55 protein-coding genes (2 of these 55 cut by a window edge) are annotated in these 56,767 nt (G+C 57.7%); 21 read left to right on the top strand and 34 right to left on the bottom strand.

The genetic code is table 11. The features are described 5' to 3' along the window. A protein-coding gene (locus HY298_13975; protein MBI3851365.1) for a hypothetical protein crosses the window boundary here: on the bottom strand, positions 1–760 show its 5' portion. It extends 305 nt beyond the left edge of the window; the window shows 760 of its 1,065 coding nt (coding positions 1–760); the start codon lies at positions 758–760; its stop codon lies off the left edge, out of view. A gap of 187 nt (positions 761–947) precedes the next feature. Here HY298_13975 and HY298_13970 point away from each other — a divergent pair, with 187 nt between their 5' ends. Both HY298_13970 and HY298_13965 read left to right on the top strand, forming a co-directional pair. After that, positions 948–3,347 carry a glycoside hydrolase family 92 protein gene (locus HY298_13970; protein ID MBI3851364.1) on the top strand — a complete coding sequence of 800 codons (2,400 nt, stop codon included), beginning with the start codon at positions 948–950 and terminating at the stop codon, positions 3,345–3,347. 51 nt (positions 3,348–3,398) lie between these two features. After that, positions 3,399–4,931 carry an exo-alpha-sialidase gene (locus tag HY298_13965; GenBank protein ID MBI3851363.1) on the top strand — a complete coding sequence of 511 codons (1,533 nt, stop codon included), beginning with the start codon at positions 3,399–3,401 and terminating at the stop codon, positions 4,929–4,931. 20 nt (positions 4,932–4,951) lie between these two features. Here the strand turns inward: HY298_13965 and HY298_13960 are convergent, their stop codons facing one another. From HY298_13960 to HY298_13930, 7 genes are all read right to left on the bottom strand, one after another. Beyond that, the gene (locus HY298_13960; protein MBI3851362.1) at positions 4,952–6,580 is read right to left on the bottom strand and encodes a hypothetical protein; all 1,629 of its coding nucleotides are present in this window, start codon (positions 6,578–6,580) and stop codon (positions 4,952–4,954) included. 60 nt (positions 6,581–6,640) lie between these two features. After that, on the bottom strand, positions 6,641–7,666 hold the full coding sequence (locus tag HY298_13955; protein MBI3851361.1) for a hypothetical protein: 1,026 nt from the start codon (positions 7,664–7,666) through the stop codon (positions 6,641–6,643). Between the two features lie 10 nt (positions 7,667–7,676). Next, positions 7,677–9,815 carry a hypothetical protein gene (locus tag HY298_13950; GenBank protein ID MBI3851360.1) on the bottom strand — a complete coding sequence of 713 codons (2,139 nt, stop codon included), beginning with the start codon at positions 9,813–9,815 and terminating at the stop codon, positions 7,677–7,679. 109 nt (positions 9,816–9,924) lie between these two features. Then, on the bottom strand, positions 9,925–10,095 hold the full coding sequence (locus HY298_13945) for a hypothetical protein (GenBank protein MBI3851359.1): 171 nt from the start codon (positions 10,093–10,095) through the stop codon (positions 9,925–9,927). 10 nt (positions 10,096–10,105) lie between these two features. Next, positions 10,106–11,107 (bottom strand): hypothetical protein, encoded by a 1,002-nt coding sequence (locus tag HY298_13940; GenBank protein ID MBI3851358.1) that lies wholly within the window; start codon positions 11,105–11,107, stop codon positions 10,106–10,108. A gap of 3 nt (positions 11,108–11,110) precedes the next feature. Further along, complete coding sequence (locus tag HY298_13935; protein ID MBI3851357.1) at positions 11,111–12,790, bottom strand: hypothetical protein; 1,680 nt, start codon at positions 12,788–12,790, stop codon at positions 11,111–11,113. A gap of 31 nt (positions 12,791–12,821) precedes the next feature. Continuing rightward, positions 12,822–15,446, bottom strand: a complete 2,625-nt coding sequence (locus HY298_13930) for a DUF4838 domain-containing protein (protein MBI3851356.1) — start codon at positions 15,444–15,446, stop codon at positions 12,822–12,824. Positions 15,447–15,566: 120 nt separating this feature from the next. On the opposite strand from HY298_13930, the gene HY298_13925 reads away from it, so the two are divergent. From HY298_13925 to HY298_13900, 6 genes are all read left to right on the top strand, one after another. Then, a complete protein-coding gene (locus HY298_13925; GenBank protein ID MBI3851355.1) occupies positions 15,567–16,781 on the top strand; it encodes an exo-alpha-sialidase in 1,215 nt (404 codons plus the stop codon). Positions 16,782–16,883: 102 nt separating this feature from the next. Continuing rightward, positions 16,884–19,256, top strand: coding sequence for a hypothetical protein (locus HY298_13920; GenBank protein MBI3851354.1), 2,373 nt, complete (start codon positions 16,884–16,886; stop codon positions 19,254–19,256). A gap of 28 nt (positions 19,257–19,284) precedes the next feature. After that, positions 19,285–19,956: a hypothetical protein gene (locus HY298_13915; GenBank protein ID MBI3851353.1), complete on the top strand. Its 672-nt coding sequence runs from the start codon at positions 19,285–19,287 to the stop codon at positions 19,954–19,956. A gap of 142 nt (positions 19,957–20,098) precedes the next feature. After that, positions 20,099–20,752: a hypothetical protein gene (locus HY298_13910; protein ID MBI3851352.1), complete on the top strand. Its 654-nt coding sequence runs from the start codon at positions 20,099–20,101 to the stop codon at positions 20,750–20,752. Positions 20,753–20,760: 8 nt separating this feature from the next. Continuing rightward, positions 20,761–21,849, top strand: a complete 1,089-nt coding sequence (locus HY298_13905) for a DUF262 domain-containing protein (protein ID MBI3851351.1) — start codon at positions 20,761–20,763, stop codon at positions 21,847–21,849. Continuing rightward, positions 21,846–22,730, top strand: coding sequence for a site-specific DNA-methyltransferase (locus HY298_13900; protein ID MBI3851350.1), 885 nt, complete (start codon positions 21,846–21,848; stop codon positions 22,728–22,730). Before HY298_13905 ends, HY298_13900 begins: the two co-directional genes overlap by 4 nt. 77 nt (positions 22,731–22,807) lie before the next feature. On the opposite strand, the gene HY298_13895 is transcribed toward HY298_13900, so the two are convergent. The 3 genes from HY298_13895 to HY298_13885 form a co-directional block, all read right to left on the bottom strand. Further along, a complete protein-coding gene (locus HY298_13895; GenBank protein ID MBI3851349.1) occupies positions 22,808–22,969 on the bottom strand; it encodes a hypothetical protein in 162 nt (53 codons plus the stop codon). Next, positions 22,966–24,234, bottom strand: coding sequence for an amino acid permease (locus HY298_13890; protein MBI3851348.1), 1,269 nt, complete (start codon positions 24,232–24,234; stop codon positions 22,966–22,968). Before HY298_13890 ends, HY298_13895 begins: the two co-directional genes overlap by 4 nt. 103 nt (positions 24,235–24,337) lie before the next feature. After that, positions 24,338–25,084 carry a protein-L-isoaspartate(D-aspartate) O-methyltransferase gene (locus HY298_13885; GenBank protein MBI3851347.1) on the bottom strand — a complete coding sequence of 249 codons (747 nt, stop codon included), beginning with the start codon at positions 25,082–25,084 and terminating at the stop codon, positions 24,338–24,340. A gap of 156 nt (positions 25,085–25,240) precedes the next feature. Here HY298_13885 and HY298_13880 point away from each other — a divergent pair, with 156 nt between their 5' ends. From HY298_13880 to HY298_13860, 5 genes are all read left to right on the top strand, one after another. Continuing rightward, positions 25,241–25,663, top strand: a complete 423-nt coding sequence (locus HY298_13880) for a DUF2784 domain-containing protein (GenBank protein ID MBI3851346.1) — start codon at positions 25,241–25,243, stop codon at positions 25,661–25,663. A 104-nt stretch (positions 25,664–25,767) separates the two neighbouring features. Beyond that, positions 25,768–26,028: a hypothetical protein gene (locus HY298_13875; protein MBI3851345.1), complete on the top strand. Its 261-nt coding sequence runs from the start codon at positions 25,768–25,770 to the stop codon at positions 26,026–26,028. A 6-nt stretch (positions 26,029–26,034) separates the two neighbouring features. After that, the gene (locus HY298_13870; protein ID MBI3851344.1) at positions 26,035–27,174 is read left to right on the top strand and encodes an ATP-dependent Clp protease proteolytic subunit; all 1,140 of its coding nucleotides are present in this window, start codon (positions 26,035–26,037) and stop codon (positions 27,172–27,174) included. A 22-nt stretch (positions 27,175–27,196) separates the two neighbouring features. After that, entirely contained in the window at positions 27,197–28,252 is a 1,056-nt protein-coding gene (locus HY298_13865; protein ID MBI3851343.1) for a hypothetical protein, read from the top strand. Positions 28,253–28,324: 72 nt separating this feature from the next. After that, complete coding sequence (locus HY298_13860; GenBank protein MBI3851342.1) at positions 28,325–31,354, top strand: IS66 family transposase; 3,030 nt, start codon at positions 28,325–28,327, stop codon at positions 31,352–31,354. Between the two features lie 126 nt (positions 31,355–31,480). On the opposite strand, the gene HY298_13855 is transcribed toward HY298_13860, so the two are convergent. The 8 genes from HY298_13855 to hpnH form a co-directional block, all read right to left on the bottom strand. Further along, on the bottom strand, positions 31,481–31,741 hold the full coding sequence (locus HY298_13855; GenBank protein MBI3851341.1) for a hypothetical protein: 261 nt from the start codon (positions 31,739–31,741) through the stop codon (positions 31,481–31,483). Beyond that, complete coding sequence (locus tag HY298_13850; GenBank protein ID MBI3851340.1) at positions 31,722–31,928, bottom strand: hypothetical protein; 207 nt, start codon at positions 31,926–31,928, stop codon at positions 31,722–31,724. The genes HY298_13855 and HY298_13850 overlap by 20 nt, the downstream gene beginning before the upstream one ends. Before the next feature lie 102 nt (positions 31,929–32,030). Then, complete coding sequence (locus HY298_13845) at positions 32,031–32,285, bottom strand: DUF2442 domain-containing protein (GenBank protein MBI3851339.1); 255 nt, start codon at positions 32,283–32,285, stop codon at positions 32,031–32,033. Beyond that, the gene (locus HY298_13840) at positions 32,266–32,502 is read right to left on the bottom strand and encodes a DUF4160 domain-containing protein (GenBank protein ID MBI3851338.1); all 237 of its coding nucleotides are present in this window, start codon (positions 32,500–32,502) and stop codon (positions 32,266–32,268) included. The genes HY298_13845 and HY298_13840 overlap by 20 nt, the downstream gene beginning before the upstream one ends. A gap of 41 nt (positions 32,503–32,543) precedes the next feature. Next, positions 32,544–33,998 (bottom strand): hopanoid biosynthesis associated radical SAM protein HpnJ, encoded by a 1,455-nt coding sequence (hpnJ, locus tag HY298_13835; protein ID MBI3851337.1) that lies wholly within the window; start codon positions 33,996–33,998, stop codon positions 32,544–32,546. A 3-nt stretch (positions 33,999–34,001) separates the two neighbouring features. Next, positions 34,002–34,427 carry a HEPN domain-containing protein gene (locus HY298_13830; GenBank protein ID MBI3851336.1) on the bottom strand — a complete coding sequence of 142 codons (426 nt, stop codon included), beginning with the start codon at positions 34,425–34,427 and terminating at the stop codon, positions 34,002–34,004. Continuing rightward, positions 34,414–34,836 carry a nucleotidyltransferase domain-containing protein gene (locus HY298_13825; protein ID MBI3851335.1) on the bottom strand — a complete coding sequence of 141 codons (423 nt, stop codon included), beginning with the start codon at positions 34,834–34,836 and terminating at the stop codon, positions 34,414–34,416. Before HY298_13825 ends, HY298_13830 begins: the two co-directional genes overlap by 14 nt. An 8-nt stretch (positions 34,837–34,844) precedes the next feature. After that, on the bottom strand, positions 34,845–36,266 hold the full coding sequence (gene hpnH, locus HY298_13820; protein MBI3851334.1) for an adenosyl-hopene transferase HpnH: 1,422 nt from the start codon (positions 36,264–36,266) through the stop codon (positions 34,845–34,847). 240 nt (positions 36,267–36,506) lie between these two features. Between hpnH and HY298_13815 the strand changes: the two genes are divergently transcribed. Then, entirely contained in the window at positions 36,507–37,331 is an 825-nt protein-coding gene (locus HY298_13815; protein ID MBI3851333.1) for a hypothetical protein, read from the top strand. A gap of 47 nt (positions 37,332–37,378) precedes the next feature. Here HY298_13815 and ispE read toward each other — a convergent pair whose 3' ends face one another. From ispE to HY298_13765, 10 genes are all read right to left on the bottom strand, one after another. Continuing rightward, complete coding sequence (gene ispE, locus HY298_13810) at positions 37,379–38,251, bottom strand: 4-(cytidine 5'-diphospho)-2-C-methyl-D-erythritol kinase (GenBank protein ID MBI3851332.1); 873 nt, start codon at positions 38,249–38,251, stop codon at positions 37,379–37,381. Between the two features lie 71 nt (positions 38,252–38,322). Beyond that, on the bottom strand, positions 38,323–38,763 hold the full coding sequence (locus tag HY298_13805) for an exosortase system-associated protein, TIGR04073 family (GenBank protein MBI3851331.1): 441 nt from the start codon (positions 38,761–38,763) through the stop codon (positions 38,323–38,325). A gap of 67 nt (positions 38,764–38,830) precedes the next feature. Further along, positions 38,831–39,850, bottom strand: a complete 1,020-nt coding sequence (gene tatC / locus HY298_13800) for a twin-arginine translocase subunit TatC (GenBank protein ID MBI3851330.1) — start codon at positions 39,848–39,850, stop codon at positions 38,831–38,833. Positions 39,851–39,877: 27 nt separating this feature from the next. Further along, entirely contained in the window at positions 39,878–40,015 is a 138-nt protein-coding gene (locus HY298_13795) for a hypothetical protein (protein MBI3851329.1), read from the bottom strand. Further along, entirely contained in the window at positions 40,012–40,164 is a 153-nt protein-coding gene (locus HY298_13790; GenBank protein ID MBI3851328.1) for a twin-arginine translocase TatA/TatE family subunit, read from the bottom strand. The genes HY298_13795 and HY298_13790 overlap by 4 nt, the downstream gene beginning before the upstream one ends. Positions 40,165–40,260: 96 nt before the next feature. Next, the gene (locus HY298_13785; protein MBI3851327.1) at positions 40,261–40,845 is read right to left on the bottom strand and encodes an OmpA family protein; all 585 of its coding nucleotides are present in this window, start codon (positions 40,843–40,845) and stop codon (positions 40,261–40,263) included. A gap of 28 nt (positions 40,846–40,873) precedes the next feature. Continuing rightward, the gene (locus tag HY298_13780) at positions 40,874–42,052 is read right to left on the bottom strand and encodes a PD40 domain-containing protein (GenBank protein MBI3851326.1); all 1,179 of its coding nucleotides are present in this window, start codon (positions 42,050–42,052) and stop codon (positions 40,874–40,876) included. Next, on the bottom strand, positions 42,049–42,873 hold the full coding sequence (locus HY298_13775) for a TonB family protein (protein MBI3851325.1): 825 nt from the start codon (positions 42,871–42,873) through the stop codon (positions 42,049–42,051). The genes HY298_13780 and HY298_13775 overlap by 4 nt, the downstream gene beginning before the upstream one ends. Continuing rightward, positions 42,870–43,283, bottom strand: coding sequence for a biopolymer transporter ExbD (locus HY298_13770; GenBank protein MBI3851324.1), 414 nt, complete (start codon positions 43,281–43,283; stop codon positions 42,870–42,872). The genes HY298_13775 and HY298_13770 overlap by 4 nt, the downstream gene beginning before the upstream one ends. Before the next feature lie 45 nt (positions 43,284–43,328). After that, positions 43,329–44,060: a MotA/TolQ/ExbB proton channel family protein gene (locus tag HY298_13765; GenBank protein ID MBI3851323.1), complete on the bottom strand. Its 732-nt coding sequence runs from the start codon at positions 44,058–44,060 to the stop codon at positions 43,329–43,331. A gap of 356 nt (positions 44,061–44,416) precedes the next feature. Between HY298_13765 and HY298_13760 the strand changes: the two genes are divergently transcribed. Together HY298_13760 and HY298_13755 are read left to right on the top strand one after the other, a co-directional pair. After that, positions 44,417–45,868 carry a DUF1501 domain-containing protein gene (locus HY298_13760; GenBank protein ID MBI3851322.1) on the top strand — a complete coding sequence of 484 codons (1,452 nt, stop codon included), beginning with the start codon at positions 44,417–44,419 and terminating at the stop codon, positions 45,866–45,868. Positions 45,869–45,996: 128 nt separating this feature from the next. After that, positions 45,997–46,842, top strand: a complete 846-nt coding sequence (locus HY298_13755) for a prepilin-type N-terminal cleavage/methylation domain-containing protein (protein ID MBI3851321.1) — start codon at positions 45,997–45,999, stop codon at positions 46,840–46,842. A 7-nt stretch (positions 46,843–46,849) separates the two neighbouring features. Here the strand turns inward: HY298_13755 and ruvB are convergent, their stop codons facing one another. Next, a complete protein-coding gene (ruvB, locus tag HY298_13750) occupies positions 46,850–47,866 on the bottom strand; it encodes a Holliday junction branch migration DNA helicase RuvB (GenBank protein MBI3851320.1) in 1,017 nt (338 codons plus the stop codon). A 208-nt stretch (positions 47,867–48,074) separates the two neighbouring features. On the opposite strand from ruvB, the gene HY298_13745 reads away from it, so the two are divergent. Beyond that, the gene (locus HY298_13745; protein ID MBI3851319.1) at positions 48,075–48,506 is read left to right on the top strand and encodes a hypothetical protein; all 432 of its coding nucleotides are present in this window, start codon (positions 48,075–48,077) and stop codon (positions 48,504–48,506) included. A 165-nt stretch (positions 48,507–48,671) separates the two neighbouring features. Continuing rightward, a complete protein-coding gene (locus tag HY298_13740) occupies positions 48,672–49,484 on the top strand; it encodes a hypothetical protein (GenBank protein MBI3851318.1) in 813 nt (270 codons plus the stop codon). A 68-nt stretch (positions 49,485–49,552) separates the two neighbouring features. Here HY298_13740 and HY298_13735 read toward each other — a convergent pair whose 3' ends face one another. Together HY298_13735 and HY298_13730 are read right to left on the bottom strand one after the other, a co-directional pair. Then, on the bottom strand, positions 49,553–50,416 hold the full coding sequence (locus HY298_13735; GenBank protein MBI3851317.1) for a type II secretion system protein: 864 nt from the start codon (positions 50,414–50,416) through the stop codon (positions 49,553–49,555). Between the two features lie 49 nt (positions 50,417–50,465). Further along, on the bottom strand, positions 50,466–51,632 hold the full coding sequence (locus HY298_13730; protein ID MBI3851316.1) for a deoxyhypusine synthase: 1,167 nt from the start codon (positions 51,630–51,632) through the stop codon (positions 50,466–50,468). Positions 51,633–51,789: 157 nt separating this feature from the next. On the opposite strand from HY298_13730, the gene lpxK reads away from it, so the two are divergent. Genes lpxK through waaF form a run of 3 tightly spaced genes read left to right on the top strand, consistent with a single transcriptional unit; the run spans position 51,790 to position 55,046 of the window. Then, complete coding sequence (lpxK, locus tag HY298_13725; protein MBI3851315.1) at positions 51,790–52,962, top strand: tetraacyldisaccharide 4'-kinase; 1,173 nt, start codon at positions 51,790–51,792, stop codon at positions 52,960–52,962. Positions 52,963–52,965: 3 nt separating this feature from the next. After that, positions 52,966–53,913: a hypothetical protein gene (locus HY298_13720; GenBank protein MBI3851314.1), complete on the top strand. Its 948-nt coding sequence runs from the start codon at positions 52,966–52,968 to the stop codon at positions 53,911–53,913. Then, the gene (gene waaF / locus HY298_13715; protein ID MBI3851313.1) at positions 53,910–55,046 is read left to right on the top strand and encodes a lipopolysaccharide heptosyltransferase II; all 1,137 of its coding nucleotides are present in this window, start codon (positions 53,910–53,912) and stop codon (positions 55,044–55,046) included. The genes HY298_13720 and waaF overlap by 4 nt, the downstream gene beginning before the upstream one ends. 48 nt (positions 55,047–55,094) lie before the next feature. Here the strand turns inward: waaF and HY298_13710 are convergent, their stop codons facing one another. Then, positions 55,095–55,763: a pseudouridine synthase gene (locus tag HY298_13710; protein ID MBI3851312.1), complete on the bottom strand. Its 669-nt coding sequence runs from the start codon at positions 55,761–55,763 to the stop codon at positions 55,095–55,097. Between the two features lie 124 nt (positions 55,764–55,887). Continuing rightward, on the bottom strand, positions 55,888–56,767 hold the 3' portion of the coding sequence (locus tag HY298_13705) for a hypothetical protein (GenBank protein ID MBI3851311.1). It continues 707 nt past the right edge of the window; 880 of the gene's 1,587 nt are visible here — the last part of the coding sequence; its start codon lies off the right edge, out of view — the gene reads right to left on this strand; its stop codon occupies positions 55,888–55,890.

The raw sequence follows: 56,767 nt of genomic DNA, 5'->3' as shown, positions 1-56,767 counted from the left end.
TCAACTCTATGTGGGGTTCTGGAGCCGGCAGAAGCGGCAGTGACCGGGCGGCCAGAGAAACCTGATCCCGCAGCCCATTACGCGGAGTTGTCGGGCGGGGCTTGATTTCGGGCCGCGTTCCGTTGGTTGTAAGATTCCTCGGAGTAGAAAGCGCACTTCCGTTTCTTGCAGGAGACTGGCGGTGAACCTTGGGAATAAGGCGGGGCTGCTCGCGGGTTTCGACAGACTCACCATTGCCGTTGGGAACTTTCCCAATCAGACACGATCGCAACCTCTCCAGATCAGCCGGGTTGACGCGCAACCTCTTGGTCAGATCAATATACCCTTCGAGTTTTCCCTTCTCGCACCGTGCCTTGAGCGTGGCGTCCTTGACGGTCGTGATCGCGCTGGCTTCTTGAAGCGTTGGCCAGCCGAACAGCGCATACTTGTGCAACTCCGCGAGATGCATCGCCAAATCACAAGGAATGTAATTCGTTCTGCCGACCGTCTGCACCTCGATGTGTTCGCGACGAAATCTGGCATTCAACGTGGTCGGTTTGACGCCGAGCAGTTTGGAGAGGTCGGGGACGGAAATGGACGATCCTCTGTGCTCCTCAATTTCCGAGACTACCCGCTCGTAGGCACCGGGGCTTCTCACCATCGCGTCGGAACAAGTGAACGCGTCACGACACCGATAGATTGGGCCGGCGGCGGCTCGGGATGATTCCCAACCCCGTTCCCCGCTGCCCGGGTGACGCTCAATGCTGGCGTGTTGTGTCATAGGGCACCGTTTCCACGACATCCTAAGCCGGCCCGTTCCTTTGGGAACTGTGCGTCTCACCGCACACCCTTGTTTTTTGTGAACCGCATCGAATACCCCCGTTCAAGACCGCCGCAAGTTCTAGCGGACTCAGTTACGGTTAACGCTTGGGAATAGAACCGGTCTGCCTTAACATCAGGCCAAGATTATGACCGATGACGACAAACGAACTCCTGCGCCCTCCGCCCGCGACACGAGAAAAACGCCTCGATGGAAGCGGCTGCTCAAGTTTGCGCTCAGCTTCGTCTTGGTCGTTGTGTTGGCGTGCGCGGCATTTGTCGGCGCGTTGCTTTCCAAATATAACCGCGTCGTTGGCGCGGAGCCGGGCCGCTTGCAGACAACAGTTCAACCCAAGGAACTCGGGCGATGGGTGAATCCTTTCATCGGCACGGGCGGCTATCCGTGGGTCTGCGGTCATAACTTTCCTGGCGCGATGGTGCCGTTCGGGATGGTCCGCCTTGGCCCGGAGACGGTCTCCATGTTGGTCGGCAAACGGGCGCTGAACACCTCCGGCTACTACTATGGCGATGATCAAATCCTTGGCTTCAGTCACACGCGGTTGGTGGGAACGGGTGCGACCGATGGCGGACATTTCCTCGTGATGCCAGCGGTCGAACCGGTTCAACCCAAGACCTACCGCCAGGGCCAAACCACGAACTTTTCGCACAGTGAGGAACTTGCTTCGCCCGGTTACTACGTGGTCAAGCTCCCGAAAATCGGAACGCTGGTCGAACTCACCGCCACGCCGCGCGTGGGCTTGCATCGTTACACGTTCACCCCGGGCAAGACGCCGCATCTTGTTCTCGACGTGATGAACGCTTTGGGCGGTCGCAAGAGCAGCGAAGGAAAAGTGCGCGTGCTGCCCGCGGCCAAAGAGGTCGAGGGCGCGGTGCGGACGTTCGGAACTTTTGCCGCAAGATACGGTGGGATCAAGGTGTACTTTGTCGCGCGGTTCAGCCAACCATTCGCTTCCTTCGGCACCTGGCAAAACGGAACAGTTTTTCCTAACCAGACAATGGCCGAGGGCGATGGCATCGCTGTCGATCTGGGGTTTGCGGCCGCGAGCCGGCCGCAAGTCGTCACACTCAAGCTGGCAATTTCTTACGTGAGTATCGAAAACGCACGGGCCAATCTGGAGACGGAAGCCGGCGCCAAGGACTTCGACGAGATTCTGGCCGAAGCCCAGCGCGCGTGGGAAGAGAAGTTGTCTTTGGTCAAGATTCAAGGCGGCACGGAAAAACAGAGGAGGATTCTCTATACCGCGCTTTACCGTGTGTTCCAGATGCCCACCGTCTTCAACGACGCGAATGGCGAGTACCTGGGCTTCGACCGGAAGGTTCACAAGACGACGAACTTCCAGTATTTCACCGACCTTTCCATCTGGGACACGTTTCGCACGGTGCATCCGCTCTACACGTTGATCGCGCCGACGGATCAGCGGGACATGGTGGTGTCGCTCGTGAAAATGCTCGAGCAAGGCGGCTGGCTGCCGCGCTGGCCGTCGGGACACGGCTACTCAAATTCCATGCTGGGCACGCCCGCCGACATCGTGATCGCGGACACGTATCTGAAGGGCATCCGCGACTTCGACGTGGAGAAGGCGTATGCGGCGATGAAGCAGACTGCGCTGGCGCCCACGCCACCGGGCGCGGCCTTTTCGGGCCGGCAAGGCGTGCAGTATTATTTGCAGTACGGTTATTGCGCGGCGGGTTTGGTGGAGCGATCCGTCTCGCGAACGCTGGAGTTTGCTTGGGCGGATCACGCGATTTCGTTGCTGGCGGAATCGCTCGGCCATCACGAGGACGCAGTGCTCTTTCGCGAGCACGCGCAGTTCTATCGGAATCTTTGGAACACCAACACCCAGTACTTCCAACCGCGCGATGCGCAAGGGAAATTTTTCGAGCCGTTCAAGCCGCTGCTCCTGACTTACCTGGATCCCGGAGGCAAGTTCACGAAGGATTACGTCGAGGGCACCGCGTTGCAATGGCGTTGGGCGGCGCCGTTCGATGCGGAAGGCATGATCGCATTGTTCAAGAGTCGCGAATACTTCGTCGAGGAACTCAACGATTTCTTCGCCAAGTCCGATCCGACCATGGGCGCGCGGAGTCCCGGCTCTTACTACTGGCACGGCAATGAACCCGATCTTCCCGCGGCCTATCTGTTCAATTTCGCTGGCCGGCCAGACCTCACACAAAAGTGGGCGCGCTGGATCATGGACAACAAATACGGCGAGAGTTATGACGGGCTGGACGGCAACGATGACGCCGGAACACTCTCGGCCTGGTATGTTTTCAGCGCGCTGGGTTTCTATCCGATTGCCGGTTCAGACAAATACGAGCTCGGTGCGCCGTTGTTCGAGAAGGCGGAAGTGAAGTTGAAGAACAAACCGCTCGTGATCATCGCCGAGAACTTTGCGCCAGACCATCGCTACGTGAAGAAAGTGTGGTTGAATGACGTGCTGCTCGATCGCACCTGGATCAGGCACGTGGAGATCGAACGGGGCGGCGTGCTGCGGTTTGAGATGAGCGCCGACCCACTGGGACAGTGAAAGCATAATGCCATTGCAAGGTTGCTGGTTCTCGCTCAAATGTTTCCCGGTATGCGTAAATTGTTTGCTCTGGTCGTTCTGCTTTTCGGGCTGACTCGCTCGGCCTTGGCATTGGAAATCGGCGACCGCGTCGGGCCGGTTGAACTTCGCGCCCTCGATGGTCGTTTGCTGACGATGACCAATTATGCTGAACGGCGCGGAACAATGGCCGTGTTCTTGTCCGCCCGTTCCGTTGCCACGAATTCGGAAACGCAAATTCTCGGCGACTTGGGATCACGGCTTCGTCAGCGCGGCATCCTGTTCGTCGGGATTTTTCCAAATGCGGAAGAGACAGTGGAAGAAGTGCGACGATTCGCACAGCTCGCGGGACTTCTCTTTCCAATTTATCGCGACCCGGAACAAAAAGCCGCCAGACAGTTCGGCGCGAAAGTCACGCCCGAAGCCTTTCTACTGGATGCGAGCGGAGCGCTCATTTATCACGGCGCCATCGGGAGCACCAACCAAGCTGGTCTGGTGACTTCGCTTTCCGAGTTTCTGGAACGCCAGCCGGTGAAGGTCAGCCACGTGCCGGCCAGGGGAATTCCAATTGGCCAGCCGCAACCAAAGCGCGAGACGGATGATCCATTCGGCTCGGTGGCATTCGCTTCAGAATTGATCTTTGAGAAAATTCCTGATGCGCCGGCGCATCATTGCTCGACCATCGCCGAGGCGGCCAACGGCGATTTGCTGGTGGTGTGGTACGGCGGCAGTTTCGAGTCAGCAGATGACCAGACGCTTTTTCTGTCGCGACGGAAAAAGGGCGAGCGGACTTGGAGCCAGCCGGAAGTGTTGATCCGCAATTCTGCTCAGCCGCCCGGTAACGCCGTGGTGTTCCGCGCCGGCGGCAAGCGTATTTGCATTGTGTGGTGCCGGATGGAAGCGTCGCGCCCGCTGCGCCGCGGCGGTGGTTGGGGCCAGACGCGATTGTTTTATCGCCTGTCAGAGGACGATGGCATTACGTGGGGACAGGACAAACCGTTCCTCGGCGGTGTGCACGAAGGGTTACGAAACGTGCCGATTACGCTGGCGAATGGCGACCTTTTGCTGCCGCTGGCTCACAGCTTTGCGCGGACCAGGGACAGCGGCGCGACTTGGGAGCAGTTGGGCGCCGTCAACGCCGGCGGCCAGCCCACCGTGATCGAACGCGCCGACGGCTCGCTGCTGACACTCTTGCGGAAAGGCCCGCGCATCCTGCAATCCGAATCGCGCGACGCCGGACGGACCTGGAGTCCTACGACGGCGACGGAATTGAAAAACCCGGATGCCGGCATCGCCATGACCCGTCTTCGCAACGGGCACGTCGTGTTGATTTTCAACGACAGTGGCATGGCGCGCACGCCGTTGAACATCGCCCGCTCCCTCGACGAAGGACGGACCTGGGAGACGCCGCTGGCGCTGGAGTCAAACCCCGGTGAGTATTCGTATCCCAGTGTGATCCAAACCTCGGATGGCAAGATCCACGCCACCTACACGTTTCGACGATACGCGATCAAGCATGTGGAGTTGGATGAGAACTGGTTGATCCATTTGCACCGGCCGAATTGATCTCTCCACTCGCAGATGTTTCAGCGAGGCATAATCCGAAGTTCCACCCAGACGGTTTTCTGCTCCGGGTCGCCGGGGAGTTGTTTGATGCGGATTTCGTTGTAGCCCGCACGCAGTGAGTCCGTGGCGCAGCGATGCTGAACGGCGCGGGCGACACCCGAAAACAGGGTCAAGTCGGCGAGGTCGGGAGTGGACGCGCACCTCTCGCCATTGATGGTGATTTCAAACTTGCTCTGCGCCATTCCGTCGGCTTGCGGCAACCCGGCGACGACAAATGCGTCGGCCTTCTTAGGAGCGGGGCCAAGGTAGATTCGGAATGTGCCACCCTTGAATCCGTCCACTGGAAGTATCACGCCACTCGACATGCCGGGGGCGACGGTGTCGCGATAGGTGACCACGTGTCGACGTGGCTTCTTGCTGATGGTTTTGAGATTCAGCCCTTCTTCAAGCAGCGTTCGGTAGGCGTCCTTGCCGCCAGTCATCGGGCCGGGATCCATGTAGTTGAAAAGATAGATGCTGTCCGCGCCGCGATGCAGACAAGCGGCGGCGAATCCACGCGTGGACGTGATGTCCGTTTCGATGGGCTTTGCCGCTGGATACGCACGCACAAGAATTTCCGCGCCCGCGGCCAGCACGATATTCTTCGCGGCGGTGCCGATTCTTTCGCGCCACAATTCGATCGGGATGTCAAAATCCGTCGTGGCCCAGAATGGCGTTGGCACGAGCATGTCCACCAAGCCTTCACGAACCCAGGTGACACCATCCATGCCCAAACCTTTTGCCGCGTCCGGGAGCGTCGGCACACGGGCGCCGAGCTTGATGGGATGGCCGCGCTTCGCCGACCACTGTCGCGTCAAGCTGCGCACGTCGCGCATGAATTGATTCAAGATCGCCACACCCTCCACTTCTTTGCCGGGTCGGAAATGATAGCCGAACCGCATCCAGTCGAGTTCGAGGCCGTCGGGATCGTAGCGTTCGAGCAACTCGCGGACGTAAGCCATCGCGTGTTCGCGCACTTCGGGGATGCCGAAATCCAGCGCGCGGTCCGTCCACCCCTTGCCGCCGGGCACGCGCCAGTATTCGGGATGTTTCCGCCAGAACGAGCTGTGGATGTAATTGTCCACGTCATCCACGTTGTGAACATCATTCATCCGCATGGACAGCCACGGCGAAATTTTTTTCTCACGGCAGCGGGCGATCCACAGCGCGTATGGGTCGAGGCCGCGTTCATCCAGCAACCGGGCGTTCTCGCACCATTTCTTCGCGAACTCATCCTGCGGCGGTTTCTGGCCGTCCTGCAACTCCCAGATCGCGTCCCGCACCTTGCTGCGATGGCTGGCCTTCATCGCGTTGGGACAGAGAAAAAGATGCGACACCGCGGTGTTCGCATATTGATCAACGAACTCGTGAAGTCCTTCGATGCTCATCTGCTCCGCCGAACGCGAACCAAAAAAATGGCTATCATCTTCGTTAAGGACGAGCGTGGGCGCTTTGCTCCGTACTTCGCTCCAACCGGAAATGGGGAAACACAGCAGCGCCCCCGCGGACACAATCACCACCGCTTTCTTCACGGAGAGATTCTTGGCAAGGGCGTGGTCGTTGTCGCTCACGCACGAATCCTGAAGACCAAGCTTTTTGGCGTCAAACATGGAAAATCAATAATCCGATTAGCACTAAGCTCCTGGCGGCGTAGCGGGGCGTGCAGTAACTCACGCGCGATACATCGCTATAATGTTTTCCGGCGACACATCCGGCTGGAAAAAATGCGCCGGGCCGAGGATGTAACCGCCGCCGGCCCCAAGCAATTCGCAGTAGCGTCGGGCCTCCGCTGTGACCTGGTTGGGCGCGCCGTGCGGCAGCAAGTGCTGCATATCAATCCCACCGTGAAAACTGAGTTGCCGGCCATACGCCGCCTTCAAAGTCCCGGGCTGCATGTCCTGGCCCACGGGTTGTATCGGATCGAGCACGTCCACGCCCAGTTCAATCAACCGCGGGATAAAAGCGTTGATCGCGCCGCAACTGTGAAACAGCACACGTCCGCGCAGTGCATGGATTCGGTCAATCATCTCCTTGAGATAGGGCGCGACGAATCGCTCGAACATTGGCCGCGAGATGAGCGGACCCCGCTGGCTGCCGAGGTCACTGATGAGCAGGTAAAGATCGATGCGCCCATCTGTGATCTCCGCCGCGCGAGTGTAATCCTCCACGTAGAAATCGGTGAACTTGCGGCAAAGGAAGTGAACCCAATCCGGCCGCTCCGCCATGTCAACGAACATGCCTTCCCAGCCTCGCACCAAGGCGGGCCGCTGCCAGACATCCGCAAAGCCGTAGAGCAGCGCCCGCTGTTGGTGATGGCGACACTGTTCCCGAAGGAGCGACCGGTCGATGCAATCCGGTGTGGGCCAGTCGAGCGCTTCCAGTTTGGCAAAAGATGACGCATCGGCCAACGCCCCTGGCGCATCCTCGCGCATCGGTCCCCACGGCGTATCTTTATACACAAACCGCTCGCCCCAGAAGTTCTGGTAGATGCCGCCGCCAATCGGGCGCTCGGGTGTCGGCGGCGCGTCCAGATGGGCGATGTCAACGCCCAAGTCCTCCATCAAACGATCACTGTCCGAGTGCCCGAGGTGTTGGAACAACCGATTCAGCGCGGGCGGCTCGGCCCAGAAATCGCGGGGCGTCCGGTCCGGTTGCTGGTGCGCCAGCGCCGTCAACACGCGTTCGCGGGAAGTCATGGCAGCCGATTTATGGCCCCTTGCGCAGTCGGAAAAAAGTATTTGTGTTGCCGAGCGGGATATTGACGGTATTCAGTTCGCCCTCTTGAAGGATGGTGGGCTGCGGACTGAGGTCGGAAAAGCTTACCGGCGAAAGGCTGCCCGAGGATTGAATGATCTCAGAGTAGATCGTCGCCGGCCAGGAGAGGACGACAGCGTTGCCGGACTGGGCGATGCCTAGAAGCGGCCGGCCTTCCAATTCAAAGACCTTGCCCTCGAGCGCACCGAGAAGCAGTTTTTTGCCGTCAACGGTCGCATCGAAACCGAAGTACTGCAGGCCGGTGTAGCCGGTGGCCGCATCCAGTTGCGCTTTGGTGTAAGTCGTGTAGAGCGGGCCGAGCGTGGTGGCGTTGGTCATTTTATAAATGAAAACGCCGTTGTCGGTTGTCTGCACGTAAAGGTAGCCATCCCGCTCGACCACCGTCCACAGGCCGAAACTGCCCGATCCGGTCAGAATGCCCAGGTTCCCCAGCAATGTCTCTGCGCCGGTGGCCAGGTTGAGGGCGTAGAAGTTCGGGTTCGTGTTTTGCCCGGCATCACCGTAGTAAGCGTAGCCGCGGAACACGTCGCCCACACGCACGTTGCGAATGCGGGCGCTCACGCTGGTGGTAATGTAGCCGTTGGCATTCCAGGTGGTGTTGAGTGTCGCCGAAAACGGCTCGGCGACCACGTCGGCCAGGTACAGCTTATTGCGGTTTCCGGACGTGTAGATCGCGTAGATGATGGTGTCGTCATCCACCCAATCGAAAGCATCCACGGTCAAGGTGTCTGGCGAGTCGATGGTGACGGGATTGTTTCCGTCGAAATCGTAGCGCGCAAAGGTCGTGGTGGAAGCGGCGGCGCTGCTCGACCCGATCATGTAGGTCTTGCGGTTGGCGCCGCGGAAAGGCGCGACCATCCGGTGTTCCAACAGGAGATCGGCACTGTTGTTGACGAGCACCTCGGCCGTGTTGGAGCCTGAAGGATAGCGGCCGAAACAAGGGGTATTGATCTGGTTGGCGAAAATCTTGTCGTCGAACACGCGCGGGTTATACATGGTGCTGGCTCCAATGCTCAGGTCGGCGCTGGGCTGCACCATCACACGCAGTTGCAATTCTTCTGCCAGGTAGGGCAAGCCCGGGCCGCCTAGCTCATATACTTTGCCCTGCAGGTCGCCCAAGAGCAGCTTCCTGCCCTGGGAGGTTACATCCAAGCCGAAATACTGCAGGCCGGTGTAGCCGGTGACGGCGTCCAGTTCGGCTTTGGTATAAGTCGCATACAAAGGGCCGAGCGTGGTGGCGCTGGTCATCTGATAAACGTAAACGCCGTTGTCCGTCGTCTGCACGTAAAGATAGCCGCCCCGTTCAACCACGGTCCACAGGCCGAAGCTGCCCGATCCGGTCAGAAGGCCCAAGTTCCCCAGCAGAGTCTCCGTGCCGGTGGCAAGATCAAGAGCGTAAAAGTTCGGATTTGTGTTTTGGCCGGCATCTCCGTAATAGGCATAACCGCTGTAAACTTCGCCCACGCGGACATTGCGAATTCGGGTACTCACGCTTGTAGTGATGTAGCCGTTGGCGTTCCAGGTGGTCTTGGCCGTCACCGAGAACGGCTCTGCAACAACCGTCGCCAGGTACAACCGCTTGCGATTCCCGGACGTATAATCCGCGTAGATGATCGTGTTGTCATCGACCCAATCAAATGAATCGGCGATTTGAGTATCGGGCGTGTTGGTGCTGACCGGATTGGTTCCGTCATAATTATACCGGGTGAAGGTGGTCGTGGACACAATGGCACTGCTGGACCCGATCAGGTATATCGAACGGTTGGTACCGCGGAACGGCGCCACCATGCGATGTTCCAATGAAGTATTGGCACTGTTATTGACGAGTATCTCCGGCGTCGTGGAGCCGATCGGATACCGGCCGAAACACGGGGTGTTGATCTGGTTGGCGTAGATCTTCCCGTCAAAGAACCGCGGATTGTACATGGTGCTGGCGCCAATGCCCAGGTCCAGGCTGGGCTGCACGGTCGCACGCAGCCGCAATTGCTCCGACAGGTAGGGGGCGGCGTGAGTCAACGAAGCGACCAAACAGGCGGCTCCAAGGAGAAGGTGCTTAATGAGTGTCTTCATGTTCGTGTTCGAGTTCAGGGTGGATGGCGGTTAAGCGTTGCGGCTTTCTGGGACCGCCGTAAACCCAGAAGCAGCGGGAATGAACTGCGGTTTGCTGATGACGCGTTCATCATTCCATGGAATTAAAAGGCATTCGAGCAGCGTCCTTCAGAATAGCAAGCCTATTTTGTAAGCCAATGCGCCGTTTGCTATTGGCCATCCACAAAACCACCCCGGCTTCGGCGCGTGGATGATCGACCGGGAAATCCACTTGTCCGCTGTGGCTCGTTGATTCGAGCATGCAGAATATTTCATTTCCGGCGAATCAGTGTAGGCGTGAGTTTCCAGACATCGTTCATCAGCGGCCAGGAGTTGCCCGCGACCACCCAGAGACTGTTCGCATGGACGTAAGCCGTCACTTCGTGTCGCGGAGAAAATTTCGTCTTCGTGTCGAGGCGGTGCCATTTGATGCCGTCTTCCGTCCACCACGCGTCATCGAAGTTCGCGCGATGCACGTTGTCGAAGCCGCCGATGATCCAGAGCCGGTCGGCATAAACGATCGGGACAAACCACATCCGCGGCAACCACGGCGCATGTTCGACAACGCGAGTCCAGTCAGCGCCGTCGGAGGAGCACCACACGTCATTGAAGGTGGTGAATTCCGGATATACCATTTCCCGTGGCGTGTTGGTCTTCTCCACGGCGCCGCCTATGACCCAGAGCTTGCCTTTGAAAGCGACGGCTGCTGAGGCGAAACGCGATCCATACGGCGCGTGCGCCGCCAAGCATTTCCAAGTCACGCCATTCGTGGTGCTCCAGACATCCTCGCCGCTGCCGAGTTGCCACATCATGCCATCATGCACGACAAGTTCGCCGTAGCTGCGGACGCCGAAGGGCGTCTTCTCCGCGATTTGCTTCCAGTTCACACCGTCCGCCGAATTCCGCACGCTCTGTTTCACCGCCCAAATTTTTCCGGCATAAACCGTCATCTCCGCGTAGCCGTCGTAAGGCGCGTTGGTGGTGATCAACTTCCACGTGATGCCGTCGATCGAGGACCAAAGATCGCGGACGAGAATGCCGCCGTTAAGGTAGCCATTGCTCAACCACATCTTCCCGCCGAAGACGACACCCTCCGCCGTGTCGCGCGGGCTGAACTGAGTGTGCTCCGTGACGCGCTCCCAGTCGGCAGCAGGAAACTCGGCAGCGGTCGTTGCACAAACGGTGCAACTCTCAAGGACAGCGAGCGCAAGCAAAGATAGCCAATGCATCCGCAGTGCGCTTGCGAGCGCAAACAACCTGTTCCTGCTTTTCATGGCTCAATTCTGATTGTTCCGCGCCAGCGGATCCTCGAACCGTCGCGAAGTCGCATACACATGGACTTCGCGGGGTCCTATTCCATCGTTGAAACTGCGTTTGGCCACCAATTGCTCCTCCAAGGAGTAAAGCCGATGCAACGTTCGCCCGTTGAGTTTCGCCGGCAGGTTTTCAATCGAGAAACCGAGGCCGTCACCGGTCTCGTTCACAACCAGCAAAACGAAATCATCGTCCACGCGGCGCAATGAGCAGAGGATTCCCTTGCCGTCAATCGAGCCGTAGGTTTCGGCCTGGCGAACTGACGGCGACTTTAGCGGCAGAGCGACGAGCGCCGGTTCGAGCGCCCGAAGTTCGCGTGCGACCCGGAGCAATTCCCGCCACATCCGCGGGCGTCCGCTTGCAGCCGAGCCGTCATCCTCTACGGGTTTCATGTATGCCGTGCCCCAATAGAGAATGGCGTTCGCGCCATGAATGATCGCGTCGTAAGCCATGAAACGAGATTCGGCCCAGGTCGGTCGCCGACCGATGCCGACGGCGGTTTCCTTTTCGTTGGGCTTCTCCTTCAAGTCGCGCCAGCCGAAACCCTGGAGCACCATCGCGCAGGTTTTTCCGGGCGCGGCCTGGCGCATCCGTTCCGTGTACGCCCCAACCGAGGTCAGCCCCAGGTCCAACAGATCGCTGTGCCCGACCATCAAATTTGCCGGAGCCGGATAAATGTCGCAGCCAGCCATGTCCACCGCGCGATTGTAAAGGCGCAGGTCGGCGACCGAATTTCGGGGCGCGTGGTTCAACCAGATGACGTGAGCGGAATCCAGTTCTCGCAGCGCCCGGATGCCGGCAGTAATTCCCTCGCCACTCCTGCGCACACGGGCGGGAGCGTCGTCAATGCGGACACTAGGATTCGGCGATGGCTGACCCGCTTTGCGCCAGAACTCGGTCCGCACTTTCTCAAAGTCAGCATAAAGGCCGCGCTCGAACAAATCCCGGGCGCGGCGGCTTAACGCTTCGAGTTCGGCCTTGCCTTCCGCCGCCTTGCGCATCGTTTCAAGTTCCGGACGGATCTGCTCCATGGTCCCCCACCAATTGTTCCAGAGGATTTCGTCCGGCCCTTCCCAGACCAGCAGAGCGGGATGACCCGACACACGTTTAACCAGCGCGGTGAGCTGCGCTCGCCGATGGGTGTCGTCCTGGCTCAAGTCCAGCGCGCCCCCAACGTTCACCCACGCCCTGGCGCCGAGGCGCTGCACGCGGTCCAGATCGGCAACTTCAGGCGCGCATTGAATCAGGTTGAACCCGGACTCGACTGCTTCCTTGAGGACTGCGTCATCTTTCGGGTTCTCGTAAAGGCCGAGAATGAAACGCAGGTGGCCGTGGACCATCAGCATCCGTTCTTTGCTTAACAACGCGGCTGACCCTCCGGAGGCGGAAATCACCGAGAGTGATGTGGCGGCAAGAACGATTGCCACGAGAGTGAGTACATTCCTGCGGCCCAAGAACTCGCCATCGGAGCGCGGACAGCCTTGTCCGCGCGAACCGGTACATGGAAACTCGCGGACAAGGCTGTCCGCGCTCCTGCCCATCGGTTCACGATCCTGTTGCGCGGTTTTGGAATGGTCAAGGTTCCCCACGAGCCGGTTGAAATACACGAAGCGATCCGATAACCGCGTTAGTTGGTTCTTCATGATTTCCCTCACGGAGTAAGTTCGGTTTTGGTCAACGGTTGCGCTTGGGCGCTTCCCTGAGATAACGCACTTCGTAGGCGAAACGCGCGCGTTCTCCTTTTTCCAACGACACAGTTTTCGAGATCATTTCGAGATTGATCTGCTGCCGCGAGGGATTCCAAAAGAGTCCGAGCCCGCTGAAGTCGGCGGGATCGAAGCGCTGTTCCACACCGAACTTGGCCTGATGATTGAAGTAGGCGAAGGCCCCGCCGCCGACGGCATTCTTGATCACGTCCATTTGCTGGTCGGTCGGCATCGCCTCGCGCCATTGGCGGTTGGCGTGCGTCCAATCCGATTGCCTGACGTAAATGGCCAGCACGCGGGGATCATCGGACATCGTGGCGGTGTCGTATTCCGGATGCACGAGGAAATCGAACCTGCGCGGCGCGTCCGCAGTCATCGTGGTCTCGAAGCGGACCGCGTCGTCCGTCAGGGAAATGGTGCGCTGGATGCGGGCACCGTCTTTCGTCGTCAATGACAAGACGGCCCTGGTCGGTTCGGCCTGAACATCGAACGCCCTAATGTTTTCGGCGATGGGTCCCTCGCCTTGGCGCACCCATTCCTCGTGACGGAAGCGATTGAACGACCGCGGGGCGCGAACCACATTGCGACCGGTGGGTTTGTACGTCATCTCCACCACCTTCGCATTGCTCTCCGGCAGCACCACCACGCGCCAGGATTCGTTTTCCAAACTGACGGCCTTCAACCCGTTGTGCAGTCCGCGCATCGCGCCGAGGAATTTCTCCGTCGAGACGTGTTCGTCATCCATCGTGGCGCCGAAACGCGTGCACAACGCCGCGTAACGATCCAACAGGCCAGGATCGAATCCTTCAAGGTCGGGGTGGCAGACGGCATTGCGATAAACCAAGCGCATGCTCGACGCACTCACCGCGGCACGATACGCGCAGAGCGAAGCCTTCTCGATGCGAGCGCGCACGGCATCCGACTTCGCCAGCAACAATGCCTCCTCGAAGTACCCCATGATGCGTCGCGCGGACTCCGGCGTGATGCACAACGACGACTCCGTTGGGAAACAGGTGGGATGCACTCCCGATTTGCCGACGAGGTTGTGATAGTACTTCAGGTAGGCCAGGATCGGCCCGGCGGCTTCAGCGTAATGGAGCCGGCAAAATTCCTCCGCCTCCTTCCAACTATCGCGACCGGGCTTCCAGAGACAACGCGCCATGACATAGTTGCGTAGATCGCTGAGTTCGGTGGAAAAGCCGTTGCCCGCCGCCTGCATGAACACGCCCTGGCCGTTGTTCTTCGCAAAAAAGGAAACGCTCCGGCCGATGCTGCGCAAGTTGGGGAACGGGAGGAGGTAGCCCTTGAAGTTGGTGTTGTAGTGCCAGATGAAGACGTTGTTCGCGATCTTCTTCCAGCCCGCCATGTCCGCGCAGAACGAGCGGTTCAACGGACACGCTGGATCATCGATGGCGTGGAAATCGCAGCACTCGATGCTGCACAACTGGATCATCACGTTGCGGCGCGGCTTGAGAATCTTGGGCGGTTTGCGGGTGTACTGATAGGCGAAAGTGCTGATGAACACGTCGGGGTTGGTTTTCTCGATGCGCTCGGCAACCGCGTTGACGAAGGCGAGCGTCGCCCCGGCGTGCGATTCCTCCCGCGCGTCAATCTCCGCGCAGCGCGCGCAGGTGCAAAAACTCTCATTGTCCATTTGCGCGATGTTGAGGTTGCGGGCGGTCGGATTTTTTCTGATCTCCTCGAGCACGGCATTCACGACGACGTTGATCAACTCCGGATTGCTCATGCACAACTGTGGTCCGCCGCCACCCATCTCCAGTTTCCGCTCGCCGGCCACCAGCGCGTAATACTCCGGGTGCGCCTTGCCGTATTTCGCCGGGGGCACGAGGTAGGCGACGTTGTGATTGACCAACCGGAAACCCGTGCGCCCGCCGAGCTTTGGATCATCGCTCACCGTGTTGACTCTCAAGCGCGCGGCGAATTCTGGGTGCCGGCTGTTCTCGCCGTAATACGACCAGCGGAAGGCGAACGTTGGATTCACGACGCGAACGCCGACCGGAATTTTCCGTTGCGCCGCGTCCGGCGGAAAATAGGTGTCATCGAATGTCAGGAACCGCACGCCGCACAACTCCTCGAAGAATTCATAGACGCCGTAGAGGGTGCCGCGCGGTCGCCCGCCGTCAATACACACCCCCTTCGGTCCAACGCGAATCCGCAACGCTTCCTCGCCCAAATCGCCACCATCCGCCGTTTGGCCGGCATGCGCGACCGCGTCCTGACCGACGAAGACCGCGGCTTGGTTTGCCGCCATAGATTCCACCACGGGCAGCAACGCGCCGGTCATGCCTTTGAACAATCGCTGAAACTCTGTCGCGGCGTAGCGTTCGGATTCCGTAGCGGCGGAATCACAAACAATTTTCCACGCGGTCATCGCCGCTGGCGTGATGGCGCCTTTCTCCGCTGACGACTTTTGAACAATGCGACCGGTGGGTCGGACCGCATCGGTCACAGTCGGCGCGGCGGTGACGGCTGGTTGGAAACCTGGTTTCAACAGGCACAGCGTCACCAATAATGACAGATGTTTTCGCTTCGCGAGGATGAACGGCATGAAGAGGCAGCGCTGGGTTTTCACAGCGGAAGTGTGAAGACCGGTTCCTGCGGCGTCAAAGCTAGAAACGTCTCTTTCGGAGTCGCGAAACGGTGCACTTTTTGTTTCGGCAACGGGCAATTTCTGTCAGGGTTAGCCGGCAATATGAAAAAGTGTTTTGTGGTTTTCAGGCTTGTCGTGCTCATCGGCGGCAGTACGTTCGCTGCGGAGTCGCCTCTTTACGAGTCCGAATGGATCTTTGACCCGGTGGTCGAAAGTCATGGCCATGTCCACGCCTCGTGCGTTGTCGAAACTCCCCGTCGAAATCTGCTGGCCGTCTGGTACGAGAACGGGCCGGCCCTGGGCACCAACTTTTATCAGGGCGATCAGGACAAAAGTGACAATGTGCGGATTGGCGGTGCGCGGCGAAGAAAAGGCAGGTCGGCGTGGGAGAAGCCGTTTGTCATGTCCGACACGTTCGGCCTTTCGGACAACAACCCGGCGCTGGTCATCGATCAGCAGAAGCGGCTCTGGTTGTTTCACGCAACGTTGCTCGCGGTGCCGATTCGTTCCTGGGAAAGCAGCCTGTTGTGGTACAAAGTTTCCTCCGATTATGAAGGTGCAGCACACCCTCGCTGGGAACGCGAAAACATTCTGGTGCCGCGCCCGCCCGACCTCGATGAAGCGGTGACCCGCCTCACCGAACAGCTTCGCAACCGCGCCAGCGAGAACAGCCGGCTGATGGCTTTCTCTGATATTCTGAAGGGCCGGCTCAAAGACCCCTTCGCGCGCCGCCTCGGTTGGATGCCACGGGTTCATCCTTTGATTCTGCGCGATGGCACACTGTTGCTGCCTCTGGCCAACGAAAATTTCAGTGTCGCTGCCATGGCCATGACCCGCGACGGCGGCGAAACCTGGACCACTTCCCACGTCGTCCCCGGCGGTGGCGTTGAGCAGCCCAGCGTGGTTCGACTGAAGGACGGTCGGTTGGTCGCTTACCTTCGCGACGCCGGCGGCACGCACCGCATCCGGCGCAGCGAATCGGGTGACGGCGGCATAACCTGGACGGAAATCACCAACACCGATCTGCCCAATCCCGGTGCCGGCATCGAGGCCGTGATGCTCCGCAACTGCCACCTCATGATGATTTACAACGACAAAGAGGGTGGCCCGCGCGACTGCCTGGCGGTTTCAATCTCCACCGACGAGGGAAAATCCTGGCGCTGGAAACGGCACCTGGAGAACCAAGCCGGCGGGCGATTTGACTACCCCTCGCTCATCCAGTCGCGTGATGGTTCGCTGCACGCAACCTACAGCTTCAACTTGAAAACCATCAAGCACGCCCATTTCAACGAAGCCTGGGTCGAACAAGGCGATTGAGCCACGCGAGTTAATCGCACCTTGGTCGATGGCGGTTTCGAGTTGAAACGTCGCGCTCAAACCATAATGTTGCGTCCTCTAAACAAAGTTACCATCGTCACCATGCAAACTCCTTTTCCTTCCGTGTCCTCCCTCGCGGCATTGCTCGCCAGTCTTACCTTCGCCGCGGCACAATCACCGTCCGTCACCATCGGTACTTTCAAGCATGAAGTACGGAGGGAATTCACAACTGCGGATGGACTTCCCGCGAATGCTGTGATTTGTGTTGTGCTTCAAGACGAGCACACGGTTCTCGCGGGGACGACCAACGGGCTGGCGCGGTTCGTGGATGGTCATTGGTCAGTAGTTAAAGCCACCTTCGGCGCGCCCGTGGAAGCGCTGGCCACCGGCTCGTCTGCGTTTGTATCGAAAGGTCAACTCTTCGCGCTGGACGGAGAAAAGATAAAGCCCATCGCCCGGTTGCCGCTTGGAGTGAAGGTGAACTCGCTCGGCATCGGCGGAGGTACTTATCTGGCGACTGATCGCGGTCTGTTCGAAAAGAAAGGTGACAAGTTTGAACCGGTGACTCCGCTGAATGAAACCTTGGGCACGAACCGGGAAGTGTTCGCGGTCGCCGATGGGCCTGATTTTTTCGTGGGCGCGGCGTCTGGGCTTTTCCAACGCGAAGCAAAGAAGTGGACGCGTCTCTTTCCCTCGGACAAGAAGGGTCGCAGTTGGGCGCCAATTAATGTGCGCGGCGTGGCTTATGACAGTTTGGGGCGTTTGTGGTTTGCTTCGCCGCAGGGCGTGGGACGTTTCGACAAGGAGTGGACGCTGTTCACCGGTGCCGAGGGATTGCCATACAATGATTTCAGGACGATGGCGGTGGGTCCGGATGGCGTTGTGTGGTTCGGGACGCGCATGGGTGCAATCCGTTTCGATGGGAAGAATTGGGAGTATCGCCAGGGCCGGCGCTGGTTGCCCGACGATGTCGTCAATGAAATTGCGATCACGCGCGAAGGACATGCCTGGATCGCGACTTCGGCAGGCCTCAGTTTCATTGAACGCCGAAGCATGACGCTCAGCGAGAAGGCGAAATTCTACGAAGATCAAATCGACGCGCTTCATCGGCGGACGCCGTGGGAATACGTCCTGGAAGTTTACGTGGCGAAGACCGGCTCGACGAACCAATTCACTCAAACCGACAGCGACAATGACGGTCTCTGGACAAGCATGTACGGCGCGGGCGAGTGTTTCGCCTACGGCGCGACTAAAAATCCGTTGGCAAAAAACCGGGCGCAGAAGGCGTTCGAAGCGCTGCGCTGGCTCGGTCAAGTCACACAAGGCGGCGAACATTCTCCGCCGCCGGGCTACGTGGCGCGGACCATTCTGCCCACCAGCGGGCGCGACCCAAACATTGGCCGGATAGAAGGTGACAAACGCGAACATGAACGCGATCCGCTGTGGAAGGTGTATGAACCGCGCTGGCCCAAGAGCAAGGACGGCCAGTGGTATTGGAAGAGCGACACCAGCTCCGACGAGCTGGATGGCCACTTTTTCTTCTACCCGCTTTATTACGATCTCGTGTGCGAGACCGAAGCCGAGAAAGCGCGCGTCCGCGAACACTTGCGCGCACTCATGGATCACATCATCAGTCATGACTTCAATTTGATCGACCACGACGGCACGCCGACGCGCTGGGGCGTTTATAATCCCGACGTGTTGAATCACGACCCGCGATGGTCCGGCGAGCGCGGCATCAGGTCGCTGAGCCTGCTCTCTTACCTCGCCGCCACCGAACACGTCACCGGCGATTCCCATTATCGCCAGCTCATCAACGTGCTTTGCGAGAAGTACGCCTTCGACACAAACCTGCGCGTTCCGAAACCGCAGCAGGGCGTCGGCACCGGCAATCAATCCGACGACGAGATGGCGTTCATGTCCTTTTACAATCTGATGAAATACGGCAACGACCCGAAGCTGACGGCGGCAGCGCGCTATCCTTTCTACACTTATTGGACGCTTGAATCTCCGGAGATGAACCCGTTCTTCAACTTCGTGTTCGGTGCATCCACTTTTGGAAGGCAATCCACCGACGACCGTCCGGCGCGAGGTTTCAATCCGTCAACGGGCTGGCTGGAGGACGCGGTCGAGACGTTGAAGCGATTTCCGCTGGATCGGTTTGACTGGCGGCACACGAACAGCCATCGCCTTGACCTCGTATTATTGAGGCCGGAGGGCGGCTTCGGTTTTGCGCGGAGAGGTCAACGCTCCGGCTATCGCGTCAACGGCAAGGTGATCCCCGTCGATGAACGTTTCTTCAATCACTGGAACCATAATCCGTTCGCGCTGGATACCGGCGGCGATGGTCGTGAACTCGCGGACGGCGCGGTGTTTCTACTCCCGTACTACATGGGTCTTTATCACGGGTTCATCAAAGACGAATCAATCGCCAAACTGAATCGGGCAACACCAAGAAGAACAGGCCCGCAGTGATGTGAAGAGCATGTGATTTCCGGTCCTCATGATTCGGCGCGACTACATCTTGCGGATGATTGAGGAGTGTATCCGGGCGCTGGCGCGAATCAACTCCTTGAAGAAGGGCCAACGCTGGACGGAAGCCTCCGAGGCGCTGGATGCCGAGTTCCAGCGACTCATCGGCGACGGCGCGCAAGCCGTGGCGCGCCTCTCCGAAACCGAACTGCTCGCCCGGTTGGTGCAAGGTGAACCCACCCAGGTCGTGCGGCACAAAACCCTGCTGCTGACAGCGCTGCTCAAGCAAGCCGGCGATGTGGCGGCGGCTCAAGATCATCCCGAACATAGCCGCGAATGTTACCTGAAAGCTTTGCACGTGTTGCTCGACACTCTGGCGAGGGGCGAAGTCTCTGATTGTCCCGATTTCGTGCCCAAAGTCGAAATGCTCGTCACTGCCTTGCCCCCGCCCCTGCCGATGCGGACTCACGCCCTGTTGATGCAACACTACGAGTGCACCGGTGAATTCGCCAAGGCCGAGGACGCGCTGTTCGCCATGCTCGACGCCGAGCCGGACAACGATGCCATCGTGGAGTTCGGCATCGCCTTCTACCAACGGCTGCTGGCGCGAAGCGACGCGGTGTTGAGCCAAGCCAATCTGCCCCGCGCCGAAGTGGAAGAAGGGCTGAAGGAACTTTGCCAACGCCGAAAGTCAGGGGAATGACCGGATATCGAATCGGCGCACGTATCTGAAGCGACTCGAACACTGGTCGCATCGCGTCAGCGAGTGGCCAAAGTGACCAAACTCAAACGCTCTACAGTTTCCTATTCGTGGTTTCGCTGGCGATTGGTGCTGTTTCGTTCTTGTGAACTTTCCGGGTTCGTATTCTCATTCGGGCGTGTATCCGACGCCCAGCGAATTCAAAGACCTGTTGCGGACAAAGCCACTGAAATCGCTTGTTCAGGAGTACTTGTTTGAAGGCACGCCATACGTCTTCAAACGATTTCCCGAGCGACAGACAAAGCTCGCACAGCATCTCTGCCATGAGTTGCCGACGAGGCCGGAGAATGTGCGGATTGTCGGGAGTGCGAAGATCGGCTTTAGTTTGAGTCCGGACAGTTTCAGCCGCGAATTCAATGAGCGTTCGGATATTGACGTGCTCATCGTTGACCCTGCTTTGTTCGACGGAATCTGGCATACAATCCTGAATTGGCATTATCCTCGTCGGGGACGAAGATTGGCGGAGGTAGATTTTCGCTGGTGCAGCACGCGCAAGGATGATTTGTATTGGGGCTGGTTTTGTCCGGACCAGATCAGATTTGAAGGGTTATCTTTTCCTCATTCGCTTGCACCTGTACGGGATTTCTCCGCAAAGTGGTTCGCGGCATTCAGAAGCCTCAGTCTGTATCCAGAGTTCGGAGCACGCGACGTGTCTGGACGGCTGTACCGAAGCTGGGAGCATGCGCTACTTTATCACACTGCTGGCTTGAGCGAATTGAAGGCCATTGTTTCAATCTAAACACCAATATGAACTTCGAATCAACGCAACAAAATGTAGCCTGGTTTCGCGACCGATATTTGGAGGGAACGCTGATAATCAAACCTCCGTTTCAAAGAAAACCTGTTTGGGCCGCTCGACAGAAATGCTCTTTGGTCGAATCCATACTCATGGACTTGCCCGTACCGGAGATCTACATCCAACAGACAACTACGCCTGAGGGGAAAGTCACTTACGCAATCGTAGATGGACAACAGCGGACTCGAGCAGTGCTCCAATTCCTCGGGGCTGAAATCGACCCTGAGGAAAAGGACTTCAACAAATTCACTCTTGATAAGCTTGAGCCAAACTCCGAATGGCGGAACAAGACTATCAACGATCTCAACCCAGACGAAAAAAAGAAGCTCTACGGATACAAGTTCGCCGTGCGTTATCTGAACACTGAAGATGACGAACAAGTACGTGACATGTTTCGTCGCCTGAACAAGTTCTTGACGCCTCTCAAACCTCAGGAGCTTAGACACGCGACGTTTTCAGGTCCGTTTGTGAAACTGATCGAAAAGCTTGCAGATATCGAGTATTGGGCTGAAAACAAAATCGTCTCTACGGCATCAATTCGGCGCATGGGAGACGTGGAGTTCGTGAGCGAATTGATGATTGGAACGCTGCACGGGCCGCAAGGCGGGAGTGCGGCGGTTCTCGACGAGTACTACCGCCAGTACGAAGACTATGAAGATGAATTCCCCGAGCAGCGGAAGGGTCACAGGCTGTTCGACCGAACACTCGAAATGATTCAGAAGGTTCTCCCCGACATCAAAGCTACGCGTTGGAGCAACAAGACGGATTTCTACACACTTTTTATTGCCGCTGCGAGTCTCCTTAGATCACATGACTTTTCTGAAAAAAAGCGCACGAACGTGCGAAAAGCGTTGAACGAATTTGAAGCCGAAGTTGATGCACGTTTGGCAGACGAAGACGCGAAGGCAAGTGACGGAGCCGTGAATTACGTACGGGCCGTCGAAAAGGGCGCAAACGACAAGCCGCGCAGGGCCGTGCGGCATGCCGTCATGGTGGAAATCCTCACTCCATTCACTCATTCCCGGAAAACTCACTCATGAAGCAGCCGAACCGCTATACAATCTACCGTGTCAATGCGTTCGAGTGGTTGAAGAAGCGGCGAGCGAAGACAGTGCATGCAATTGTCACCGACCCCCCTTACGCGATCATCGAGTATTCCAAGGAGGAACTTCGCAAGAGAAAGAATGGCAAGGGCGGAATCTGGAGGCTGCCGCCTAACTATGATGGGCATCAGCGAAGTCCTATGCCGCGTTTTACTGTCTTGACCGAAAACCAAATCGCGGAGGTAAAAAAATTCCACGGGCAACTAGCTCCGCTACTTTTCAAGGTTCTTGTTCCCGGGGGACACGTCATTCTCGCGACCCAAAATCTTTTGCTCCACTTGGTCATCGCAGAATTCTTGGAAGCCGGATTTGAGTTGCGCGGCCAAGTTGCCAGGATAGTGAAAACTTTACGAGGAGGTGATCGCCCAAAGGGAGCGCACAGAAAATACAGCCAGCTTTCGGTTGTCCCGCGGTCGTCATGGGAACCGTGGCTTGTCTTCCGAAAACCTTGTGAGGGACGGGTCCGAGACAATTTGCTCAAATGGAAAGCAGGGGCCTTGCGCCGACCCTCGAAGGACGCACCTTTTCGAGATCTCATCCAATCGGGGGTTGCACCGAGGGTGGAAAGAGACATCGCTTGTCATCCATCGCTAAAACCTCAAGCCTTCATCCGCCAAATCGTTCGCGCTGTGCTCCCTTTTGAAACAGGCGTGATTCTGGACCCTTTCATGGGATCCGGGTCGGCAATCGCAGCTGCAGAACAACAAGGTTTACGAAGCGTCGGACTTGAAATGTCCCCGGAGTACTTCGCAATGGCGCAGCGGGCGATTCCGCAACTTGCAAAAATTCGAGTTCAGAATCACCGAAACGGAAACTAACCTACCGCCGATTGTGCCGCCGCCAAGTCGCTGCGGCGTTGCCTAAGCCTTTTGAAGAATTCGTAGCCTTCGGGCAGTCACCGGACACAAACGTCCTTGTCCTCCAGCATGATTTTGAAGATGCGGAGAATCGGTTTCGGTCGCAGGTAGTAGCGGTGATAGAGGCGGTTCGACGCTCTCGAAGACCACTCGTCTTGGTTCTGGCCGAGACATTCGAGTGTGCGCTTTGGTTGTTTCACTTCCTTCTTTGGCTCCATCGCCAGGCCAACCAGCCAACTCCAATGGTCGCCATGCCGAGAAGACTTTCCATCGGGCGACGGCTGATGCTGAACACAGTGGTTCCCGATACGCTGATCAGAAATAGTGTCGGCACCCACGGCCAGCCCGGCACGCGCAATTGTTTGCCTTCACGCCGGCGCAGCCGCACCAGCCCCAGCACGGTCGCCGCCGTGCTCAAGCCGAGTGTGAAGCCGATGTAAGTGAGCAGGCCCTCGAATGCGGTTGTCCAGAGTAGAAGGAGCGCGAGGAAACCTTGGAAGAAAATTGCCGCGCGCGGTGGGCCTTCTCGAGTTTTCAACCAACATGGCAAATAGCCGTCCGCCGCCATCCGCGCATAGACCCGCGGGCCGGCCATGATCATCGATGAGGTCGAGCTTACCAAGGTCAACGCCACGAGCGCGGCGACGACGTTTGCCAAAGCCGGGCCGCCGAGGTGTTCGGCGGCGACACGGCCAATGTCCAGTTTGCCCGCCAGCGCTGCGGGTGGCGCGGCGAAAACGAACACGGTGTTGAGCGCGAGATAGAGGAACGTGACCAATCCCGTCCCCAGCAGCAACGCGCGCGGCAGGTTGCGCTCCGGATCGCGCACCTCGCTCCCAATGTAAATCGCCGCATTCCAGCCCGAGTAGCTGAAAGAAATCCACACCAGCGATACGCCAAACGCGGACAGCGGAAACGCATCAACGGCCATGTCCACGGGCAGCGGCAGTTTCGAAAAAGCGAACCCAGCGAACACCACTATCAGAACGACCTTGAAAATAACGGCGACGTTTTGCACCCACGCACCGCGTCGGACGTGCGCTGCGTGCAACAGGGAAAAGGTGATGACCAACAGAGTGCCGCTCATACGTGGAGACCAGGCGGTTAGCCAACTCTTCGAGTATTCTCCGAACGCGAAAGCGGCGGCGGCCAATGGCGCCGAGAACCCGACCAACAACGAAACCCAGCCTGCGAGATAACCGGCGGCAGGATGCAGCGTTCGTGAAAGGAAAAGATATTCGCCGCCCGACTCCGGGATGCGACGAGCCAGTGCTCCGTAGCTGAGCGCGCCGAGCGTGGCGATCACGCCGCCCACTGCCCACGCTGCCAGCACGAGCCAGGGCGAACGCAATTCGGCCAGCAGAAATCCACTGGTCGTGAACACGCCGGTGCCGATCATATTGGCGACGACCAGCGCCGTTGCGCTCACCAGACCGAGTTGGCGTTGCGGGTTCACGGGTCGCATTCAGGAGTTGGAGTTCAAGCTTCAGCTTGCAGAATCGCCAACCGCTCCGGCGCAAGCTAAAGCTTGGACTCCAACCACAGCGTCGGCTGCCCCAGCGAAGCGTTCACTGCTTTGTGTCTGCTCCCTTCCGTCCCGTCATGGGTACGAACCGGACCGGCAGAACCGCGCGCTGCTCGACCTTGCCTGCTTTCTTTTGCAGAACAAAAAGCTCTTGGTCGCCCAGTGGTCCGACCGGAATGATCATCCGTCCGCCTTCCTTGAGTTGGTCCACCAACGGTTGCGGGACATGATCGGGCGCGCACGTGACGATGATCGCATCGAACGGTGCGGCTTCGGGCCAGCCTTTGTAACCGTCGCCCGCCCTGACCAGGACGTTGGTGTAGCCGAGACGTTTCAGGTCGGCTTCCGCCCGAAGAGCCAGCGGTTCGACGATCTCAATCGTATAGACCTTGGCGACCAATTCAGCGAGAACGGCCGCCTGATAGCCGGACCCGGTGCCGATCTCCAGGATCTTGTCGGTGGCTTTCGGTTCAAGCTTTTCCGTCATGAACGCGACGATGAAGGGCTGCGAAATGGTTTGCCCGTGGCCGATGGGGAGTGGACGGTCGTCGTAAGCCTGAGTGCGCAGACTCGCCGGCACGAATTCATGCCGTGGCACCTTGCCCATGACCGACAGCACCCGTGCGTTCGTAAGGCCGCGACCCGGACCCGCAAGTTGCTCCGCCACCATGCGTCGCCGGTCGGCGTCAAACAGCACATCGTCGGCGCGCAACTCGGTGCTAACCCAGTGCCACTGGAAGAGGAAAAGCGCCCACACAAGAGCATTTTTGCAGAACCTGACTGTGCTCATGTCGCAACCATAGGCGCTCAAAGCCCCGTCCGCCACCGGGAAATCCGGAGAATTGGACGATGCTATTGGGAGAAATATCTCGAGCAGCTCAACTTCAGCCAACGTATGTCGTGCTGTATCCTTGTCAGTCGGCACACGCTGCGGCATCGTCGGTTTATGACAAGCCCCCAGCGGTTTTATCTCGTGCTGGCCGATTTGGTGTTGGTTGTTCATGCCGCCTTTGTTGCTTTCGTCATCATTGGGCTGCTGCTGATTTGGATCGGCTGGCTGCGTCACTGGGTCTTCGTGCGGAACTTTTGGTTTCGTGTGACGCACCTTGTGGCCATCGGTGTGGTGGTTGCCGAGTCAGTCGCGGGCTTTGTCTGTCCTCTGACTACGTGGGAAGATCGGTGGCGATTGCTAGCCGGAGGTGAAGAGCGTTACCAAGGGTCATTCATCCAGCACTGGCTGCACCGGGTGATGTTCTTCGATCTCAGCGAGAACGTCTTTACGATCATCTATCTCGCTTTTTTCCTGGCCGTGGCGCTTGGCCTCTGGCTGGTGCCGCCGCGCTGGCCGAGGCGTATCCGGATACGATGAATGCGCACATATATCTGCAGCGGCTCAAACGCCGGTGACATCGCGCATGCGACTGGCGGAGTTGGTCGAGGATTTAGGCCGAACTCGGCCATTCAAGAAACCACTTGCAGATTCATATTGAAACCAGCTACATTGCACTCGTCATGGATTCGAATACGAAACCGAGTGAAACTGTAATCGTCTCTGACCCAGACGAGGAGTTGACTTCTGCTCTGGAGCGCGTGCGGCGTAATTACGGAAGCGACCTCGCCTCTTTTTTTGAGAACATCCGGAAGAAGGCGAAGGATCAACCTGCGTTGTTCGACGCTGATGACACAGAAAGCACTTACCCGACGGCTGCTCTAGCGCGCTGTGCGAAAGAATGAGTTCCGATGGGCCAACCACATCCGAGCTATCGCGCCAATGATTCTCGCGCGGTTTTCGTAACCGGGACGATCAACCAGGAGTTGATCGACAGGCTGACGCCGCAAATTCGCTCTCTTCGATCACAGGGCAATCAGCCCATAACTGTCTATATTGATAGTCCAGGTGGGAGCACGCGATTGGGCGGTGTGCTCGCAGGTCTGCTGCGGTGTCCGGGACAAGACGGCCAAGCCCCTCGAATCATCACCGTCGTCACCGGCAGCGCTCACAGTGCCGCTGCTGATCTCCTGGCAGCAGGCGACTACGCCATCGCCTACCCGGAGGCTCAAGTGCATTACCACGGGACTCGACAGTATTTGGAGGAGGGAATCACTCTCGAAGCAGCGCAGACGATTGCGGATGACCTTCAAGCCGCGAATGAGTTCTTTGCCATCCGACTCGCGGAACGAAGCGTAGAGCGGTTCATGTTCTTGTTCCTCTGTCAACGAGCCTCCTTTCAAAAAGCTCGGACAGAACTCAGTCTGCCAAACGCACCGGAGGTCGATGTGTTCGGCGCTATCTTGCGGAGGCAACTTTCATTTCACCTGCGAAGGTTGCCACAGCAAGCGCTAGAAGACTACAAAGGGGCGTCTGATCTGAGCGGTTTTATCTGGGAGCGGCTCAATGCCAAGGATCGTGACTGGGGCGAAGTTGAAACGGATATCTTGCGCTTCATTCTTGATTACGAACTGGCCAAAAATAGAGGTCGCTACTGGACTTTGACTCGTGGCGGTCTTGCCAAGGCGGTCGGCGACTTTGTGATGTTCAACGACTTCAATTTCGGCCCGCATCGTCAGTTCCTGGAGAAATTTGTCGCGAAGCGATGGCAGCTATATCTGACCGAAGCAGAAAAGCAGGAGTTGGAGGCAGAATTCGCGAAAGAGGGGAGAGCGAAATTGCTCGAGCACATGGAAACGCGGATGGAATCGCTGTGGCATTTCGTGTATTCGCTGTGCAAACGACTTCAACAAAGCGAGAATTCTCTTTCGGCAACGGACGCCTATTGGCTTGGGATCGTTGACGAGGTTTTGGGAACACAACTCCCCTGTGTGCGCGAGTTGGTCGAAAACGCACCGCCTGCCGAATCTGCGAAGGGTGAAAATCCTTGAGAGAAGATCAGCGCAAACTCGCTTGGGCCTGAAGCTGCAGAAGTCGCCCGTGGATTTCTGGCACGCGCCCGCCGTCATCGCGGAGAATCATTTCATCTACAAGAGTCTCTCGAATTGGGCGTTCAACGTGGCGGTCGGATGCTCGCACGCGTGCCGGTTTTGTTACGTGCCGAGCGCGGCGACCATCAAGCAAGGACCGAAGCTTGCCGAATACGGCGTCACAGACCCGGACGCCGAGTGGGGCGATTACGTCCTGCTCCGGCCGTGGGATGAACAGAAATTCCTCACCTCGCTGCGCTCCGCTGAGAACACGCCGCGCAAGCAACTCAAGCCCGACGGCAATCGCGCGGTGATCTATTGCAGCACGACCGACCCGTATCAGGTCATCCGCCATCCCGACCCGGCGCGGCAGCGCGAATTGGCCGAGCACGCGCGCTTCCTCGTGCGCCGCTCCCTCGAACTTATCCGCGACGAATCCACGCTCAACGTCCGCATCCTCACCCGCAGTCCGCTGGCGCGGGCCGACTTCGATTTATTTCAGAGCTTCGGCAAACGTCTGGTCTTTGGCATGAGCCTGCCCACCATGCGCAACGACTTGGCCAAGGTGTATGAGCCGAAAGCCCCAGCGCCGTCGCAGCGACTGGCCGCGCTGCGCGCCGCGAAGGAAGCCGGCTTGCACGTCTATGTTGCCGTCGCGCCCACCTATCCGGAGTGCGACGAGGCCGACTTGCGCGCCACGCTGACAGCCGTGGCCGAACTCGAACCGCTCACCATTTTCCACGAACCCATCAACATCCGGGCCGAAAACGTGGTGCGTATTGAAGTCCAGGCAGCAGAAACGGGCGTTCGATTGCAGACGGAAGTATTCGCCACGCGCGAAAGCTGGCAGGACTACGCCGTTAACGCGCTGCACACGGTTTCCGAACTGGCCAGGGAACTCGGCATTGAGAATCACCTGCATTTGTGGCCAGACAAATCCCTCGGCAGCCAATCGCTGGCCGACCGGATGCCGAATCCGCACCAATATCTGAAGCGGCTCGAACACTGGTGGCATCGCGTCAGCGAGTGGCCGAAGTAGGAGCGCGGACAGCCTTGTCCGCGAGTCGGGAAGTGGTATTTGAAAACGAAAGGGCGGTAGTATTCTCCCGTCATGAAAATTACTTCCCAACTATTTGAAGCTTTCCTCAAATGCCCGACCAAATGCTATCTCTGTTCGCTCGGTGAAACCGGTTCACGAAACGAATACGCCGAATGGGTTCGTGTCCAGGAGGAATCCTACCAGCGCGAAGCAGCCCTACGATTGCAGGAAGAAGTACCGGAAACCGAGCGCCTCGTTGCGCCGCCCGCCACCGAGGACCTCAAGAACGCCAAATGGCGGTTGGCGGTGGATGTGGTAGCGCAAACGCCGTGCAGGAGCGCGGACAGCCTTGTCCGCGAGTCCCAGCCGAATGTAGAAACGCGCGGACTCGGCGGTCCGCGCTCCGAGCAGCAGTTGGAATCCCGCCTTCACGCCGTCGAGCGTGTGCCGTCAGAAGGGCGGGGGAAGCCGGCCCAATTCGTTCCCATCCGTTTCGTCTTCCGCAACAAGCTCACCAAGGACGACCGGTTGCTGCTGGCATTCGACGCGCTGGTCCTCTCCCAAGTGCTCGCTCGCGAAAGCAGCCTCGGCAAAATCATTCACGGCGATGACCGCGCCATGCTCAAGGTGAAGCTCGGAGCGCGGACCGCCGAGTCCGCGCGAACCTCTGTTACGTCGAAGGGTCTTGCGGCCGAAGTGCGGAAGCGACTCGAGAAAATGATCGTCCTGCTTTGCAGTTCTACCACCAGCCGGAACGCGGACAGCACTGTCCGCGAGTCGGACGCAGACGGTGAAGAAACGCGCGGACTCGGCGGTCCGCGCTCCGCGCCTGATCTCGTCCTGAACCGGCACTGCGCCGAGTGCGAATTCCAGGCGCGCTGCCGGAAGATCGCGGTTGAGAAGGACGACCTCAGCCTGCTGGCCGGCATGAGCGCGAAGGAGCGCCAGCAACTCCGCAGCAAAGGCATCTTCACCGTCACGCAACTCTCCTACACGTTCCGGCCGCGCCGACGCCCCAAACGGCTGCGCGACAAACGCGAGAAGTATCATCACTCGCTCAAGGCGCTGGCGATTCGAGAGAAGAAAATTCACATCGTCGGTAGCCCGGAACTCAAGATCGAAGGCACGCCCGTCTATCTGGATGTCGAGGGCCTGCCCGACCGCGATTTCTACTACCTCATCGGCCTGCGCATCCGCCAAGGCGAATCCGCCGTCCAGCACAGCCTGTGGGCGGACACCGTCGCGGACGAGGGGAGGATTTGGCGGGAATTCCTTGCCATCCTCGAAACCGTCGAGAAGCCCGTGTTGATTCATTACGGCAGTTACGAGACAACTTTCTTGAAGCAGATGGAAGCGCGTTACGGCAGTCCGCCGGAAGGCTCGCTTGTGGCAAGGGCAATGGCCCCGGCAATCAATGTTGTCTCGGTGATGTTCGCCCAAACCTACTTTCCAACCTATTCAAACGGTTTGAAAGAAGTTGCGGGTTGGCTCGGGTTCAGGTGGTCAGAGGCCGGATCGTCGGGAAAGCAGACGGTTGTTTGGCGTAACAGGTGGGACAAAACGCAGGACTCCGCTTTCAAAGAGAAAGTCGTCACGTACAACACTGAAGACTGCAAAGCTCTGGCACTGCTGATTGACGCAATCTCTGGTCTGGCCGTGCGTGGAGGGGTTCAAGCCGCCACGGGCAAAGAGGCTGAAGTAATCAATACCGAAGACCTAAAACATCTGCTCGTAAACAAGTGGCGCGAGTTCTCCAGCCCATTGAGCGAGTTGGAGTTCGTCACCAAAGCGGCGTATTGGGATTACCAACGTGACAGGATTTATGTGCGATCCAGCAAACGGCTGAAGCGACTGCGCAGCATTGCCAAACCAGACGCGAAGATCATGTGGCGTGTTGATAAAGTTGTGAGGAGCGAAGATTCTCGGCAATGCCCGCGCTGCATGAGAAAAGGCGTTAAGCGAGGAGGGGTTCGCTCTAAAAGAATCCAAGAGATTCTGTTTGGAAGGTCCAGTCTCAAGAGGCGAGTGTTCCGATATGAATATCAACCTTACTGGTGTTCAAAGTGCAAAGCTACCTTCGGCGATTATGAGAATCGGCTTGGGCCTGGAAACCATCCCAAATGCGGCAGAAGTGTCCATGCTCTTTTCTTCTATCAAGTCATCGAACTTTGTATTCCAGTTCGAATCGTCGCCCAAGAACTAGGGAGGTTGTTGGGTCTGCATCTGAATAGTTCGGCCTTCGCATTTTGGAAGCGAGATATGGCCGCGTACTACAGCCAAACTCAGCAACAAATTCTGGAGCGGATCGTCTCTGGAGGCGTGGTGCATGCCGACGAAACCCACGCGAGCGTCCAAGGCAAGCGCGCTTACGTCTGGGTCTTCACGAACATGCATGAAGTGGCATATCTCTATTCGGACGGCCGCGAGGGCGAGATGGCCCAGGCTACGCTCCGTGAGTTCAAGGGCGTGCTCATCTCAGATTTCTACGCGGTTTATGACTCGTTCAATTGTCCCCAACAGAAGTGCCTGATTCATCTCGTCAGGGATTTGAACGGCGCAATGCTGGACGACCCTTACGACGAGGAGATGAAACACATCGTTACGAGCTTCGGCCAGCTCCTGAAAACTATCGTTGAGGATGTGGATCGCCGCGGCCTGAAAAAGCGCTTCCTGCGAAAGCACGTCGCTGCGGTGGGGCGTTTCTATCGAAAAGTTGTCGTGCGTGATTACGAGAGTCCACGGGCGTTGACTTGCGTGGAGCGCTTCGAGAAGAACCGCGACAAGCTCTTTACGTTTCTGAATTACGACGGTGTGCCTTGGAACAACAACAACGCCGAGCACGCGATCAAAGCGTTTGCGAAACTTCGGGAGCACCTCGGCGGTTGCTCGACGGAGAAAGGCCTCAAAGAATACCTGACCCTTTTGAGCGTCTGCCAAACCTGCAAATACATGGGCGTGGACTTTCTGGATTTCCTCCGTTCGGGTGAGAAGGACATTCACGCCTTCGCGGAAAGCCGGCGCGGGCGCCGGCGACGGACAGACCCCAGCCAGCCGCCCGACTTGCCGGCGGATGCAATCCCCGACCCTGGCAGTCCGCCGTGACCGATACGACATCGAATCCCTCACGCAACAGAAGCCGAATGGTTTCGAGCCAATCTTTTTTGAACGCAGCGGCGCGGCAGCGGTGTGAAATCAGTCGCCCACCGTTCGCTCGCGCCGGGGCGCGAGTTACTTCAACTTCTTTGGCTCTTTGGCGGGTGGAAGTCGGCGCTCAAAGCGGAGCAGGGCGTTTTCAAGTTGGAGCGCGAGTTTCTCCCGTTCCAGTCGTTCGCGCTCGGCGAGCCGCTCCAGTTTGTGAGACAATTCAATGACCAGCGCGTTGGTCTGCTGCAACTCGCGTCGGAGCTCTTCGATGTCGTCCCGGTTCTTCTGGGTATCCCGGCCCAGAAAGAGAAGCTGCTGGACGTAATCAAAGAGTTGCTTCAACACGGTCCAGGATGGTTTGGATTTCCTCGTGCTGGCGGCGAATGATTGCGGATACCTTTCGGCCTTCGGTCCGCTTTCCCACTATGTCCTTGTGAATGGCCTTGATTTCACGAAGGCATGAGTCAATCCGGGCGAGGTAATTTGCGTCCTGTCGGCTCGCGCCGTTTGCCGTTACTGCTTTCGTTGTCATGTGAACATTCTAATCATTTGCGAGCCGTTTGCAACGCGGCAATTTCGACTTATCGGATCCGACACCACCCCGGCATCCGTTCGAGGCGGAGAAGGAATTCACTCACGGCTGGCCGAGTCGGCCTTCCAGGATTCCTTGAACGGAGAGGTCTTCGTCCACGTCGGGCCAGTGCAAGCCCGTGCCGTCGCAAATCAACTCGACGTTGGCGAGTTGTTGGGGCGTGGCCTTGCGCAAGCGGCGGTTCTTGGCGGCGGGAAAACGGATTTCGCGCTCGTCCGCCAACGCCAGGCAGACGTTTCGGCGTTCGATCCAAACCCGCATGGCTTTGGCTTCCAGTTCAACGATTGAAGACTTCATGCCATTTACTTTGTATCTGGTCGCGGTGTTCTGCAACCAATTCCTCGGCCCGCGTCAATTCCGGTGTCTTGAGTCCCTTCGCCCAAGCCAGTTCCAGCGGCTCGATCCAGAACTTGGCGAAGCCGCCGCCGCGCCGGACATGGATATGCACCGGCTCATGTCCTTCATTCGCATAAAAGTAGAACACGTAACCTTCGGTTCGGAAAACTTCGGGCATATCATTTCGACGGCTCGCTGTAACGCTCGCCCCACCGTCAATTACGCCGCTGCGGCTTTCACCGCTTCAAGATCGCTGCGCCGCTGCGCCATGCTCTTGAAGAACTCGTAACCCTCGCGAAGGCGGCGGACGCAGACATCCTTGTCCTCCAGCATTGTTTTGATGATGCGCAGAATCGGTTTCGGGCGCAGGTAATAACGATGGTAGAATCGCTCAACGTTCGCATAGATTTCGTCCTTGCCCAGGCCGGGATATTCGAGCGCGCTTTGTTGGAAGCCGTCGCCTTCCACGAGGTCGGTTTTGTCTTTCTTCACGAACCAACCATTTTGCCGCGCCATTTCGTAAAGCTCCGTGCCTGGGTACGGCGCGGCCAACGAGACTTGCATGGAGAAAACGTCGAGTTCCTGAGCGAAACGGATGGTGTTCTCGATGGTTTCCTTCGTTTCGACGGGCAGGCCAAGGATGAACGTGCCGTGAATTACCACACCAGCTTGATGGCAGAACTTCGTGAAGCGGCGCATTTCGTCCATCGTCACGCCTTTCTTGATGCGGGTGAGGATGTCGTCGTTGCCGCTTTCGTAGCCGACGAGGAACAGGCGCAGGCCGTTGTCTTTGAAACTTTTGATCGTGTCGTAATCGAGGTTCGCGCGGCTGTTGCAGCTCCAGTGAACGCCCAGCGGGCCGAGTTTCTTCGCGATCTCGCGGGCGCGCGGGAGGTTCGCGGTGAAAGTGTCGTCGTCGAAAAAGAACTCGCGCACTTGCGGGAAGAGTTTCTTCATGTAGGCCATTTCGTCGGCGACGTTCTGCGGCGAGCGGACGCGGTATTTATGTCCGCCGATGGTCTGCGGCCAGAGGCAGAAGGTGCATTGCGCCGGACAACCGCGCCCCGTGTACATGCTGATGTACGGATGCAGGAGGTAACCGATGAAATATTTCTCGATCTGGAGGTCGCGCTTGTAAACGTCGGCCACCCACGGGAGCGCGTCCATGTTCGGAATCATTTCCCGCTCGGGGTTGTGTTTGATCATGCCGTCCTTGTCCTTGTAGGAAAGCCCGGCGATGGTCGCGAGGTCGCGGTCTTCGGCGACTTCGGCGCAGGTGTAATCGAATTCCTTGCGGCCGACCCAATCAATTGCAGGCGACGCCTTGAGCGTTTCAGTGGGCAACACCATCGTGTGCGCGCCGACGAAGCCGATCTTGGTCTCGGGCTTCTGCGCCTTGATGGCTTCGGCAACTTTGCAATCGTTCTTCAGCGAGGGCGTGCTGGTGTTGATGATGACGTGGTCGTAGTCCTTCGCGATGGTGAGGCACTTGGCGAGGTCAACGTCGTGCGGCGGACAATCGAGCAGGCGCGAGTTGGGCGTGAGCGCGGCGGGTTGCGCGAGCCATGTCGGATACCAATAGCTGGTGACCTCGCGCCGGGCCTGGTAGCGCGCACCCGCGCCGCCGTCAAAGCCGTCGAAGCTTGGAGGAGAAAGATAAAGTGTCTTGCTCATAAGTTATTTCGTGGGCGGTTTGGAAAAATATTGCGGCAGACTTTGCTGAATCAGTTCAAGCATCTGGCCAACCTGTGCGCGCAGGGTTTCGTAATTTGCGCCAACACTCGACCAGTCTCCACCCGGGTAATGTTGAGCGAAGAAATCCTCGGTCAATTCTTTGGCTGCGGCATCGAAGTTCCCAGATCCCGGTTCATAGCTTTGGGCCTCATCAAGCAGCTTTCGCAGATCGTGCGTCCGGTTCAGTCGCCATCCTTGGGCAACGAGGTAGCCCTTGAGATACCGCTCGGCGGCCTCCTGCAAAAGTTCAATGCCCGCATGGGTCAATCCCTCATGCCGCCAGGAAGAATCGGCCACGCGAAGCCGATCTCCGGCTGAGTAAAACCAATCCGCCGGATCGTTCTCATCAGAAGGCCTATTGGGCGGCATACAGTTCGATGCCCTTGCCGACGATGTCTTCGTAGAAGGGGCTCTTGACCGAGAGGCGTTCGGCGATCCGTTCGGGCGTCTTGCTGAGGATGGTGAAGGAAAATAACGGTCCTGGGACCGAGTCAAACGCGTTACGGATTTCAAGGTTGCTCGCCTTCTCGGAAGCGATGTTTCGCCGAATGACCAGCAGGTCCACGTCGCTATGCTCATCGGGTTCTCCGTACGCGTAGCTGCCAAAGAGGATGATTCTTTCGGGGCAGATGCTTTCCACGATGGCGCGGACAAACGGCTCCAGCCGATTGGCGATGCGATGCACCGGATGGCGCGGATCGTGAAGCGCGGGAAATTGTGTCGCGGTCCGATAAGCAACGGCCGTTTCATTCAATGCGCTCGCTTTCGCCTCTGCCATGAACAAACTCACTCGCCCTTCTTGGCATCAGCAATCTTCTCCAGCAACTCTTCGCGTTGCGAAGCATCCCCGTTGCCGCAACTGCCATTGCCGTTGTGTTCGTGCGGTTCTTCGCGACGTTGGAAAACGGCTTGGGCTCCGTTCATCGCGGCGCGCGGACTGTTGATGGCGGCCTTGGCTTCGGCGAGATGACCCTTGCCGATCGAGACGCCGTTGAACGCGCGCACGTCGCGGCCCGGATAATACGGCTTGGGCTTTGGCCAGAAGTTGTATTTGAAGTTTTTCCAGTTGTCGCCGCGTTGAAAGTTGGTGCCGAGCGCGCCACTGGGGTCGTAGCCGCAATGGACCATGCAATTCTCGCAGCGTGGATCGCGCGCGACGCCGTCCACAACGCCGTATTTGTCCCAGTCCACTTTCTCGAGCATTTCATGGTAGCCAGCGTAATGGCCGTCGGTCATGAGGTAGCAGGGCGCTTTCCAGCCTTTGATGTTACGGGTGGGAATCGCCCACGCGGTGCAGGTCAGTTCGCGTTTGCCGGCGAGGAATTCCTGATAGACCGGCGTGCCGAAAATGGTGAAGCGTTCGCCCCACTCCTGAATCTTGGCGAATTTTTGCCGCGTCATTTTGCGCGTGAGAAAGAAATCTTCGGGCTGCCGGTGAAGGCGCTTGACCATATCCTTCTTGGCGGCATCGTATTCGTAGCCCGGTGAAATTGTGTGACCATCGACTTCGAGCGATGAGAAGAACTCAAACATCCCTTCGATTTCCTTCACGTCGGTTTCTTTATAGACCGTCGTGTTCGTGGCGACCTGATAACCAAGAAGCTTCGCCATCTTGATGGCTTCGACACATTCCTTGAACACGCCTTCGCGCTCGACGATGAGATCGTGCGTGTATTCGAGGCCGTCGATGTGAACGTTCCAATACATCCACTTCGTTGGGCGGATCACGACCTTGCTGCGGGCCTTCTCGTCGCCGTTGCGAATTTGTTCGGCGTCCCTGGCAGTGATGAGGTTCTGGGATTTGAGATTTGCAATTTGAGATTCCAGCGCCGGCGAATAAATACTCGCCAGATAATCGCGCATCTTCTTCCGCATGAACATGCCATTTGTGCAGACATAGACGATGCGACCTTGGGCGAGGATGCCGTTCACCAACTCCTCGATCTTCGGATGAATAAGTGGCTCGCCGCCGCAGATGGAAACCATCGGCGCGTCGCATTCGTTGGCGGACGCGAGGCAATCCTCCAGACTCATCATGTCTTTAAGGTTGGTGGAATATTCGCGAATACGACCACAGCCGGTGCACGTCAAATTGCAGGTGTGGAGTGGTTCGAGTTGCAGCACCAAGGCAAATTTCGGAGTGCGCCGCAGTTTGTGTTTAATGATGTGACGAGCGATTTTCGCCGTCAACGCGAGTGGAAATCGCATAGGATTATTGAGCTTGAGCTACCTGTTTAACCGTCTCCAATTGCGGAACAGTAATCTCGGGCTGCGAAGGCTGGGGACTGGATTGCATCAGCCCCGGCAATAAGAATGTGGCCGGGGACACGCTGTGCGACGCATTGATGCCGCTGCAGCCGGTCCCGATTGCCGCAAAGACCGGAAAGATTGCAAATCTCAGGGTTTTCCAATTCAATCTCACTTTCGGAAACTATAAACCGGGTCATCATGTTGGCAACCATTAATTCTGCTTTTTATTTGCGACCTTTCCGCCGACGTGGCGGGCTTATTTTTGCAATCCTCATCCTGCTTGTCTCTCACAACCTGGCGTCGCTTGCCCGGGCCCAGGTCCAGCAGCAGATCGACCTACGAGCACGAGGTGCGCGAGTGTTTCTGGAAGCACAGGCGCTTTACAAACGAGAGATGAACCAGCCCGACGCCGCGTGGCACTTCGCGCGCGCCTGTTTTGACTGGGCGGACCTGGCCACCAACCACACGCAACGAGCGGAAATCGCGGAACTGGGAATCGCCGCCGGTCGCCAGGCCGTGGCGCGTGATCCGATATCGGCGGCGGCCCACTACTACCTGGCGATGAACCTGGCGCAATTGGCGCAAACCAAGAAACTGGGCGCGTTGAAAATCGTCGAGGAGATGGAGCGCGAATTCAAGGCGGCGCGCGATCTCGACAGCCGTTTTGATTTCGCCGGGCCGGAGCGGAACCTCGGCCTGCTTTACCGGGACGCGCCAGGTTGGCCTTTGAGCATCGGCAACCGCAACAAGGCGCGGCAGCACCTTCAGAAAGCCGTGGAGTTAAGCCCCGATTTTCCGGACAACCAGCTCAACCTGTTGGAAGCCTATCTGAGCTGGGGCGAAAAAAAGGCGGTGCAAGCCCAGCTTGAGAAGGTAGAGAAGGTTCTGACGACGGCCCGCAAACAATTCACCGGTGTCGAGTGGACATCAAGCTGGGCAGATTGGGATCAGCGTTGGGAAAAAATAAAATCCAAAGTCACGGAGACGACCAAACCGGTTGAAAGCCCCAAGCGTCAGAAGTAGCGCCGAATATCATTCGTGGACCTGACAAGTCGATCGCTGCGGTTCGATCAATGCGGAACAAGCGCCGTCCAGCACGTGGTTCCGAATTTCTGTCTGAACTTTTCGAGGGCCTGCTCGCCGTCCGATTGGCTTTGGAACAGCGCAAACGTCGTCGAGCCGCTGCCAGACATCAAAGTGGCGACGGCACTGTTGGCGCGGAAGAATTCCTGGAACAAAACCAGCAACGGATATTTTTTAAGCGCCGGGGCTTCGAGCGAATTATAGAAGGCTTCGCCTGCACTATGGAGATCGGGCTGTTGCAATAACGCGATCAATTTCGTCGCGCGACCCGGTCGGCCGTTCAGCGCTTCCGGGAAGCGAGACAGTTGCTGATAGGCCCAGGCGGTGGGAATGCCGAAGCCCGGATGCACGAGCAGCAGGCAGGCGCCGTTTAAGGCCGGAAACAAATCAAGTGCCTGAACTTTTTCGCCGCGGCCAGTCGCCAGTGCAGGTTTGCTTTGCAAAAAGAATGGAACGTCCGACCCGAGTGTGGCGGCGAGTTCGAGCAATTTTTCTGGCGAAAGCGGTTTTCCAAAAAGTTCGTTCAGGCCCAGGAGCGTGATGGCGGCGTTGGCACTGCCCCCGCCCAAACCGGCGGCCAGCGGAAGTTTTTTCTCGAGGTGGATGCAGACACCGTCCGTAATGGACGCCAACCTCAGAAATTCCGTCGCCGCCCGATGAACGAGATTGCCGCCGTCCGTGGGGAGGCTGGGATCATTGCACGTCAGTTTCAAGCCGCTCGCAGAACGTTTGAATGTGAGTTGATCGCAAACGTTGACCGGGTACATGACGGTTTCGAGTTCGTGAAAGCCATCCGGTCGTTTGCCCAGGATGTTGAGCAGGAGGTTGATTTTGCAGGGCGATGTCCGTTCCAGCGTCATCAAATAAAAAAGCGCCAACACCGAAATGTTGGCGCCGGGCGCACGAGGCGCGCAATTTCAAAAACTAAATGTTAGTTATCAAAGATGCGGAAACGGCTGCCCGGCATCATCGGTGCCACGTCGCCGCCGGCAAAACCGAGCGAGGTGTCGGGCGCGAACACCTGATCGGCGATCAAGTTCGGTTTGTAGCTGTCCGGATAGACCGGGTTGGGGGTCAGGTAATCAGTCGCGATCGGGTCGTATGAGGGAATTGGGAAGGTCGCCACCTCATAGACCCCGATAAACGTCCGCGCGATGCTGCGATTCAAGCCTTTGACGAAGCCGCCGGTGTAGGCCGTGTCCGGCCCGTCGGTCATGGCGGTCTGTTCGACGGTGCGACGGATTTCGCCGCCCCGGACAATTTCAAAAATGTTACTGACGCCGCGCCCGAATTTTTGTTCCGGCCCCGCGCAACCGGCAGAGAACAGTGTGAGCGTCAACACCGACGAAAGGAGAAAGAAGGAAGTGCGCATAATTTTTGTTTGTTGAGGAAAGCCTAACTCAATTCCAAAAGTTGTAAAGAGCGATTTCAGAAAGTTTTCACGGCACGGCATTGGCCTCCGCCTCCTGGCGTTTCCGCTCCTGGCGTTCCCAATACCAGGCAATCCAGATGCTGATTTCGTAAAGGGCCTGGAGGGGGATGAACATGATGACTTGCGTTAGCACTTCCGGTGTCGTCAAGAGCGCGCCCAGAATCAAATTGACCACGATCATGTAACGGCGGCCCTTGGAAAGGATGCTGTAATTCAAGATGCCGATCTTGACCAACACCAGAATCACCACCGGCATTTCAAAGCCCAGTCCCATGCCGAGCAGGAATTTGCAGACAAAGCTGATGTATTCCTCCGCGCGCCAGATGTTCGCCGAGAAGCCGAGCCAGTTGGAGTAAAGCTGGGACGCCGCCAGCGCAATGGGCATGAGGATGAAATAACAAAACGTGACGCCGACCATGAAAAGCGGCACGGCGACGAGAAGCCCGCGGTTCACGTATTTCTTCTCCTTCATCTTCAAAGCGGGGAAAACAAAGTTTGCGATGAAATAAAAGATGAACGGCGACGCCAGTGCCAGCCCACCGTAAAACGCGACCTGAAACGCTACAAAAAAGCCCCCCGCCGGGCTGAGCGTATTCAGATCGATCTTGAGTTTCTGCGCCGTCTCCGCCGCGTCGTTGTTCGTGTCCATCCGGATTCCCAACACCTGATTGCTGCCAATGGTGATCGGCGCCAGTTGCAGCGCCACGAATCGGTTCGTACCAAATTGAAAGGCGGCTTGCTGGTTTGCATCCAGTTGAAACACCCCCAGCCGGTTTGTGCCCAAGAGCAGCGTCACCACCTGGTTGGTGCCGGGATACCTGATCTTCGCCTTGTCGAGCGGGCGCTTGATGACACCGACCACGTAGTTGCCCGCGATCAGGCAAAGCAGCATCGCGACGGCAATCGAAACGACGATTTTGATCAGCGTCCAACGGAAATCTTCGAGATGCTCCAGGAAGGATTTGACCGGCCCGCCACCATCTTCGTCTTCGACATCGGTACGCACCTCATCGGGGTCGGTTGCCATGGCAAAAGCTGAATCAGCAGGATTCTATCAGACCTTGTGCTCGGAAGACTGGGGCACGGTGGGCGCGGCGGTCGCCGAACTTTCTTCCGGAAGTTTCTTTTGCGGAGGATAGCTGACGGACTTCGACGAGTCGTCATCCATTGCGTTATGGATTTCGTCGGTCACATCGCGCGTCGCCTTTTGAATTCCTTGATGCCTTGGCCCAGACCCTTGGCCAGCTCGGGCAGCTTCTTCGCGCCGAACAGAATCAACACCACCGCCAGGATCAAAACGATTTCCCAACCGCCAAAAAACCCAGCAAACATAATATTCATAAATTTACCTTTCTCGCTGAAACTAAGCTAAGGGGCTTTAATAGTAAAGCCCCAAAGCCGGTTAAGATTTGAGCTGAAATAGCTGTCCAATTCGGCTTACTTCGGCGGCGTCAGCACAACGAATACGCCACGGCGATTTTTCGCCCAAGCCGCTTCATCATGGCCGGGATCAGCCGGCTGATCCTTCCCAAAGCTGACGGTAAGAATCCGGTCGGGGCTGCTGCCAAGATTGGCCAAATACTCGCGCAACGCCAGAGCGCGGCGTTCGCCAAGGGAGCGATTGTATTCCTCCGTCCCGCGTTCATCGCAATGGCCTTCAATCCGCAGCGCGTTGCCGGGATTTTTCTTGATGTAATCCGCCACCGCTTCGATCTTGGATTTCTCGCTGGCCTTCACCGTCGAACTGTCGAAGTCGAAATAAACAGTTTGGGCGCTCAATGCAGCACGGTCCTCCGGCCAATTGGCGAATTTGCTGGGGTCGGCGGATTCGAGCAGGCCTGTACTGTCGGGTTTGATTTGGGAAGGCGGTTCAATCGGCGTACCGGCACCCGGCTCGCCCACCTTCCCCGCCCTCTGCCCCGGAAGCGGCGTGACGCCGTAAGGATTTTTTTTGCAACCGACGACTGCGACGGAGAGAACTAAAGCGGACACGATCAGGTTTAGAAATTTTACTTTTTTCATTTGTGTTTGGTTGTTAGGCGGGAAGTTATTATCTGGCCCAACTGGGCTGTGAGTTGCTTCCCGAAATGCGACTCACATTCTTGGTTTGTTTCGTTGGCACGTCAAGTAAAGAGAGACTGAGGTCGCCGCCACGACCACGGACAAAAATGACCGTGCGCGAGTTCGGCGCCCAGCAAGGGTCCTGTCCAGTCACCAAAACGGTGGCCGTGCCACCACCCGCCGGCACCGTGCAGATGTTGAACGCTCCCATCTGCGCGGTGAAGACGATGGTCTTTCCGTCCGGCGACCAGTCCGGCTCGGTGGCATTGCTGACGCCCGCGGTGGAAAGGCGCTTCATCGCACCGCCCGATGCAGAAACGATGTACAACGCCGCCCGGCCACTCACTCGCGAAGCAAAACAAATTGTGTTTCCGTCCGGCGACCAGCACGGCGACGATTCGCCTTCCTTCGTGGTGGTCAACCGTTTCAGGTTGCCGCCGTCCGCATCGCAAACGTAAAGGTTCGGGGCGCCGGCTTTGTTTGAAATGAACGCCAGTCTTCTTCCGTCGGTGGAGAGCGCGGCGCTGCTGCTGAAGCTGCCAAAATGAGCCACCGCCCGGCGCGCGCCGCTGGACAGATCGTGGGAAAAAATCTCCGGGTAACCCGCCTTGTAGGAAGTGTAGAGAAGCCCGAAACGTCCCGGCATCCAGGTTGGCGCCGCGACGAGGTTGTTGTCCCGCGTCACCACCTGCTTATTCCAGCCGTCATAATCGGCGATGTAAATCTCGCTCTTCCCTCCGGTATCAACCTTGAAGGCGATCTTCGTCTGCGCGATTCCCTTTTTTCTAGTGATCGCCAGCACAACATCGTCGGCCAGCGCATGGGCTTGGGATCGCGGCGTGCCCCCGGTGTAGGCTTTGGCGAGGAGCGAGGCTTTATTGATGCGGTCGGTCAGGTGACCTTCGACGCGACCATTGTTGCTGCCGCCGAGCAGATACTGCGCGGTGTCCGGCCCCTCGAATTTGAATCCCATGACTTCCAGATCGAACTTCAACACTGTGGCCACTTCGCCCGAAAATCCGCTCATCGAGATGAGGATGAGTTTCGCCATACCGGACTTCTCGATGTCAATTTCACTTTGCGTGGCTTGCGCCCGGACGGTTAAAGCCGAGCCTGCAAGAATGAGTGAGCAAACAATGGAAATCAGGAGTGGAATTTTGTTTTTCATCCGAGTAATCGTTTGGCTTTGAGGTTAAAATTGATCATGAAGGTGCGCTGCTGCTCCTTGGCGCCTGCCGGGAACGGCGCGACGAACTTGACGCGGTGTAAGGTTGCTTGAACCGATTTATCGACTGAGCCATTTGCGGAATCGCGGATGATGCGCGCGGAAATTACTGTCCCGCTGCGGTCAATTGTGACGCTCACCTTGGTGGTGGCGCTTTCATCGGTCACATCGTCGGGCGCGATCCACGCCTGTTCATAGACGCTCTTCACGACCTGGGCGTAGTTGGCGTAGGCTTCACCGCCGGGGCCAGGCATTTCAACGGTCGTGCTGGAGGACAACCCATCTTTGAGGCTGCGGAGTGCGGTTTTGAACTCGGCGGCTCTTCTGGCGGCTTCGGCGCGAGCCTTGGCTTGCGCCTCGGCTTTGGCTTGTTCTTTGGCCTTTGGATCGAGGTTGGAGCGATCAATCAATTTGGTGCTGACCTGCGGCAGCGGTTTGCGGGTGGGCTTCTCGTCCGGGATGGTTTCAGGTTTGGCCATCTTGGGCGGCTCTATTGGTTGGGGTTCCGGTTTCACGAACTTTTCCGGTTGCGGTTGCGGTTTAACCGCCTCGGGTGGCGGAGCGGGCGGCGGCGGTTGGGCGGTTGGATTCCCGCCGCCGGACATCAGTTCATCCACCAGTTTGGAAGGGATGACATCCAGCACGGGCATGTCATTCGCCACGTTTTTCCGCGACAGGAACGCCGGTCCCACCAGCAAGATCACAAACAGCAGCGAGTGCAGCGCCGCCGATGCGACAAAGCATTTTTTTTGCAATCGGTTCATCGTTTTCCTTTCGGCTCAGAACGAAGTGAAACGGTGATGCCGCGTGTGGCGCAAAGGTCCTGCAATTGGAACACCAAATCCCACGGTCTGCTCTTGTCTGCGTAGACGAGTACAACCAAGTTGGGATTTGCCTGGTGTTCCTTGGTCAACTCGGAATCCACCTGGGCGAGCGAAAACTTTTTCCCTTCCAGCAAATAGAAATTTGGCCCCACTTCCACAGTACGAAAATCCTCCTTGCGAAATGAACGATCGGGTTTGCCGCCCTTTGGCAGCTTCAGTTCCAAACCCTGCGTCAGCAAAGGAGTCGTGATGACGAAGATGATCAACAGCACAAACGCGAGGTCGAGCAACGGCGTGATATTGATCTCGCTGAGCGTAACCAAATGACTGCGTTGAGAAAAGCGGCGCATGTGAATAACTTTAAAGTTATAGGTTCATTGTTGAACGTTTGCGACTTACTCCTCGTCTTTCAAATATTCCGTCTCAATTTTTGAAACCAGTTCCTGCGCAAAGTTGTCCAGCTCGACCGTCATTACACGCAGATTATGCACCAACCAGTTGTAACCGAACATGGACGGGATGGCGACGAGCAATCCGGCCACGGTCGTGATGAGCGCCGCGGCCACACCGGGGGCCATCGCGGCCATCGTGGCGCTGCCTTGCTGGGCGATGTGGCCGAACGTGCTCATGACGCCCCACACGGTGCCGAGCAATCCGAGGAACGGTGCGCCACTCACGGCAATCGCGAGCAGAATCAAACCCGACTCCAGCTTGAGCGATTCCTGAGCGACCGTGTTTTCCAGTGAACGTTTGACGTGCTCCATGCTTTTGAGCGTAACGTGTTTTTTCCTGCCTTCATCGGAGCCGTCTTTTAGACGCGCGTCCAGTTCCAAGCTGCCGGCCTGATACACCATGAAGAGCGGACAACCGTCCACCTGGAGACGGCGGTCGAAAACGGCCAGCACATTTTTCTGCGTGCGGAATTCGGTGTTGAAGTAAAGATTGAGTTTCTTGGCGCGCCGCATCTGGAACGCCTTCTGGAACATCACGGACCAGGCAAGCACGGAGAAGAGTAGCAGGCAGACGATGACACCCTTGCCCTCGGGTGTAGCTTGCTCGATCACATAAAGCAGTTCTGCTTTATCTGTTCTGGCAACGGCGGCAGCTAGGAGAAACGGTGCATTCATTCCAACACGATTAAGCCCGCTAACTTGGTCGTGAGGAATGCGCCCAAGCGGTAACTAAAGCTTTCGGTAACGTTCGATGAAATTTTTAACAGCGCGTTCAATAAAATGCAAAAAGAATCTTCAAAAACTTTCTACCGCCTTTGGCACCTCCGACGCCAGTGTTTTTGTGTGGAGAATTTTGAGAACGGTTTCCAGCAGCGCACTTCCGGCATCGACTAAATGATTGCGGGAAAGCACCACCAGTGTATGCTGTTTCCAGACCGGCCATACCGCAGATCAGTTTGAATAGGCATGGCCTTTGGCGTGTCGTAAGTGAAGCGTGGTGGACGGACAACCGTACCCGGCAAATCATGGCGATGGAACATCACAAACCGAATCTTGAGCACCTGGCTTTGACCCGCCGCGATTTTCTTCATCGCTGCGGTATGGGCATGGGGGCACTCAGTTTGGCCAGTCTTTTCGGCGGTTTCCCAACCCCTTCCGCTCATGCCGCCGACTTCGGCACGTCACCCCTCGCGCCCAAAACACCGCAGTTCCCAGCCAAGGCCAAACGCGTCATCCACATATTCGCCAACGGCGGCCCGTCGCATGTCGATACGTTTGATCCCAAGCCGGCCTTGGAAAAATACGTCGGCAAGTTGCTGCCGATGGAAAATTTGAAGACTGAGCGCAAGACCGGCGCGGGATTTCCGTCGCCCTACCAATTCAACAAATACGGCCAAAGCGGGATTGAAGTGAGTGAACTTTTCCCGACGGTGGCCGAAAGCATCGATGACATCGCGGTAATCCGGTCGATGCACGCCGATGTTCCCAATCACGAACCGTCGCTCATGCTGATGAATTGCGGAGAGGCGCGCTTGGTGCGTCCCAGTCTGGGTTCATGGGTGACTTACGGTCTCGGCAGCGTGAACCAGAATCTTCCCGGCTTCATAGCCATGTGCCCGCGAGGCTATCCAATCCAGGAATCACAGAACTGGCAATCCGGCTTTTTGCCCGGCGTCTATCAGGGCACTTACATTGACACCCAGCACACCCAGATCGAGAAACTCATCGAGCACATCAAGAACAACTATGTCTCGCTCCCAGAACAGCGCGCCCAACTCGACCTCTTGCACACGCTCAACGAAACTCATCGCCAGAAACGCAGCGAAGATGCGCAACTCGAGGCGCGCATCCAGTCGTTCGAACTAGCTTACCGGATGCAATTGGACGCGACCGATGCCTTCGACATCACGCGCGAGCCGGAACACATCCGCAAAATGTATGGCGAAGGGACGCAAGCGCGGCAGATTCTCATCGCCCGCCGGTTGCTCGAACGCGGGGTGCGCTTCATCCAGGTCTGGCACGGCGAAGGTCAGCCGTGGGACAGCCACGACGACATCGAAATCAACCATCGTCGCCTCGCCAAGGAGTGTGATCAAGGCATCGGCGCGCTCTTAAAGGATTTGAAGCAACGCGGCATGTTGGAGGATACGCTCGTAATTTGGGGCGGAGAATTTGGTCGCACGCCAACTGTGGAATTGCCGACGCCCGGCGCAAACGCCGGCAAAATCAATGGCCGCGACCACAATCATCACGGCTTCACGATGTGGATGGCGGGCGGTGGCGTGCGTGGTGGTTACGTTCACGGCGCGACAGACGAATACGGTTTTCAAGCGGTCGAAAACAAAGTCCACGTCCACGATCTGCACGCCACGATTCTTGCGCTGCTTGGTTTCGACCACGAGAAGCTGACTTTCCGGCATTCCGGTCGCGACTTTCGGCTCACCGATGTTCACGGGCATGTGGTCAACGAACTCATCACTTGAGTTCACCCAGTTCGTGGGGCGCTCCCCATCCCGGTTCCTCAATCCGGATTTGACAGTTGCGCCCCTGCTGGCAAGTTAAGCCCACTCAAGTGCGACGCTACCCAGACATCGCTTTGTGTTCCTTGGCGATGAAAGCGACAAGAAGCCACGCCCGCCGTGGCTGCGCTGCCGGTTTCACTTTGATTGAACTGCTGGTCGTCATCGCCATTATTGCCATCCTCGCCGGACTGTTGTTGCCCGCTCTGGGGAAGGCCAAAGCCAAGGCGCAGCAGATCGGGTGTCTCAACAACTACCGCCAGCTCCAACTCTGCTGGCAGATGTACTGCGACGATCACGGTGACGCGCTCCCCGCCAATGAAGCGCTCGTGACCTCGGCGCGCGCAGGCTTGAGTGTGGGAGCCAACTCCTGGTTGCAGGGCAACGCCTGGACCGACACCACACTGACGAACATCCAACGGGGTGTGATGTTCAATTACAACCAATCCGTCAACATCTACAAGTGCCCGACCGATCGCTCCACCGTTCGCGACCAGGGCCAGATTCCGCGCACTCGCAGTGTGTCCATGAACATGTACATGAACGTGCGCGGGGATCCGACGGACTCTGACTTCAAAAGGTGCTGGCACAAGCTGGCGCAGATTCGCAACCCTGGCCCCACCAAGGCCATCGTTTTCATCGACGAAAACGAAAAGAGCATCCAGCAGAGCGCGTTCGGCATCAACGCGCCGGATCAGTGGTGGCTCTTTGGAACGACGCTCTGGACCTGGATCAGCTTCCCCGCCACGCGGCATAATAACGGCGGCACGTTCACGTTTGCCGACGGTCATGCCGAGGCCTGGCACTGGATGGAACCCAACACGATGCGGATCTCCGGTTTGAACACCTGGACCGTGCTGCAACCGGCCGCCAACAACGGCGACCGTGACCTCGGTCGTCTGTTCAGAGCCGTGCCCGAGAAGGTGCCGATCTTCTGAACCGCGATCAGAGCAAGCCCTGCTGGTTTCCTTTCAGCGCTTTCAAGCCGAGTTTCTTGTAACTCAATTCCGTGGCGACACGGCCTTGCGGCGTGCGATTCAGATAACCCTCCATGATGAGATACGGCTCATAGACTTCTTCGAGTGTGTCCGGCTCTTCGCCAACTGCAACCGAGAGCGAACCAACACCCACCGGTCCGCCACCAAATTTCACGATAATGGTTTCGAGGATGCGCTTGTCCATTTCATCGAGACCATTCTGATCGATTTCAAGCATCGCGAGCGCCTTGTCCGCGACGTCGGCGGTGATGCGGCCATCGTGTTTGACCTGGGCATAATCGCGGACGCGACGAAGCAGGTTGTTCGCGATGCGCGGCGTGCCGCGACTGCGCCGGGCGATTTCGTGCGCACCGGCGTCTTCAACCTCGACGTTCAACAGGCGCGCCGAGCGGACGATGATCGTTTGCAATTGATCGGCGTGGTAATAATCGAGCCGCTCGCGCACGGCAAAGCGCGTCAGCAACGGCGCGGTGAGCAATCCGCTGCGCGTCGTTGCGCCAATGAGCGTGAAGCGCGGCAGGTTGAGCCGCACACTTCGGGCGTTCGGGCCTTGATCGATGATGATGTCCAACTTGAAATCTTCCATCGCCGGATAAAGATATTCCTCGATGGTTTTTTGCAACCGATGGATTTCGTCGATGAACAGCACGTCACCCTCTTCGAGATTGGTGAGCAAGCCGGCAAGGTCGCCCGCCTTTTCGATGGTCGGGCCGCTGGTGCTTTTGAGATTTGCGCCCATCGCCTTGGCGAGGATATTGGCGAGCGTGGTTTTGCCCAAGCCGGGCGGGCCGTTGAGCAGGATATGGTCGAGTGCTTCGCCGCGTTGCCGGGCGGCGGCGACGGCGATTTCCAGTCGCTCCTTGACCTTGGCCTGGCCGGTGAATTCGGAAAAGAGGGAAGGGCGCAGCGTCATCTCCAACGCAACGTCGGGTTTGTTCAAAGTAGAAACCGGTCGCTCAGCCATCGCGCGACAGAATGCGGAAAGGGCGAAAGGGCGGCAAGGGGAAACGCGAAACACGGCGCGGCGGCAACGCTTGTGAAACGCGCGGTCTGCAAAACCGCGACAAGCTCAAGCAACTCACTCCGTTACTGCATGTGGACTTGATTGAATCGGGCTACTTCAGGGCTTTTGTGGTGCTTGACGGCTTACGTTGGCAGACATAACTTTTGCCATGGCTCCGCTCCAACAACGGTTCGATGAAGACAGCATCACGCGGGAAGAATGGGCATGGGTTGAGGATTTGATCAAGGATGTCGCCCGCGAAGCGGAAAGTGATCTCTTCGCCCAGAAACTTTTCCAGTGGGACCTGGCCGTCAAACAATTCCGAAAAATCGAGAACAAGCGCATCATCCTCGGCACCCCGAAGCCAATCGATCTGCAATTTCACGCCCTTTGCCTTCATGGACTCCTCGCCATCGGACGCGCTTTGATAATCGATTCAAGACGGTTCAAGCCGGACGACCTCGCGAGATTCAAGATCAAGCACGAAGAGATTGAAGCTTATGTGGAGGAGTTGGAGCAGAGTCTTCGCGAATGGCATCACGGCTTCACTGAGGATGAGTTGATAAAGGTTCGGGAGGCCGTATTCGGTGCCAAGGCCTGATTACATCGCCAATCTCCACGGCGCAAAATATGATCTACGGTTTTGCTCCGGTTCTGAGAAACCGGAAATGCTGCGCCGATACAAGGTCGCGCTCGAGACAGCTTCCCGACGTTCCGGTTTTTCCGGTCCCGCATTGGAGGCCGCAGTGGCGCGGGATTTTGGTGATTGGGTGAAGCAGGAGAGACTTCCCAAACCGCCGCAAAAGAAACCCTGATGCGCCGCCAGCAATACCGCGACAAACTCAAGCAACTCGCCCCGCCGCCGCGGATGGATTTGATTGGGTCAACCTTTTTATTTATGAACCGTCGGCGCCTTGCACTCTGGGTCTTTGTCGTATTGGCGATTAGCGGAGTAATTCTGTCTTGGTATAAATCAGAGCCTCGTTTCCAAGGGAGGCCCCTGAGAGTGTGGCTAACTGAAGTCCGAAGCGGCAATCCCTCAGCAGCTAATGTTATTCGTGGACTCGGAACGAATTCGTTGCCAGCTCTGTTGCGAATGGTCCAAGACAAAGACCCATCTTGGAGACAATCTTGGACGAGATTGCGTCGGGAGTGGGACAAAAGACAAATCAGAGGGACTATCGAATATGCTTACCCGCCCGGTGAAGAGTGCCGCGTTCTTGCAGTCTCTGGCTTCAACGCACTTGGACCGATTGCTGAACCAGCCATCCCTGAATTGACGCAACTTTTAAATGGGGAAGACACTGCATATTACGCTGCGAGCGCACTTGCGGCTATTGGTCCTAAAGCAGTGCCAGCTTTGGTTACCGGACTGAGAAACTCAAACGCGTGGGTGCGTTCCAGAACCGCAATGGTTATATCGTTTGCACCCTGGTCAATCACATCGTCGAATGCTTCAGTTCTGGTTGGTTCGCTTATCGATGGCTTGAAAGATGGCGATGGTAATGTTCGCGTGTTCTGCGCAGAGGCGCTGAAAAAGATCGACCCTGAAGCCGCAGCCAATGGTGTCGCCAAGTAGGTCACGGCATCTTCGGGCCGCCTTTGCGGCTAGGTTTTGGGGGCTGTAGAACGCGAGCCAACAAACCGTCATTCACGGATGGACGTGTGCTCGGACAGGTAACGCATGTCCACGTTTCCCGGCGTCGGTTGCACGGAGGAAGACATGAAAATTCCGGTGATCCGCTGTTTGGTTCGAGCGTCCAGCCACTTGTGGATTTCGGCGTGGCCATCGGCAAAACCCAGCCCGCCCGCTCCGTTATGATAGCTGGCCGGAACATCGATCATGTAAATCCGTGCGTCCGGGACTCCGTCGTTCATTGCAACCGCGAAGTCACCGAAGTTAATGCTGTCCGGATGCTCATCAATCAACACGTAGGCCTTGGCATGACCCATCTTGTCGATGTCAGTGAGTTTGCGGAAGACGCGGTATTTGGCGCCGGTGAGATAACTCATCCAGTCGTCGCGTGAATTCATTGCCTGGCTCATCGAGATGCTGCGCACGCGCGGATATCTCACGCCTTTGATGGTGACGGTGCTCTTGTCCGAAGGGCATTTGTAGATCCCGGCAGTTTTCGCCGTGTAGGGCGCGAGCTTTGCGTATTGCGGGTCGGTGAGGAAAACCGTGTTGGTGTTGTCGGGATTTCCGCCGTTGTAATCGAGAATTCCTCTGACCCAGCCGGAACCGGTAGCCGTTAAATCGTTCGTCACAAGGTTCCCGCCATGGTCGTCGGCATACATGATCCAGGCGAGAGTCAGTTGTTTCATGTTGCTGAGACACTGGAGACCTCTCGCCTTTTCCTTGGCCTTGGACAACACCGGCAGCAGAAGTCCAGCAAGAATAGCGATGATGGCAATGACAACCAGCAACTCGATCAAGGTGAATGCGAAAGCCAAAAACCGCGATGCTCTACGCGGTTCAGCGTTCCGCCCGGCGCTGGTTTTGGTGGGCATCGTAGAGTGAAATGTGCGAATCCTCATGTCACTCGTTCAGCAAATCCTGCTAACGCTTCTTCAGACCCGCACTGCTGGCGCGCTTCGCAATCTTCCGGCTCGTCTTGATTTTGCTCACCGTTCCCATTTTCAAGTAGAGCGATCTGACCCGGTCCAATAACTCGTCCCGTCGATCATAAAGCCTTTTCAATCTGCGAGGCTTGACGCGGCTCAGACAGTAAGCGGTGAGCAATGGCAGCGAGATGGTGGAATCGACGTAGGCGACGACGCAATCCGGCAGCGTGTCGGGATCGACCTTGCCCCAGCTCACGGCTTCCGCAGGCGTCGCTCCGCTCAGCCCGCCGGTGTCGGGACGAGCGTCCGTGCACTGGAGAAAATAGTCATGCCCTTTTTCGGGGATGCCCATCACTTCCTGGATTTGCGGCTCGGTCTGGAGCATGAAGTTCTTTGGTGAACCCCCGCCCAGGATGAACACGCTCGATTTGTGGCCGGTCGATTTCGCATCATACACGATTGCCGCGGTCTGGTTCACGTCGCGGTTCACGTCGAACTGCAACTTGGAATCGCGGAGCGCCATCGCGGCGACATTCATGCCGATGGAACTGTCACCCGGACTGCTGGTGAAGATGGGGATGCCGGATTCGTAAGCCGTGGCGAGGACGGAACTGTCATTGAGCCTCAGTTTCTTGCCGCGTTCGCAAACATATTTGCCGAGCAGATAGTGAAATTCATCCGTTCCCATTGGGCGTTGGAACTCCGCGCCCTGGATGACTTCGCGGACAAACGCGTCGGTGTCGAGCAACACATGATAGTCGAAGAGCACGTCGTAGATGCGAATGACGCCGTCGCGATGCAGTTCCACGTCGTCCAGGAACGGCGAGCCCGCATAGAGTTTCATGTCGAGACCGTAGTGCAGATCGTGATAAAGATTCGCGCCGGTGGAGACGATCCAATCAATGAAGCCGGCCTTCATCAGGGGAATCAAACACGATTTACCAAGGCCTGCGGGAGTGAGCGCCCCGGTCAAACTCATGCCGATGAAGCCATCCTTTGGCAGCATTTTTTCAGTGAGCAACCTGGCCGCTTCACGCACGCGCCCGCCGTTGTATGCAAGGAACGTCTGGTCGATCAGGTCGGCGGCGGAAACGTTTTTTCCGACGCCCAGGGGATTCAATCTTGGATACGCCGCAAACCTGGTGGAACGTCTTTTACTCATGCGCGCGAGTGTTGCGAAATCAATGGTAAAGGCAAACGGAAAACGAGAGGCGCCATCGGTGATGTGTGATTGGTGATTCGTAAAACCGGCGCAAGTGCGGGCTGCCCTTGACGCTTCAACTTGCTCTGGCCGGAGCGACTTGGCAGACTGCGCGGCAATGCGCGAATCATTTCGGGCGTGGACGGAAGCCACCGAGACGTTTGTTCTCGAAGTCATCCTGGAAGAGCGGCGCGGCAAGCGCGCGGCGATCCTGCGCACGTGTCTGCTCGGCTTGTCCAAGCTGTTTCAACTCGCCGTCAAAGCCCGCCGGTTTCTTTACAACGTCCGTATCCTGCGCGACTCCACGCTCGGCGTGCAGGTCATCGCCATTGGCAATCTCACCGTCGGCGGCACCGGCAAAACGCCCGTCGTGGAAAAATTCGCGCGCGAACTCAAGGACGCCGGGCGCACCGTGGCCATTCTCTCGCGCGGTTACCGTTCCAAGCCTCCGCCGCTGAGCAAACGGCTGCTCGACAAATTTCTGTTCCGCGAAGAAAGCACACCGCCGCGCGTCGTCTCGGACGGCAAATCGTTGCTGCTCAATTCCGAGACCGCCGGGGACGAGCCGTACATGCTGGCGTCCAATCTGAGGGACGTGGTGGTGCTGGTGGACAAAGACCGCGTCAAAAGCGGCCGTTACGCCATCGAGAAATTCGGCTGCGACACGTTGCTGCTCGACGACGGATTTCAATACTGGAAATTGCGCGGTCGGCGGCACGACGTGGTGTTGGTGGATTGCCAGCAGCCCTTTGGCAATGAGCGGTTGCTGCCGCGCGGCACATTGCGTGAACCGCCGTCGCACCTGGCCCGCGCCAACACGATTTTCATCACCAAGAGCGACGGGAACACGCACGCGCTGCGCCGGCGAATCGAAGAATTCAATCCGACCGCCGGCATCATCGAATGCACCCATCATCCGCTCTATCTGGAAGATGTTTTTTCCGGAGAACAGGTGAAGTTAGACTTTCTCAAAGGGCGGAAAGTGGCTTCGCTCAGCGGAATCGCCCAGCCGGAAAGCTTCGAGAAAAGTCTGGTGACGTTGGGTGGCGAATTGGTTTACTCGAAGCGCTTTGCCGACCACCATCGCTTCACGCAACAGGAAGTGCTCAACGCCATCAATCGCAGCAAGAAACGTCAGGCCGCCGCCATCATCACCACGCAAAAGGACGCCGTGCGCTTTCCCAAGATCGACCGGCGCGACCTGCCCATATACTTCATGCGAGTGGAAATCAAAATCCTGAGCGGCGCCGACGGTTTTCGCGATTGCGTGGACAAAATCTGCTTCCGCTAAACCATGGAAAAGTTGCTCTACATTCTGGCGCGCGGTGTGATTGGACTGTTGCAATCGCTTTCGCTGACTGCCGTCGCGCGGTTGGGGCGGGCCGGCGGCACGCTGGTGTACTGGCTGGACGGACGCCATCGGCGCGTGGCGACGCGTAACCTGACCATGTGCTTTGGTGAGAAGCCCGCAGCGGAGATCAACGCGGTGGCGCGCGAGAATTTCCGTCGCATCGGCGAAAACTTTGCCTGCGGGGTGAAAACGGCGGCCATGACGTCCGAGGCGTTGCAGTCGCGGTTCGAGTTTGTGGATGCTGGAAAAACAGTGGCCCGAACCGATGGCCGATGCCCTTACTCTTGCATCGTCGCCATCGGGCACTTTGGCAACTTCGAACTCTACGCGCACATGGGCAAATTTTTTCCCGGCTGCCAGTTTGCCACCACCTATCGCGCCTTGCGGCAGCCTTCATTGAACCGCTTGTTGACCTCGTTGCGCGAACGCTCCGGTTGCCTTTTCTTTGAACGGCGCGTGGACGGTCCGGCCTTGCGCGCCGCTTTCAGCAAGAACAATCTCGTGCTCGGTCTGTTGTCCGACCAAAGCACCGGGAAACGCGGCGTGCGGTTGCCGTTCCTCGGTCACGAGTGCTCCACCTCCACCGCACCGGCGATCTTTGCCCTGCGCTATCGCCTGCCGCTGCACCCCGGAATTTGTTTTCGCACCGGTCTCGCGCGCTGGCGGATTGAATTCGGCGAAGAAATCCCCACGCGCGAAAACGGCCAACCCCGTTCGCTCGACGCGATCATGGCGGATGTCAATCGTGCGTTCGAGGTTGCCGTCCGTCGTGACCCGGCCAACTGGTTCTGGGTACACAATCGTTGGAAGGCGGACAAACCCGGCCTCGCCAGGACCGAGATGGACGCCACCGGCGAAACCGTCATCCTGTCGCAACGCGATCTGCCATGACTTCGCGTCCCGAACGGTTGCTCGTGCGCGGCGTCAACTGGCTGGGCGACGCGGTGATGACGACACCGGCGCTGCTGCGATTGCGCGAGCGGTTCCCCCAAACGCACATCACGCTGCTGACGCCGGCGAAACTGCGCGATCTCTGGCGACAACATCCGGCCATCAACGAAGTCAATTCTTTTGGGGCGGGCGAGAGTTTGTTTTCCGTGAGCCGCAAGCTTCGCGCAGGGAATTTCGACATGGCTCTCGTGCTGCCAAACTCGCCGCGTTCCGCGCTGGAAGTCTGGCTCGCTGGCATTCCCAACCGTGTCGGCTACGCAGCCAATTGGCGAAGCTGGCTGTTGACCCAACCCATTCCTCCGCGTCCCGGCGCTGTGCCAATGCAGAAGCGTTCTCCAAGCGAAATTAAACAATTGATCAACTCCACCTCCGCCAGTGACCATCACGCATCACGCATCACGCATCACGATCCGGCTCATCATCTCCACCAGTATCTTCATCTCGCCGCCGCGCTTGGTGCGAACCCGGAGCCACTCACACCGCAATTGTTCGTCGCGCCGGAAGAAGTCGCAGCCGCGCGGAAAAAATGTGGACTCGCTGAAATTGCACAACCAGCGTTTGGCTTGAGTCCGGGTGCCGAATACGGCCCGGCCAAACGCTGGCCGCGCGAACGTTTCGTCACCGCCGCGCGTGAAATTCAGCGGCGCACGAATTGCCGCTGGTTGATTTTCGGCGGCAACGCCGATGTGGAACTTGCCGGCCAGATCGCCGCCGAAATCACGCCTCGCGCCTCACGCCTCACGCCGGCACTGAACCTGGCCGGCAAAACCTCTTTGGGCGAGTTGATGGCGCTGCTGAAGACTTGCCGGGTCCTCCTCACCAACGACAGCGGCCCAATGCACGTCGCCGCCGCGTTGGGGACTCCAGTGGTGGTGACCTTCGGCAGCACCTCGCCGGAATTGACTGGTCCGGGCTTGCCCGGCGACCCGCGACATCATTTGCTCTCCGCCCACGTTCCTTGTTCTCCTTGCTATCGGCGCTCGTGCCCCATCGACTTCCGTTGCATGAACGGCATCAACGTGGCGCAAGTCGTCGAGGCGGTTTTGCAAGTTGCCCCGCCCCGATTGTCTTAGCGGAACGATGGAGTTGGGAACGTGCCGCCGCGCTTCCGGTGTGCGAATTCATTCCGCTTCCGCGAGTGTCCGTTCATCAGCTTTGAGAATCTTCCATTCCCCCACCGGCAGATTTTCCAAGCCCAAGCCGCCAATTCTCACGCGCACGAGTCGCAACGTCGGATGGCCGATGACCGCCGTCATGCGGCGCACCTGACGATTCTTCCCCTCGATCAATTCCAATCCGATCCAGCACGTCGGCACATTTTTGCGAAAGCGGATGGGCGGGTCACGAGGCGGGAGTCTTGCCGGCATGGCTTCTTCCTCCGAATGGTAGGAGACGACGTGAGGAGGCTCTGACTTCTCTTCGGCATGTTTGAGTCTCCTTACGTCGTCTCCTACCACTATTGGCTGCGGGTCGATCAGCCACGCACGGCAGGGCAACGCCTTTCGGCCTTGAATCACAACTCCCTTCTGAAGCATCTGCAAAGCCTCCGGCGTTGGAATGCGCTCGACTTGCGCCCAGTACTCGCGTTCGTGGGCGTGGCGCGGATGCAAGAGCCGCTCGTTCAATTCCGACTCGTCACTCAACAACAGCAACCCTTCCGAATCCGCATCCAGCCGGCCAATGGGATAAACATTTTCTGGAAAACCAAACTCGGCCAGCGTGCGGTTGGTCGAGCCGTCCCGCGTGAATTGGGAAATGACTCCGTAAGGTTTGTTAAACGCGATCAGCATGGAACGGGAATGGAGTTTGGGAGTGATGGAGCGCTGGGGTGCCGCGCCCGGACTGGCGGCTCACGGCACGCTCGAAGTTGCCGTTATTCAGCAACTCAACACTTTGCATGGAGAGCCTTCGCCTTTATTTCTTGAGACGGAAAAATTGGTTTCCAGCAGAAGCCGGCAGCAAGACGACCAACTGACTGCCATTGGTCTGTCGGGCCTGCGCCACATCCGACCAGGCGATCGGCGGCGAGAGATTGGTCGCGGACTGAAGCTGATAGTCGGCGAATCCGGTGGACCAGGAGACCGTCATGTTCGTTCCTGACGGCGCGATGGCCAGCGAAACCAATGGCGTCGTAATCAGTTCCGTGATCTGCGTGGACCAGATGCCAGCGCCGGTGTCGGGATCTGAAGACTGGGGATACATTTGAATGGACCAGAAGCGATTTGGGTCGTTGGGATCAACCGAAAGCGTGCTGTAATCTCCCCAACGGCTGTCAACCACTTCCCCAAACAATTGGGCAAAGATATCCAAGAGGTCATGGTAGTTGTCCAAGCCGGATTGGAGCAATATGCGATTACCAAATGTGGTCACACCATTGATCGTTTGGCCGGCGCTTGCGTAACAACTGACATAGGTGCCCGCGCTCGATCCGTTATACGCGATGACAACCGTGCCGCTTGAGTTTGCGGCGATCGACGGAAAGAACAGATCCAGGTCCGGGTCGGCGAGCGTGCCCGATTCCAGCAACGCACCCGTGGTGGCGTTAATGCGATACCAACGAATGGCAATACGGTCGTTGAGTTCGGTGTTATGCACAGCGAAAAGGACACCATTCACACCGTAAACCTTCGCGCTCAACCGCGCATCGTTGGCCTGCAATGTAGTAGTACCGTCGGGTTGCGTTGGATTAAACAGCGGGTACCCCAGGTCGTAGTTGAACGGCACGACATACGGACTGACGGTGATGCTGGTGGACGCCGTCAGCGTCGCGTTTGTCGTCGCGGCGTTTTGCACG

This window comes from Verrucomicrobiota bacterium, from assembly GCA_016200005.1.
Classification (GTDB): Bacteria; Verrucomicrobiota; Verrucomicrobiia; order Limisphaerales; family PALSA-1396; genus PALSA-1396.
Note: the sequence above shows the minus strand (reverse complement) of the source record. Positions and strands in the feature narration are given on the sequence as shown.

Excerpts from the sequence above, each read along its gene's own strand:
- HY298_13970 (MBI3851364.1), top strand. The coding sequence starts at position 948 with ATGACCGATGACGACAAACGAACTCCTGCGCCCTCCGCCCGCGACACG.
- HY298_13965 (MBI3851363.1), top strand. The coding sequence starts at position 3,399 with ATGCGTAAATTGTTTGCTCTGGTCGTTCTGCTTTTCGGGCTGACTCGC.
- HY298_13960 (MBI3851362.1), bottom strand. The coding sequence starts at position 6,580 with ATGTTTGACGCCAAAAAGCTTGGTCTTCAGGATTCGTGCGTGAGCGAC.
- HY298_13955 (MBI3851361.1), bottom strand. The coding sequence starts at position 7,666 with ATGACTTCCCGCGAACGCGTGTTGACGGCGCTGGCGCACCAGCAACCG.
- HY298_13950 (MBI3851360.1), bottom strand. The coding sequence starts at position 9,815 with ATGAAGACACTCATTAAGCACCTTCTCCTTGGAGCCGCCTGTTTGGTC.
- HY298_13945 (MBI3851359.1), bottom strand. The coding sequence starts at position 10,095 with ATGCTCGAATCAACGAGCCACAGCGGACAAGTGGATTTCCCGGTCGAT.
- HY298_13940 (MBI3851358.1), bottom strand. The coding sequence starts at position 11,107 with ATGAAAAGCAGGAACAGGTTGTTTGCGCTCGCAAGCGCACTGCGGATG.
- HY298_13935 (MBI3851357.1), bottom strand. The coding sequence starts at position 12,790 with ATGAAGAACCAACTAACGCGGTTATCGGATCGCTTCGTGTATTTCAAC.
- HY298_13925 (MBI3851355.1), top strand. The coding sequence starts at position 15,567 with ATGAAAAAGTGTTTTGTGGTTTTCAGGCTTGTCGTGCTCATCGGCGGC.
- HY298_13920 (MBI3851354.1), top strand. The coding sequence starts at position 16,884 with ATGCAAACTCCTTTTCCTTCCGTGTCCTCCCTCGCGGCATTGCTCGCC.
- HY298_13915 (MBI3851353.1), top strand. The coding sequence starts at position 19,285 with ATGATTCGGCGCGACTACATCTTGCGGATGATTGAGGAGTGTATCCGG.
- HY298_13905 (MBI3851351.1), top strand. The coding sequence starts at position 20,761 with ATGAACTTCGAATCAACGCAACAAAATGTAGCCTGGTTTCGCGACCGA.
- HY298_13900 (MBI3851350.1), top strand. The coding sequence starts at position 21,846 with ATGAAGCAGCCGAACCGCTATACAATCTACCGTGTCAATGCGTTCGAG.
- HY298_13890 (MBI3851348.1), bottom strand. The coding sequence starts at position 24,234 with ATGCGACCCGTGAACCCGCAACGCCAACTCGGTCTGGTGAGCGCAACG.
- HY298_13885 (MBI3851347.1), bottom strand. The coding sequence starts at position 25,084 with ATGAGCACAGTCAGGTTCTGCAAAAATGCTCTTGTGTGGGCGCTTTTC.
- HY298_13880 (MBI3851346.1), top strand. The coding sequence starts at position 25,241 with ATGACAAGCCCCCAGCGGTTTTATCTCGTGCTGGCCGATTTGGTGTTG.
- HY298_13870 (MBI3851344.1), top strand. The coding sequence starts at position 26,035 with ATGGGCCAACCACATCCGAGCTATCGCGCCAATGATTCTCGCGCGGTT.
- HY298_13860 (MBI3851342.1), top strand. The coding sequence starts at position 28,325 with ATGAAAATTACTTCCCAACTATTTGAAGCTTTCCTCAAATGCCCGACC.
- HY298_13850 (MBI3851340.1), bottom strand. The coding sequence starts at position 31,928 with ATGACAACGAAAGCAGTAACGGCAAACGGCGCGAGCCGACAGGACGCA.
- HY298_13845 (MBI3851339.1), bottom strand. The coding sequence starts at position 32,285 with ATGAAGTCTTCAATCGTTGAACTGGAAGCCAAAGCCATGCGGGTTTGG.
- HY298_13840 (MBI3851338.1), bottom strand. The coding sequence starts at position 32,502 with ATGCCCGAAGTTTTCCGAACCGAAGGTTACGTGTTCTACTTTTATGCG.
- hpnJ (MBI3851337.1), bottom strand. The coding sequence starts at position 33,998 with ATGAGCAAGACACTTTATCTTTCTCCTCCAAGCTTCGACGGCTTTGAC.
- HY298_13830 (MBI3851336.1), bottom strand. The coding sequence starts at position 34,427 with ATGCCGCCCAATAGGCCTTCTGATGAGAACGATCCGGCGGATTGGTTT.
- HY298_13825 (MBI3851335.1), bottom strand. The coding sequence starts at position 34,836 with ATGGCAGAGGCGAAAGCGAGCGCATTGAATGAAACGGCCGTTGCTTAT.
- hpnH (MBI3851334.1), bottom strand. The coding sequence starts at position 36,266 with ATGCGATTTCCACTCGCGTTGACGGCGAAAATCGCTCGTCACATCATT.
- HY298_13815 (MBI3851333.1), top strand. The coding sequence starts at position 36,507 with ATGTTGGCAACCATTAATTCTGCTTTTTATTTGCGACCTTTCCGCCGA.
- ispE (MBI3851332.1), bottom strand. The coding sequence starts at position 38,251 with ATGACGCTGGAACGGACATCGCCCTGCAAAATCAACCTCCTGCTCAAC.
- HY298_13805 (MBI3851331.1), bottom strand. The coding sequence starts at position 38,763 with ATGCGCACTTCCTTCTTTCTCCTTTCGTCGGTGTTGACGCTCACACTG.
- tatC (MBI3851330.1), bottom strand. The coding sequence starts at position 39,850 with ATGGCAACCGACCCCGATGAGGTGCGTACCGATGTCGAAGACGAAGAT.
- HY298_13790 (MBI3851328.1), bottom strand. The coding sequence starts at position 40,164 with ATGAATATTATGTTTGCTGGGTTTTTTGGCGGTTGGGAAATCGTTTTG.
- HY298_13785 (MBI3851327.1), bottom strand. The coding sequence starts at position 40,845 with ATGAAAAAAGTAAAATTTCTAAACCTGATCGTGTCCGCTTTAGTTCTC.
- HY298_13780 (MBI3851326.1), bottom strand. The coding sequence starts at position 42,052 with ATGAAAAACAAAATTCCACTCCTGATTTCCATTGTTTGCTCACTCATT.
- HY298_13775 (MBI3851325.1), bottom strand. The coding sequence starts at position 42,873 with ATGAACCGATTGCAAAAAAAATGCTTTGTCGCATCGGCGGCGCTGCAC.
- HY298_13770 (MBI3851324.1), bottom strand. The coding sequence starts at position 43,283 with ATGCGCCGCTTTTCTCAACGCAGTCATTTGGTTACGCTCAGCGAGATC.
- HY298_13765 (MBI3851323.1), bottom strand. The coding sequence starts at position 44,060 with ATGAATGCACCGTTTCTCCTAGCTGCCGCCGTTGCCAGAACAGATAAA.
- HY298_13760 (MBI3851322.1), top strand. The coding sequence starts at position 44,417 with ATGGAACATCACAAACCGAATCTTGAGCACCTGGCTTTGACCCGCCGC.
- HY298_13755 (MBI3851321.1), top strand. The coding sequence starts at position 45,997 with ATGAAAGCGACAAGAAGCCACGCCCGCCGTGGCTGCGCTGCCGGTTTC.
- ruvB (MBI3851320.1), bottom strand. The coding sequence starts at position 47,866 with ATGGCTGAGCGACCGGTTTCTACTTTGAACAAACCCGACGTTGCGTTG.
- HY298_13745 (MBI3851319.1), top strand. The coding sequence starts at position 48,075 with ATGGCTCCGCTCCAACAACGGTTCGATGAAGACAGCATCACGCGGGAA.
- HY298_13735 (MBI3851317.1), bottom strand. The coding sequence starts at position 50,416 with ATGCCCACCAAAACCAGCGCCGGGCGGAACGCTGAACCGCGTAGAGCA.
- HY298_13730 (MBI3851316.1), bottom strand. The coding sequence starts at position 51,632 with ATGAGTAAAAGACGTTCCACCAGGTTTGCGGCGTATCCAAGATTGAAT.
- lpxK (MBI3851315.1), top strand. The coding sequence starts at position 51,790 with ATGCGCGAATCATTTCGGGCGTGGACGGAAGCCACCGAGACGTTTGTT.
- HY298_13720 (MBI3851314.1), top strand. The coding sequence starts at position 52,966 with ATGGAAAAGTTGCTCTACATTCTGGCGCGCGGTGTGATTGGACTGTTG.
- waaF (MBI3851313.1), top strand. The coding sequence starts at position 53,910 with ATGACTTCGCGTCCCGAACGGTTGCTCGTGCGCGGCGTCAACTGGCTG.
- HY298_13710 (MBI3851312.1), bottom strand. The coding sequence starts at position 55,763 with ATGCTGATCGCGTTTAACAAACCTTACGGAGTCATTTCCCAATTCACG.